We start from the raw sequence: 57,671 nt of genomic DNA on the forward strand, positions 1-57,671 counted from the left end.
TTTACCACCTTCGAAGGTGCCGAACTTGTGATGCCAAGAGTGATAAAGCAAGATGGTTCAAGGGAGCCGTTTAATGAAGATAAGCTCATTAATGGGTTACACCGAGCTCTGGAAAAAAGACCTGTCAGTACCGAGCAAGTAGATGAAGTGATTCATGAGATTAAATCTACTATTCGGGCCACAGGTGAACGTGAGATCCCAAGTCATATGATTGGTGAATGCATAATGCAAGCCTTAAAAAAGCTAGATAAAGTAGCTTATGTGCGCTTTGCGTCGGTATATCGCTCTTTTGAGGATGTACGAGAATTTGGTGAAGAAATAGCACGGTTAGGGGATTAGCGGTGTTTAGTGAACAAGATAAGTCATATATGACGCGTGCAATTGAGTTAGCACAGCAAGGTCAATATACCACCACACCAAACCCAAATGTGGGATGTGTCATTGTAAAAAATGGTCGTATTATTGGTGAAGGCTTTCACCAACAGGCTGGAGAGAGCCATGCTGAAGTTCATGCTCTTCGAGAAGCTGGCACTCAAGCGAGAGGTGCTACGGTTTACGTTACATTAGAACCTTGTAGCCACTTTGGGAAAACACCACCGTGCGCAAAAGGCTTGATTGATGCAGGTGTGAACAAAGTAATTGCAGCTATGGTGGATCCAAATCCACAGGTTGCCGGCCGTGGTTTAGCCATGCTAAAACAGGCGGGAGTTGAAACAGCGTTTGGGTTATTAGAGGAACAGGCTCGGGCCTTAAATGATGGCTTTCTTAAGCGAATGGAATTTGGACTCCCATTTGTAAGTTGTAAGCTGGCAGCGTCAGTGGATGGAAAAACCGCGTTGAGTAATGGTCAAAGTAAGTGGATAACTTCTTCAGCTGCGCGAAGAGATGTACAAATATTTAGGGCCCGAAGTTGTGCTGTCCTTACGGGGGCCGACACCGTTTTAGTTGACGATGCAAAAATGAATGTACGTGATAGTGAGTGTGATATTTCTCTTCCTGAAGGTAAGCAATTACGTCAGCCTACCAGAGTCATATTTGATTCACAAAATAGACTCTCACCAAACTTACCTTTGTTTAAAATTGATTCCCCCGTTATTATTTTAAGAACCAGTCTTGATAATTCTCATGACTGGCCGCACTTTGTAGAACAAGTGGTTGTCCCTGATAGCAAATTAAAAATTAATTGTCATGCGGCATTGGCTTTGCTTGCTCAACGCGGTATTAATCGAGTATGGCTTGAAGCTGGGGCAACTTTGGCAGGTGTTTTTCATCAACAAACACTAATAGATGAATTTGTTATTTATCTCGCCCCTAAAATAATTGGCCATGATGGACGTGGGTTGTTTAACACACAAACAATAGCATGCATGAATGATATAGCGACACTTAATTTTACGAGTGTTGAACGCATAGATGAAGACGTTCGTTTAATATTAAGACCAAGCTGATAGAGGCATTATGTTTACAGGTATAATTGAAGCAACCGGCACGCTCACTGAGTTGTCAGCCAACCACGGTGACTTAACTGTTCGAGTAAAAAGTGACACGTTACAGATGAATGATGTGAAGCTTGGAGACAGCATCGCAACCAATGGTGTGTGCCTGACTGTTATTGAAAAGTATAGTGATGGTTTTAAAGCTGACCTATCAAATGAGACTTTACATCTGACATTGTTTGCACAGTATAAAGTGGGTCAAAAAGTGAATTTAGAGAAGGCCTTGCAACCGATATCGCGACTTGGAGGGCATTTAGTGTCAGGTCATGTTGATGGTGTAGCCACGATTGAAAGTGTAACGTCAAATGCACGAGCGACAGAGTATTGGTTAGCAGTACCAGGTGACCTAATGAAATATATTCCTTATAAAGGCTCAGTTGCAATTGATGGTATAAGCTTGACAGTCAATGAGATAAAAGAAAGCAAATTTAAACTGACAATCGTACCCCATACGGCACAAGAAACCACCATTGTAGACTTTCAAGTTGGCTCAAAGGTTAATTTAGAAGTCGATCAAATTTCTCGTTATTTAGAGCGTTTGATACAAGGGGCGCAAATGCCAGCGAAAGAATCAACTCTCACAACGAATTTGTTAGCCAAAGCGGGCTTTATAAAGTAACCCGATAGCAAATCAAAATAGACAGGTAAATTATGAATTTAAATAGTGCGCAAGAGATCATTGATGATATAAAAGCCGGTAAAATGGTTATTTTAATGGATGATGAAGACCGCGAAAACGAAGGGGATTTAATTGTGGCAGCTGAACACATTTCGGCTGATACAATTAACTTTATGGCCACTCATGGTCGTGGGCTTATTTGTCTAACAATGACTCAAGAGCGTTGTCAGCAATTAGACTTACCATTGATGGTTCGCAATAATGGTGCACAGTTTTCAACTAACTTTACCATGTCTATAGAAGCTGCGAAGGGCGTAACAACAGGCATATCTGCTGCTGACCGAGCGCGGACTGTGCAAGCTGCGGTAGCCAAAGGTGCCGTACCGCAAGATATTGTACAACCAGGCCACATTTTTCCAATTATGGCACAAGCTGGTGGTGTCTTGACTCGGGCAGGTCATACCGAGGCGGGGTGTGACTTAGCGCGCTTGGCTGGTTTGGAGCCTTCATCTGTTATCGTTGAAATATTGAATGCCGACGGCACGATGGCACGTCGTCCACAGCTTGAGGTTTTTGCAAAGGAGCACGGGATAAAAATTGGCACTATTGCTGACCTCATTGAATATAGAAATCTCAATGAAACAACGATAGAAAAAGTCGCTGAATGTAAATTACCAACTGAGTTTGGTGAATTTAACTTAGTAACTTACAAAGATACAATTGATAGTCAGCTGCATTATGTGATGAAGCGCGGTGAAATCAGTACGAGTGAACCTACATTGGTACGAGTACATTTACAAAGTACATTTAATGATGTGTTACTTTCCGACCGAGGTGCAGATCGTAGCTGGAGTTTGCACAGTGCAATGAAGCACATTAGTGAAAATAATGGCGTGCTTGTGATTCTAGGAAAACAAGAAGATCCAACTGACATTGAAGCGATGGTAAAAGCATTTTCCGCAGAAGATGCTGGCGAAAGTGTTAATCATCGTAAGTTTCAAGGTACATCTCGTACTGTTGGTGTTGGGTCGCAGATTTTGGCCGATTTGGGTATTCAAAAAATGCGTTTAATGAGTATGCCTAAAAAGTATCATGCACTCTCTGGCTTTCATTTAGAAGTCGTAGAATACGTTGAACCAAAATAGCGACTGAGGCGCATATGTTTGCGTGATTAAAGGTTGTTTGGGGAAAGCTAAAGTTGTGCTATTATGCGCACCAATTTGGCAATTGCTCATACCAAGCTACTCCTATGTAAGAGGGTAGGTGTGGTATTACACAAGATTAGGATCATCTAATGAATATTATTGAAGGTAACAAGTACGCGCCAGGCAAGAAATTTGCCATTGTCATATCACGTTTCAATGACTTCATCGGAAGCAGTTTACTTGACGGTGCTGTTGATGAGTTAAAACGCACTGGCGGTGTCAGTGATGATGATATTACTGTGGTATATGTTCCGGGTGCTGTAGAATTGCCTCTTGCTGCGAAACGTATTGCAATGAAGAAAGAGTTTGACGCAATAATTGCACTGGGTGTGATTATTCGTGGTGGTACGCCACACTTTGATTTGGTTGCAAATGAATCCAACAAAGGATTAGCAAGTGTTTCATTAGATTATGATATTCCAGTTGCATTTGGTGTTTTGACCACTGAAAGTATCGAGCAAGCTATTGAACGTGCGGGAACTAAGATGGGCAACAAAGGTGGCGAAGCTGCACTTGGTGCGCTAGAAATGGTTAACGTACTCGATAAAATTTAAGAGGATCCTCAGTGAAACCAGCAGCAAGACGTAAAGCGCGCGTATTAGCACTACAAGCCGTGTACTCATGGCAATTAAGTGGCAACCCAATTGGTGACATCGAGCAACAAATGTTGATTGAAAATGATGTTACGAAAGTGGATGTTGAGTATTTTAAAGACTTAGCGCGTGGCGTTGCAGTTAATCAAAAACAGCTTGATGAAATTGTTACTCCTCACTTATCTCGTCCATTTGATGATTTAGATATGGTAGAAAGAGCTGTACTTCGTGTGAGTGCATATGAACTTAAATTCCGCGAAGACGTTCCTTACAAAGTTGCTATCAATGAAGGTATTGAGTTAGCTAAAATATTTGGTGCAGAAGACAGTCATAAGTTTGTCAATGGAGTGCTAGATAAAGCGGTTAAAGATATCCGCAAGTAAGGGCAACAAAAAGGAGAGCCGGCGTTGGCCGGCTTTTTTGTGTATGAAGGAATTTGAATTAATCAATCGCTATTTCACTGGTCGAGGCGTTGCACGACGAGATGTAGATTTAGGGATTGGAGATGATTGTGCACTTGTTAACGTTCCAGAGCATTGTCAGTTAGCAATAACAACAGACACGCTTGTTGAGGGCGTTCACTTTTTTTCAGATATACCACCTCGGGCATTAGGTCATCGAGTTTTGGCTGTTAACCTAAGTGATTTAGCTGCAATGGGGGCAGAGCCAACTTGGGTGTCGTTAGGCTTAACATTGCCTAATATTGACCCCAATTGGTTAGATGAGTTTACCGAAGGCATGCATGAGATAGCTGAATATTTTAATGTTCAGATTATCGGCGGAGACACGACGCAAGGGCCACTGACCATTACTATTTGTGCTAAGGGCATTGTACCGAAAGGAAAAGCTTTGACTCGTTCAGGTGCAAAGGTTGGTGATTGGGTTTATGTTACCGGTTCTTTGGGTGATGCAGGGTTGGCCATTGAAAGCCGCAAAAATGGCTGGCAATTAGACGATGAGGCGTTTGCCTGTGCATTACAGCGCTTTCACTTTCCATCGCCACGTGTTGCAGCAGGACAAGCTTTACGAGGCATAGCTTCGTCTGCGATAGATATTTCGGATGGGTTACTTGCCGATTTGTCGCATATATTGCGCCAATCAGGTGTTGCAGCTCAAATAAATGCAGATATGGTTCCGATGTCAGACGCGTTACGAAACAGCGTATCAGTAGAGCAATCTTTACAATTAGCGCTGGCATATGGTGATGATTATGAGTTGCTGTTTACTGTTTCTGAAGGAAGTAAGCTTGCTATGGAAGCAAAGCTACGTCAGTACGGTGTTGAGCCTATCTGTATTGGCCAAATCCAAGCAGGAGATGGCAATATCGAATTATTATATGAAAACCACCCTTGGCCTTTTCCAAAGACTGGTTTTGAGCACTTTAGCTAGGAGAAGGTTTGGCTAAGCAGTTTAATTTAAAACGACCCCACCAATTTTTTGGTTTAGGGTTTGGCTTAGGGTTATCTCCTGTCGCACCTGGTACTGTAGGTACATTTGCGGCTTTACCCTTTATCTTTATTACTTACAGTTACCCACTGTGGTTGCAGTGTGTGTTTGCGATTGTGATTAGTGTTTTTGGCTTGTGGGCTTGTGGGCAAACGGCAAAAGACGTACAAGTACATGATCACCCAGCTATTGTATGGGACGAAGTCGCAGGGTTCTATATTACAATGTTAGGTGCGGCATTAAGTTGGCAAACTTTACTTGCTGGGTTTCTGTTGTTCCGTTTCTTTGATATTGTAAAACCTGGGCCGATTAAATTATTAGATAAGCGTTTAAAAGGCGGCTGGGGCATAATGGCTGATGATATTTTAGCAGGTGTTTTTTCATTGATTTGTTTACAGGCTTTGCTGAAAACGGGTGTTTTAGCAGGCTAATTTAGGCTGATATTTGTGACTAAGAAAAGAACGTTAGTAGCGACTTGTTTGTTTTTTATTTTGGGGGTGGTTTTATTTGCAAACACCGCTTCTGCAGCAATCAATGATTACGTTGTAAAACAATGGAATTTACAAAACGGTTTACCGTCACAATCTATCGCCAGTATTGTGCAAGATAATAATGGGTATATTTGGCTAGGTACGCAGTTTGGCTTAAGTCGCTTTGATGGGCATAAGTTCACTAATTTAACTACTCAGAACAGTGCTTTTTTACAATCGAATGCCATTCACAAGCTAATTATTGATAAGTACGGCATGTTATGGATAGGCACTCGTCGTGGCTTACATCGCTTAAATCCTCAAACATTAGAAGCACAAAGCTTTAATATTCAAGGACCTGTTCGTGATTTACTGCAAGATCACGATGGCGGTATTTGGATTGCGTCAAATGGTTTGTATTACGTCTCTGCTGAGAAGTTGTCTGAAAAGAATGTGAAGCGCGAAGCGTTAAGTCTGACGCCTAGAAAGATCAATCAAATTGTTGGTTCAGTAACACGCATGGCACTTTCATCTGATGGTATTTGGTTGGTCAATGAGCACCATTTATTGAAGATTAAAGAGTCAAGGTCGGGGAGTAACACGGAGTTTCGCTTAGAGCTTGCAAGTAAGTTGTCTTTACCTCGACAGTTGGCACAAACCATTATCCATGATTTATCGTGGATAGATGGTCGACTTTACCTCGCATCCGAATTGGGCGCTTACTTCCTTGATATAGATGAAGTGATAAGACGGTACGATGAAATTGGTAATACGGCCGTATACAAGTTTCAAGGTGATGAAGATGGCGGGTTTTGGGTGTCTACATCAAATGAATTGATGTATAGGGAATCCAATGGTAATTGGCAATCAGTTAAACCGACTCAATCAGATCAAAATATATGGTTTTCAGATATTTTTAAAGATCGTGAAGATAATATTTGGTTGGGTAGTTTAAATGAAGGCTTGTGGTTTGCGCATTCAGGCAAAGTAGAGAGGCACCAAGTTGGACCTTTAAGCAACCAAGGTGTTACCGCAATAACTCAAGCTGAAGATGAGTCTGTTTGGGTTTCTAGTCGATTGGGCATAGGTGTTTTGAGTGATGGAGATACATATCGGCAAGTTTTGTCTATGCAGCAGTTGCAACGGCGCCAAGTTTTTGATTTGGAGTTTCAAGGAAGTCGCTTATATTTAGGTACTGAAAAGGGGGTATTACTTTACGAGCAAGGTAAGATATATACTCTGCCATTCATTGAGTTAAGAGATAATCCCGTTTTCTCAATTAGTACATCAAATAAAGGGGGTTTGTGGCTCGGTACTGGTCGTGGACTATATCGATTAGATTACGCAGGCTTAACACCATTCGCATACAACTCCTTCTTAGGTAGTCAATATATTACATTCGTTTTAGATTTACCGAACTTTGGCTTCATTGGCACAAATAAAGGTGCTTACCAATACAATGAACGCGGTATTGAAAAGCTGGGGGGACATACCTCTCTTGATGTTGCTTATGTTACGAGTATTTTACATCTTGACGGTATCTCTACGCTCATAGGCTCACGAAGCCATGGGTTGTTTTATAAGACAGATGAGGGCCTATGGCACCAACTAGATGCGTCAAATGGATTGCCTTATGGTTCAATTAACTCTCTTTACTATGATAAACAGTTTGAACAAATTTGGGTGAGTACAAAAAAGGGCGTCTATAGAATGCCCGCACCGCAATTTAAGAAGAATATCGATAATTTGAGAGTAGAGCAAGTCATTAGCCAATTTGACCGTCAGTTAGATGGTAAAGCGAGTCAATGTTGCTCTGGCTTTGGTCATGATGCAGTTATGGAAACGCAGAGTGCAATTTGGTATCCGAGCTCTCAGGGTATTGTAGAGATACCAAAAGACGTTAAGTTATTTGGGGCTGATGAATTAAAACCCAAAATAGAAGCGCTTTATACACAAGAAAGGCGGATTTCGAGTTCTGAACTGATGGCACCTATTTTGTTAGGTAACGGAGAACGCGATATTACGGTTCAATACACCGCGATTGATTTTTATGCACCTAAAAGTATTGAGTTCAGATACCGTTTATCGAGTAAAGAAAAAGGTGAGTGGCGTGATGCTCCAGAAGGTCAAGAAGCCATTTATACCAATTTACCACCTGGGGAGTATATCTTCGAACTCGAGGTTAAGCGGCGAGGGGAGGACTGGTCTAAAGCGAGAGCAAAACATGTCGCGATTTCATTACCGAGACGTTTTGATGAAACGATTTATTTTCGTCTCGTGATCACATGTGGTTTTATTTTCTTGTTTTACCTTATTTTTTGGGTATTTAGAGCACAGGAAAGACGTAAGCAAATGGCATTAGAAAACTTGGTGGCTGATCGTACTACAGAATTAAGAAAAGCCAATGAAAAGCTAAACCAAGTAAATACCCAGTTAAAGCTAGTGAGCCATACCGATGAATTAACAGGGCTGCGTAGCCGCCGCTTTTTGTTCGATCAATTACCGAAAGACGTGGAGCATTATCAGAGAAATGCACAATCGTTACAGCAACAAAATAAACGATTGGTATTAATGATTTTGAATATCGATAGCTTTAGTAAGATTAACGATACACATGGTCCAATAGGTGGAGATAGCTGCCTTCAGCAGTTAGCTACATTGCTAAATATGCGCACACAAGGCTCTGATTATGTCGCGCGTTGGAGTGGCGATGAGTTTTTATTGTTACTACGAGATTTTAAACGTGATGAAGTGGAAGATTACGTAGGGGACCTGTGTAAGGCCGTGGCAGATTTTGAGTTCAACCTGCCGAATGGTAAATCGATGAAAATGACGGTGTCGATGGGTTGGTCTTTCTACCCATTACCATTGCTTGGTGGTCAGGTGATTGGTTGGGAGGCATCCGTAAACCTTGCTGATATTGCGTTACACCAAGTAAAACACCGAGGCGGAGATGGCGCTGCAACGATTATTTTCGATGAACAACTAGATGCATTCGAGTTTGAGCAAAGTAGTAATATTGAATCACAATTGCAAACATTACAGGAAAATGGTTTGGCTGAAGTAAAAGTATGGATGCGATGAACAGAACTGCTAATTGCGCTGTTTTCTGAATAACCATTGATAATACATTACCCAGTCAGCGATGAAGGAATAAATCGGGTATTTAAATGTAGCAGGTGTGTTTTTCTCAAATACAATATGACCAAACCATGCAAACCCGTAACCTGTAATGGGTATGAAAATAAGAGTGCTTACAGATTGCATTAAGCATGATGTAATGATGAGTCCGATAACGCATGTACAACCAATATAATGCATCCCTCGGCATGCAGGTTGACGATGTTCACGTAAATAAAACACATAAAAGTCAGAGAATGAGTTGAATGAGGGGGTCTTTTTAGTCATCAAATTAGTTCTCTGTTCGATAAAAAAAAGGAGCTATATGCTCCTTTTTTTACTTAACAAGTGCATTGATGGTATGCAGTATCCCTTGCGCTGATAAGCCCATCTCATCGTGAATTTCATCCTGTGTCCCATGTTTGATAAATTCATCAGGAATACCTAGGTGGTTAACTTTTGTTACTACCCCAATACTGGAAAAGAACTCACTGACTGCGCTACCAGCACCACCGCATATTGCGTTGTCTTCAATCGTGATAAAGTGATTGTGAGATTGTGATAGCTCCGTTAGTAGTTGCGTATCAAGTGGTTTAATGAAGCGCATATCAATCAAAGTAGCATCGTGTTCAGCAGCAGCCAGCTGTGTATTTTCAAGTAATGTACCAAAGTTAAGAATAGCTACTTTATTACCATCTCGGATGCGTTTTGCTTTACCTATTTCCAGTGCCTGCATTTGCATTTGAATTTCCGCAGTGCCTGCACTGCCTCTAGGGTAACGCACTGCAACAGGTTGGTCACATTGAAACCCTGTATAGAGCATTTTCCGACATTCGTTGGTATCACTGGGTGCCATAATAATCATATTTGGAATACAGCGCATAAAGCTTAGATCGTAGGCACCTTGGTGTGTTTCACCATCAGCTCCCACAATACCAGCCCTGTCAATAGCAAATAGCACGGGCAGGTTTTGTAATGCGACATCATGAATTAACTGATCGTAAGCTCGCTGTAAAAAGCTAGAATAAATTGCGACAACAGGCTTTAAGCCTTCACATGCAAAACCTGCTGCGAGTGTAACTGCATGCTGTTCAGCAATCGCAACATCAAAGTATTGCTGCGGATATTGTTTTGAAAACTGCACCATGCCAGAGCCTTCTCGCATCGCAGGGGTGATTGCCATCAACCTCGGATCTTGTTCAGCCATATCACATAACCATTGACCGAATACTTTCGAGAATGTAGCCGCGGCTGGTTTAGATTTAGGCAAGCTATGGATGGAAGGATCAAATTTTGGTACGGCATGATAGCCAATTGGATCGGCCTCAGCAGGTTCATAACCTTTTCCTTTTTGTGTTTTGATATGCAGTATCTGAGGTCCTTTTAGGTTGCGCATATTACGCAACGTATCGACAAGCATGTTGACATCATGACCATCGATTGGTCCTATGTAATTGAGGCCTAATTCCTCAAAGAACGTGCCTGGGATCACCATCCCTTTTAGGTGTTCTTCTACTTTGCTTGCCAGCTCTTTAACTGGGGGGACGCCAGACAATAATTTTTTACTGCCCTCACGGATATTCGTATAAAAACTGCCAGAGAGTATTTTCGCAAAGTGATTGGTTAATGCACCGACATTTTCAGAAATAGACATTTCGTTGTCATTTAATATGATCAACATGTCTGATTTTATATCTCCAGCATGATTCATTGCTTCAAATGCCATGCCTGCGGTAATAGCACCATCACCAATTACAGCCACAGTTTTACGACCTTTGCCTTCTTTTTTAGCTGCAATTGACATTCCCAATGCTGCTGAAATAGACGTACTAGAATGACCAACACTGAATGTATCGTATTGGCTTTCTTCCCGGTAAGGAAAAGGGTGCAGGCCTTCTTTCTGTCTAATAGTATGAATTTGATCGCGTCGGCCCGTTAAAATTTTATGAGGGTAGGCTTGATGACCAACATCCCAGATCAGTCGGTCTTCAGGTGTATTATAGACATAATGAAGTGCGACAGTGAGTTCCACGGTCCCTAAGCCAGATGCAAAATGGCCACTACTTTGCGAAACTGAGTTAAGCAGATAATCCCTCAACTCATTACTAAAAGAGGGTAATTTATGTTGCGGTAACTGGCGCAGTTGCTCAGGCTCTTCTGCTAAAGCCAATAAAGGGTACTTGCTACTATCAAATATCATTGTATTTATATATGTCCTACTCAAACCTTGCGTAATTATATACAAAGCCAGTGGTTAATTTTATCTATTTATGCAACTTCGTCATTAATACGTCATGAATTGACGTTAATGATCGCGTTCAACTATGTATTTTGCTAATTGTGCGAGCAACTCTGTATCTGCATTAATACTATTGAGCTTTTTTATTGCTTGTGTTGTTAGAACTTGCGCTTTTTGTTTTGCTCCAGGCATACCAAGTATTGCAGGATAAGTCGACTTATTATTGCCTATATCAGAACCTTGTGGTTTACCGAGCGTATAGGTGTCACCTTCAATATCTAAGATGTCATCTTGAACTTGAAATGCGAGCCCGATATTCTGTCCATACTGCTGTAATGTTGTAAAGTCAGTCTCATTCATATTTGGAGAACAAAGTGCGCCTAATTCAATTGCACAGGTCAACAAAGCCCCAGTTTTTAAGCGGTGAATTTTTTCTAACTCGTCAAGGCTAACAACTTTATCAGTTGCGGCAATGTCTAATGCTTGACCGCCGACCATTCCTTGTAATCCAGCAGCTTTTGATAGTACTTGAATCATGCGTAATTGACGAGATTCAGGTATAGCAAAGCGGTGCTCTGCAATTAACTCAAATGCGAGGCTTTGCAGCGCATCGCCGGCTAAAATAGCTTGTGCCTCATTAAACTGTATATGGCATGTGGGTTTTCCGCGTCGTAAGTCATCGTCATCCATTGCGGGAAGGTCATCGTGAACGAGGGAGTAACTATGAATACATTCAATAGCAGCTGCAATAACATCGAGATCTTCAATACGAGCGCCGAGTATATTACCTGTTGCATACACTAAAAATGGCCTTAAACGCTTACCGCCATTATTGATACTGTAAAATGTTGCGGCCTTGACTGTTTCATCGGTGATTAAATCTTGCTTAAAGTAATTACCGATAAACTGACTAACTCGCTGTTGAGCATTGCTTATTTCTATTTTTAAATTCACAACTTAATCCGTACTGCCTGTGAATGGTATTGTATCGCTTTGCGTGTCACTACCCATAAGGATGGCTACTTTTTGTTCTGCTGTGTGTAACTTCTGATTTGATGCATTAGCCAGTAAAATACCTCTTTCAAATTGTTTCAATGACTGCTCCAAAGTCAGCTCACCTTGTTCCATTGCACTCACAATGCTTTCTAGCTCGTGTATCGCTTCTTCAAAGCTGAGGTTTTCTGGTTTCTTTACAGCCATGGTCACGTCTCTTTATTGGGCTTATTGGATAAAAGAGCTCAATTTTAGGGGCAATAGCGTACTAGGTCAAAGATAAGCGTATTTTTTTACGCTAAACTGTGAGGTAGATACTCATACGCCTTTGTTCGCAATTTTTCGGGTTTTTAATATAATTGGGTTAAGATATTCAGTAGCTTGCCGATAAACAACAAGGCTGGTACTTTCTCTTTATAAGAGGATGTGTTGCATAGGCACTTTATTAGGTTACAGCGCATAGCAGTCAGAATTAGAAAAATAGTAGATAAGACTCTCTGGAGGGGATGTGGATTTAGCAACAGTAATAGGTATATTGGGCGCGATTGGCTTGATTGCCATGTCTATGTTTATGAGTAGTGACGGTGAAGTCGCTATGTTTGCTGACTCCGCCTCAGCCGTTATTGTATTTGGTGGCTCACTTTTTATCGTTTTGTCTAACTTCACAATGCCGCAATTTTTCGGTATTGGCAAAGTGATGGGAAAGGCGTTCATGTTTAAGATTGAAACGCCAGAAGAGCTAATAGAAAAAGCTGTAGAACTTGCGGATTCAGCGCGAAAAGGTGGTTTTTTAGCCTTAGAAGAAGCTGAAATACCGAATGCATTTATGCGTAAAGGAGTTGATATGTTAGTCGATGGCCACGACGCAGATGTAGTAAGAGCGACACTACAAAAAGATATTTCCTTAACTTCTTCTCGCCATGAACAAGGTGCGTCATTATTTAAATCTTTGGCTGATATTGCACCTGCAATGGGGATGATTGGTACATTGATTGGCTTAGTTGCGATGTTATCTAACATGGATGACCCTAAAGCCATCGGTCCTGCAATGGCGGTTGCTTTGTTGACGACCCTTTATGGTGCTTTTTTGGCGAACGTTGTGGCGATCCCGATTCAGGTAAAGTTGGAATTGCGAAAGGATGAAGAGGAGCAAAACCAACGACTAATATTGGACGCGATTCTCGGAATTCAGGATGGCCAAAACCCTAAGGTAATAGAAGGGATTTTGAAAAATTATTTGGCTGAATCAAAACGCGGCACTGATAAAGAGGAGTAAGCATGTCTGACGAGCAAGAGTGTAAATGTCCCCCACCAGGCTTACCGGCTTGGATGGGCACCTTTGCAGATCTGATGTCACTACTTATGTGCTTCTTTGTGCTGTTACTTGCTTTCTCCGAAATGGATGTACTGAAGTTTAAACAAATTGCGGGTTCAATGAAGTTTGCATTTGGTGTGCAGAATAAAATAGAGGTTAAGGATATCCCTAAGGGGACCAGTGTAATTGCAATGGAGTTTACCCCAGGTAAGCCTGAGCCTACGCCAATCGAGACAATTCAGCAGCAAACCGTGGAAATGACGCAGCAAATGTTAGAGTTTCAGGCTGGCGATGAAAGTTCTGCTGGCGGGCGACAGGAGCAAAGAGGTAACAAGCGAGGCGGCGAGTCACAAAGTACCTCACAAGAACAATCTATGCAGCAGGCCGTTTCTTCAGCAGACCAAGAACAAGTCGATGAGTTAGTTAAAAAAATAGCCCAGCAATTGGAAAAACAAATCATGGATGGTGCAATTGAACTCGAATCCTTGGGGCAGCAAATCATCATTCGTATTCAAGAGAATGGCTCCTTTCCATCAGGCAGTGCATTTTTACAACCAAAGTTTAAACCAGTAATACAAGATATTGCGGAATTACTGAAGGATGTACCCGGTGAAATAACGGTATCTGGACATACCGATGATTTTCAAGTGACCAACGAGCTTTACAGTAATAATTGGGATTTATCAGCAACCAGAGCGGTTGCGGTTGCAACTGAAATGGTGAAAGCGAGAGGTTTTGATAAAAACCGGTTGGTGGTTGTAGGTCACGCAGACACAAGACCGATGGTACCCAACGAAAATGATACAGACAGAAGACGTAATAGAAGAGTCGAAATATCAATCTTACAAGGGAAGGCTAAAGAGTCGGAGCCTATTGAAGTGAGAGAAAACTAAGCAAAACTTGATTGTGATAACAAATTGGGCTACTTTACGAAAGCTCAACTCAAATAAGGAGAAACTAATGTCAATTAAAAATTCATATGTGTATTTACCAGGTGGTAACGGTGAAGGCACAGACCCAAAAGATTAGCCGGAGCGCTTAATATTGCAATACTATGGTTAACTCAATGCTTCCTGATAATATAGATGCAATTCTCTTACTGATAAGAGATCATGCAATGGTAATTACGTTTATTGCTGTTGCAATTTTCACTATTTTAGGTGATAGACAGGCGCTGCGTTATGCTGGCTTATGTGCAATATTTTATGTGATGGGATATTTTCTTTATGACTTTTTCCTAAAAGTTGATGGAGGTCAGTATATATTCCGCTATATTGTATGGGCGTTAAACGACATCGTATTCATGGCCATTTTGGCTTACTGGGCGATAAAAGATAAAGTGTATATTTGGCAAAGTGTTATTGCCCAGCTGGTTATTTTACCGGCGCCTTTATTACAATTGTTTCGCTTAATAGATCGTCATATGTTAGATCTAACGTATTCAGAGTATCTATATCGAACTATTTTGCCACTGGTAAACATCACGATCGTATTATTGTGCTTTGCCCCTTTGGTGATGCTACTCAACCGAAACACTATGGTAGAAAAACACACTTAAGTTTTAGCCATCAATTGATGGCTAAAACTTACCCTAATGATGGAATTGCACCAAACATTTGTAGTGTTTGAGCTGATATAATGGTTAAACCACACAATGCAGCGATGACCAATCCGACATTACCACCTTTCACTCGATAGCCATTACGAATTACGCTGTCTTTACGTTGCGTCCAAACCATCATCACAGGCAAAAATATTGCTAACACTACCAGGGCAATTGCGGCATAGCCTAACGCCATTATGAACCCTTGTGGATAAAATAGCGCAAACCCAAGCGGTGGTAGAAACGTGATTAAAGCGGTTTTTACTCTGTCTTTTTTGGTATCACCTTTCTTAAAAGCGTCCGCAAAAAAATCAAATAACCCTAAACTGACACCAAGGAAAGAGGTGGCAAGAGCCAAATCTGCAAAAAGGGTAACGAAAGTGGACACACTAGGGTTATGTGCTATCTCAGCAATGTTTTGTACAAAGCCTTGAAGACCTTGACTACTTAATAAGTTTGATTGGCTCATGACACCTTGGCTGAGTAATTGCCAGCCGATATAAATAACCAATGGTAATGAAGCCCCAAACATCATTACACGACGTAAAGACTTTATATCTAGGCCTACGTATTTAACGATTGACGGGATAGAACCATGAAAACCGAATGATGTAAATACGACAGGAATAGCGCTAATGATAAGCCCTTGTTCTATTGGCATATCTAACAGGTGAGCGCCTTGTACATATGGAGTTAAGACAAAAAAGAGACAGGCAAGTACAATGATTTTGACTGTAAACAAAAGGCGATTTAATTTATCAACAGTACTGGTTCCAGCTGTGACAATAATAGCAATGGTAATGGCCAGCATAATTGAGCCGACTTGTGGAGCAACGTTGATATTAAGCAGATCACTGAGCTTACTTTGCAATTGCGCTCCACCACCGGCAATATAAGCTGCACACAAGGCATAAAATAAGAACACCATGGAGAAGTTCGCAATATACTGGCCTTTTTTTCCTAAGATAGACTTTGCTAAGGTATTTAAAGTTGAATCTACATTCGCGTATTGATGGAGTTCTAGCATCAATAATGCGGTATACGTCATAAGCAGCCATGAAAGTACTAATAGAATCAGTGCAGTACTAAACCCGAGTCCAGCTGAAGCTATGGGAAGTGCGAGCATTCCTGCGCCAATGGTTGTACCTGCGACGATCAGCATACTCCCGATAGTTTTATTTTTAAGCACACATTGCCCTTTTGTTTGTGAGAGACACAGGAAGATATAACGCAAACAAACAAAATGAAATAGCTTTATGACAAATCAATGTTAAAGATTGTAACTTATGTTGTACATTAGTATGGGGGAGGTGGTTTTATTCAATTTAAATCAATGCGTTGCCAGTTTCATTGTCACTGTATCGACGTTAATACACCTCTACAGAAGGCAGCAAGTACAAAAACGCGGTCAGTGCCACGCTTTTGTACTGTTTATATACGGGTTACTTCACTTCTGTGAGTTCCATCGCTTTTTTGTACTGACACCTCAATTTAGAGTCGAAATTACATCGCTATAGGCTACTATTAACATAGTTGAGTCTGTTTAAAACCTAATTTACATCTTTATATTGTACTGGATGTTTGCGGTGGTTTTTTAAATAGTCTTTGTATATCAAATATATTAGGTGTTTATGCCCGTAAGAACCATTCCAAAAAACTATCGCAATGTGACAGGAATTGCAGCGCACAGTAAAGCTGATGGGCAAGCAATGTTTGAGTCAACACTGGAACGAGACTTTATCAGTCTACTTGAATTCGACAAGCACATAAGTCGGTTTGAGGTTCAGCCAGTTAAAATTACGTGGCTAAATAATGAAGACAAGCGACGTAGTTATACGCCTGATGTACTAGCCTTCAGGCAAGGTGAAAAACCCACTTTATATGAAGTAAAGTATCGAAGTGATCTCAAGGTAAATTGGTACAAGCTACAGCCGAAGTTCCGGATGGCTATCAAATATGCAAAGGAAAATCAGTGGAGGTTTAAAATCGTCACTGAAAAGGAAATTAGAACACCCTATCTGGAGTCAGTTAAGTTTCTTCTTCCTTTTATAAGGCAAGGTGCTAGTGAAGAAGCAGATATGGCGTTGCTAGTTGGAAATTTAAAAAAGCTTGGGCGCGCAACACCAACAGGATTACTTGAAAAGATATACTCTGATCCGTGGAATCAAGCCAGGTTGTTGCCAACATTGTGGTATCTGATTGGAACGGGCCAAATCGGCATGAACCTAAACCAAAAGATCACCATGACACGAGAAATCTGGAGCTGTTGAAGTGAGTAAGTCGTTAGTTTTAGAACCAGGAAAAAAGGTCTCAAGGGAAGGTAAAAACTACCGTATTGCTGAAGTGTTTAATCTGTCTAAAGTGATATTAGTGGATGAGTCAACGGGTGAAACGTTAGAAACTAAAGCAGAATCATTGCTGCCTCCTCTTGAAGTCGAACCTCGTAAATGCGACGAAGAGCTCATGCTTATTTCAGAAGAAGCTTGGGAAACCGCCAATCAAAGATACGAAATCATCAAGCCTTTGGTTAATAAAGGTGGGCGTACGAGAAAGCAAGTTATTGAAAGAGCTCAAGCGCATGACTTGCATGTGAATACAGTGTACTTATGGCTTCGCTTATATGAAGGTTCGGGGTTACTTACCTCGTTGTTACCAAAGACGAGAAGTGACAAAGGAGCAACTAAAGGCGACCATATAGTTGAAGAGATAATTAAAGAAGCAATCGCAACAGAATACCTCACCAAACAGAAGAAAATTGTTCGAAAGGTTATTGATGCCGTAAAAGCCCAATGTTTAAAAAGAGGGCTTACGCCACCTCATGACAATACTGTTAGGAACCGAGTTAAAGCGTTACCACTTGAGCTAGTGTCAAGAAAGCGACATGGGCGTAAAAAATCAGACAATGACTTTAAACCTATAGAGGGTAAATTCCCAGGCGCGGATTGGCCACTCGCTGTGGTGCAAATAGACCACACTAAGCTAGACATCATTTTAGTGGATGATCATTACCGAGCGCCGATAGGAAGACCTTGGATCACTTTGTCATTTGATGTGTTTAGCAGATTGGTGACTGGGTTTTATATATCGTTTGATCCCCCTAGTGCAATGACAACGGGGTTATGTCTCGCACACTCAATTTTGCCAAAAGAAAGATGGTTAGCAAACATCGGTGTTAGCGGAGAGTGGCCAGTATGGGGGTTACCAGACAAAATTCATGCAGACAATGCAAAAGAGTTCAGAGGCAACATGCTAAAACGAGCTTGTAGTCAGTACTCGATGGATTTGGAGTGGAGGCCAGTAGCAAGGCCTAATTATGGAGCCCATGTTGAAAGAGCTTTAGGCACATTATCGAAAGAAGTGCATGCTTTACCTGGTTCTACATTCGCAAACCCAAAAGAGAAAGGTGACTATGACTCAGAAAAAGCAGCAGCTTTAACGCTATCTGAATTTGAAAAGTGGCTTGCGGATTACATTGTTAATGTATACCACCAAAAGAAGCATTCAATATTAGGTATGGCACCACTCGCTCGATATAAGCAAGGAATACTAGGCGATAGTGAAATGCCAGGCAGAGGTTTGCCAGCAAAAATAATAGATGAAGAAAAGCTTAAGCTGGATCTAATGCCTTTTGAAATGCGCACAGTGCAAGATTACGGCATTGTGATAGATAAAATTTACTACTACCACGATGTTTTAAGACCTTGGATAAATGCGATTGACCCGCAAGATACAAAGAGAAAGCGCAAGTTTATGGTGCGTCGTGATCCCAGGGATATTAGCCTGATTTGGTTTTTTGACCCAGAGCTCAAGTCTTATTACCAAATTCCTTACCGAGATACCTCTCATCCAGCGATAAGTATTTGGGAGTTACGAGAAGCCCTTAAGCGCGTTGAAGAATCAGGTGGCAAAATCAATGAACACACGATTTTTGAGGCATACGAGCGAATGCGAGAGCTAGAACAGGAAGCAGTTCACAAAACTAAAGCTGCAAAACGCTCACGGCAGAGACGAAAGAATCATTCCCAAGCAGAAAAGCCTAACCCAATGCCAGCAGTTCAGGAGCAACCAAGCGAACTAGCAGTTCCAACTCTAGATATTGAACCTTTTGATGATATGGATGAATGGTCATGAGCGATTTTAGTCACTTAAATGACAGTGCCAAAGGAATGCTCTCTTTAGATGATGCTCAAAGGATTGAAAAAATACGTTCAGACCGCTGGATTGGTTATTCCAAAGCGAAAAACATATTAAACAAGCTTGAGGATTTGCTGGTACACCCTCGAACAGAAAGAATGCCCAACTTGCTTATCGTGGGTGATACCAATAATGGCAAAACTATGTTGGTGAAAAAGTTTTGTCGAAACCACCCAGCCGAAGACAACCCCGAAGGGAATGGAGTATTGGCGCCAGTTATGTTCGTTCAAGCACCGCCTGTTCCTGACGAAGGCCGCTTTTATAACTCGATTTTAGAATTGCTATTCGCACCTTATAAACCGAGTGAACGAGTCGATAAAAAGCAGTTTCAAGTCATTAAACTGCTTAGATATGTTGGGTTAAAGATATTAGTGATTGACGAAATTCATCATATTCTAGCGGGGAATACTAATCGCCAACGGGCTTTTTTAAATGTACTCAAATATTTAGGCAATGAGTTACAAATAACAATAGTTGGGGTAGGAACAAAAGACGCGTTTAGAGCACTGCAAACAGATCCGCAATTAGCCAATCGGTTTGAACCAGTAATGCTTTCTAGATGGGAATTTGACAATGAATATTTAAGGCTCTTAGCGAGCTTTGAGAGGATGTTGCCACTCAAAAAACCATCGGTACTACACGAACATAAACTAGCATCTCGTTTATTTGCTATGTCGGAGGGGTATATCGGAGAGCTAAGCAAAATATTGAATAATGCCGCGGTGTATGCGATTGAAAATAAGTTAGAACAAATCACTTTAAAAGTGTTGGATGATTTGGATTGGATCACGCCCTCAGCAAGGAAACGTAGACTAGATGGCGTATCGTAAATGCTGTCTGGTAAGTTATGGCCAGCCCACCCTAAACCTTATAATGGAGAGTGCCTTTCTTCTTGGCTAGTCAGATGTGCTCATAGCAATGGGCTAAAGCTCCAAACGTTTTGTCGGCTAGAATTTGGTTCAAATTATCAACTATGGAACCGAGACATTGATAGGCATATACCACAGTGGCTGTTGGGTAAAATAAGCGAAAAAGCGAGCGTGAGCTGCGAAGAGTTAGAAAAGCGCACGCTTGCACTTTTTGAAGGACGCCTGTTTCCCGAGCTTACATTATCGGGCCAGCTTAGATGGCTCTGCCCATTAGTAATTAAACACAGACTGCACAACGGATACGGTATGCAGTTTTGCCCGCAATGCTTGGCTGAAGGGGCTGAACCATACTATCGACTTTCATGGCGAGTCGGCCTTTATACCTTTTGCCCTTATCACCAAATAATAATGCATGACCGATGCGCTGAGTGTGGCGCTAGTATTTCTTTTCACAGATGCGAACTTGGAAAACCAGGAATATACAAAGACATGGACATGGCCTGTTGTTGGAAGTGTGGCTTTGATTTACGGCAATCTCAAAACCATCATGTACGCTTTTGGAACAAAGTGCTTTTTGAACGCTGGGCAGCACAATTAAGAGCGATAGACAGGCAATTTGTTAACTGCGGGAAGTTTGATTTTGATAGGTTGATATTGCTACATCAATTATGCCGTTTGATCGTCTCTAAAAGCCTAGCGCCAGACTTACAGAGTTATATATGCAGTATGTGTGTTCAACCAGATTTACAGCTGCTTAATACTAAAATCGCATTTGAGCAGAGAGCGTTAGTTGAACGGCATTATGTTATCAGTCTTGCTAAATGGTTGCTGCTCAAATACCCAAAGCGGGTTTTGTTTGCTATTGGGGATAAAGTAATAAGAAGAAATTGGCTATGGAAAGATATTGAATTGAACGATAAAAGCCTTGTTGTTTTCGCCGTACGCTAAACAAACAGCAGTTCTTTCAATGTTATTTAATCTTCCATGACCGTCAGAGGTAGGGCAAAGTCTGAAATAACGAACATTTGATTGAACAGATATTTATTTAAAAAAGCTTTACAAGTTTATAAAATAAGCAGAAAATCGTATACACAAAAAATGTGTACACAATAATGATGGATACAAAGATAGAATTTACAAATCAGCAAACTGAAAGGTTTAAAGCTCTAGAGTACATGCTCTACTGGGAGGGCGGTACAAATGCCACACGCTTATCCCGTTTTTTCGGTGTGCATGTAAATGTGATCTCAAAAGCTATTCTTTTATATCGTCAAGCTTACTCTTACAATCTTACATTCGATGGCAAGGATCCAGAAAAAGTATTCATACCGACCGCTAAGTTCACTCCGAAGTTTACTCGGCCAACATGGTCTGACTACGTGGATTTTATATTTCAAAACAATAACCAATATGTAACAGAGACATATGGTTCATCGGCATTTTTAAAAGGCCTTACTCCTATTCAGTCACCTAAACCTGAAGTAACAAGGCTACTTTTTAAAGCTATACGGACGGGAAAAGAAGTAATAGTTGAATATCGCAGTCGAACCAACCCTCTTGGAAAAAGTCGCCTGCTGACGCCGCTCGCAATTGCTAATGATGGTTTACGCTGGCATTGCCGAGCTTATTGCCATACCCGTGAACGCTTTGCTGACTTTAACCTGGGACGAATTATGAGAGTTGAACTCCAAGGAAAGTCCAGCATCAACTTTCAGCAAGACACTAATTGGTTTACTTATGTCGACATTGAAATAGGCCCACACCCAGAACTTAGTCAAGATGAGCAAAATTTAGTACTAAATGATTTTGGCTATAACAAACCATTCAAAATACGCACTCGCGGTGCTTTGGTTGATTACACGATACAGTATTACAGAATAGCTAAAGATCATGAGAAAGTTTCTGGAAAAGCCTTCCCTTTGGTTGTCTTGAATCGAGACGACATCAAAGAATATTATTTTTCTGAGGTATAAAATGAATTTATACCCTTATTTGAAAGCGATTGAGTCAGGAAGAACAATAAACGCGACTCGTTTCATAACACTACTAAATAATGAGCATGTAAATTTTGAGTCTCTGGGCGTGGCTGAATTTGTTCGACATGAACGATATTTTATACACATTTCCAACTATGATTTATTTGACAAGTTACTTGCAAAATATGCCCCCAGTCGCTCGCGTATACATGCGGCTAAACAAGGCAATTCACATCGACATAGTGCACATTCTGCATACCTCACTGCGAAATTTGGTGTAAATGCTCAAACTCTCATAGCCATTGAGTGCACCCCAAAAAAAACACCGGAAGAAATGTCCAATTTTGACCACTCAACGCCGGTCATTCTTATTGAGAACAGTGACTGCTTTACTTTTAGTGAAGACTTCATTGTTGCTATGGAACTTGAAGATATTGGAGCGGAATCGTTAATTATTTTTTCTTCAGGAAACGCTATCACTCACAAGCAAACACAACGGTTTTTATCACAATTTGAAAGAGTGTATTACTGCCCAGATTACGACCTAGCCGGGTTAGAGATTTTTGAAACATTACAGAAGCAACTCGGCGACAAAATAATATTCACAATGCCTTCAAACCTAGCCTGCTACTACGGCCATTGCCATAAACCAGACAAGCAGCAACAGTTTATAAAGGCACTAAACAAGGCACACCATTGGAGATTTGACGAACTTACTTCTTTATTTTCTAAAGGGTTGGGTTTTATTGAGCAAGAAATATTCTTAGGAGAAGAATGTGAACAATAGGTTTTCTGTAAATTTGAAACGGATAATTGCAGTAGATTCTGCTTCTTTTGCTTATGCTGAGGTTCCACTGGATAGAAACCTTGTTCTACTAGCTAAAGGTAACTGGGGAAAAACAAGCATCGTAAATGCAGTACGCTTCTGCTTACTTCCTGAACTTAATCTAAATGACTGTGATAAAAAATTTGCCTTTAAAACGCCCGAAAAAACGACAGATAAAGAGTATTACACTAAGGATCAGGTGAAAAACTATTACTTTCAGTCGGTTCATAGCAAGCTGATCCTTGAGGTAGAGCACAAGCTTATTGGGGGCGGGGTACGGCGTCATTGTCAGATTATTTCTGCCGGTAACAACTATAAGCTTAATCGATTTTTTATAGCGTCTCCATTTGAGGATATCGCGCATTTGTTTTGGGACAAATCAAAAGGAACTAGTGGTGGGAGACCAGATTCTCCGCCAGGGGAAAATTTACTTAGTGCGTTGAAAGAAATCAACAAAAACACGACACTTATTCGCAATCAAGATGAACTAAAAAAACAACTATACAATATCGATGTTTTACATCCTGATGATTGCCCATTTGTAATATACCCGCTGCATGATTTGTCAAAGAACTCAATTGAGTCTCTGCGTTCGCTAGTCAAGTTGATCTTCAACCAGGATGGAAAATCACTTCAGCTAATGACGGCGACGGCGATTGATTCTCAAGATCAGGGGGCGCAGCCTCTGGAAGTAAATGTAAAACAACTTATTAATGATCACGACAGGCTAGAAAAAGAACGTGTTGAGTTAGCCCAGCTTAAAGCAAACATTCCGGCATTCGAAGAATTAACCAAAGAGTTTGCAATCCAAAAGGCCCAACAAACTCATGAGCTTGAATACGCACAGCTTATGATAAATGTTGATTCTTTGAGGTTGCACCATGAGCAGAAGCACCGCCTGCTGTGCCAGAAAGTGGAACCGTTAAAGTTGGCTTATGAAGAAGCTGATAAGGCGTCAAAAGAGAGCAAAGAAGCTCTTAATTTAAATCTGCACGATATCGGAAAAGCTGAAAGAGAGCTAAAACAGCGTGAGTTAATATTAGAAAAATGTGAACTCATTTGCCAGCCATACCCAGGCCACTCTACATCTGAAGTACTTGATGCGTTAGATGAACACCTTCAAGAAAGGAAGGAAAAGTTAGCTCAGTATGCCAACGCCAGTGCACGGAAAATCAGGTTAGAAGAATTGAAGCACCTGATCCAGCAAGAAAAGGACAACCTCAAAAAATTAAAAGAACGTGAGGCTAACCAGGCCTTGTCTATCAAAGCGCAATTAACCGAAAGCGAAGCCAGAAAACTGTATTCGATTAACCCGCTTATGGTTAACGCAAACCCTAGGCGCTTGCTTACCGAAGGTGAAACCAAAGTCATTTCAAAATTTCTTCAGTTATTTACATTAAGCGAATCGCACCTTCAATTTTTTGACGAGAAAATTCCTATTACGGCTTACACTGCTGAGCGCTCTATCAGTGAGCAAACTTTAGACTGTGATTCACTAAGGAATAGCTATATCAGTGAAGAAAAGGAGTTATTAAGACTAAACGATAGCTCCACACTGCATAACGCATCGGAGATATCCAAAGTAGAAAAAGAAATAAATCTGACTGAATCAGACTTAGAGACCCTTAAAAGATTTGAATTAACGTTTCAACGCAAAAAAGAAGTGCAGGAAGAATTAGAAAAACTATATAAAATCAAAGAGGGGAAGAAAGCCGAGGATGAGAAAAACCTTAAACATTTAGAAAATTCTCAACTAGCCTATGAGAAAGCTGAGTCGGAACGCGAAATAGCCGCAGGAATATGCTTGCAAATTTCACGATTGAACAACAGCATCAAGAGTGACTGTTTGCGTTATCCTCGAGTACAACACCTTACTGAAACATTAAAACCCACAGATTCTCCAGAAAACATTACGCTTCCCCTTACGGAAGAACTTCAAACTTACGCTCAAAAGCTAGAACGAAGCAAAGACGCCAGGGAAAGGGTATATACCCAACTTGTGCAGTTTTGCGTAAAAGGGATAATAAAAGACGAGCATGGAATTATGGAAAACAACCGCTCACAAGCTGCCATTAGCAAGAGTTTTGAGACTCTCTCTGTAAAATTCCAAACGCTTGACCAAACACAAAGCCAACTAGAAAAAGATACAGCACTGCATAATAGCTACTTGCGCAACCGCTTAGAACGGTTAGATAAAACAAAGATCAAAATAGAACAGACAGTTCAGCGCATAAATGAAGAACTGGCAAAAGCAACAATAAATGACTTAGAGGCAGTCAAACTGAAAGTTGTACTCAATGGGTCCTTTGATGACTTAGTACTTAGTTGGCGAGAATTTGATGATTTGAATACAGCAGCAACTTTACCCGCAAGCTGGTATGCAAGACTCCAACAATTTTTACATTCCGATGCTGTAAATAGCTTAGACGGTAAATTACGCATGGAAAATATTATCAAACAAGCCAGCTACATGACTAAAAAGCCAGGTGAAATGTGGGACGAGAAGGCACAGTCAACTTCCACACTGATATTGATTAATATGCACTTCGCTGAAATATTCATCCAACGTCTATGCGATGATATCAGCGCTATTTCGTTTCCGCTTATCTTAGATGAAGTTGGCACCGTCAGTCATGAACAAATTCCTCCATTGACACGAATTCTAAATGAAAAAGGTCACACACTTATCGGAGCAACAACTCACGGCAAAAGCGCCGATCTGATTGATGCATTCGGGCAATACTTGTTCATGGATGAGATGGGTACCGCAGAGCCGTATGATCGTAAACGGGTTAAAACGTGCTTTTCTCCCGAGCAAGAGTTCATTCGCAAGCACCAAACTCAACTTGCCTTAGAGGATGCTTAGATGGCAGGAAAAATCACTAATAAACAGTTCAGTACGCTGGAAACACTACAGAGATTACTGCGCTACCGTGAAGTCATGTTCAAAACCATCGAATTTGCAGACATTAATCATGCTGGTGCTATTCCAGAGACTATATTCTACTCATTTGTAATAGCTTTAAAGGAGCAACTTTCTGACGAACAGGCAAATGAAGTAAGTTTGGTGTTTGATGTGGATAATCTATTACAGGCACGGATCATTAATGACCGTCGCAATGTTGATGGAGTTACGAAGTTATTATTCAACACTAGCGTGTTTGATGTATTTCGGTTATGCCGAGTAAGTCTGTACCGCCCGTTAACAAAAGTATCGTTAAATGCTGCCATGACACCGTTATGGTCTTTGATGCGACAGGTTAAGCGCGGCAAATTGAGTACAACACCAGGAACTATAGACTACCTTGAGTGGGTTGACGATTTGATATACCGAGTAAGCGATTTATTGGGAAAGATCCGAGCAAACATTGCTAAGCTCCAAAATGTAGGTGTTGAATTTGAAAAATCCGCCACAGCGGATCCTCAGGGTTATTCCCAGCTAGAAGCAAAGCGTGAATCATACAACATGGCAGCTAAGTTATATCAGAGAGAAATAGATCCGCTGAAGGTGTTTCTCGACAAGCATACACGCTATGAGGAAGGTGATGGTATTTTTCTCACACTGGAATATTTCCGTTCTTTTTTCCACACGGTAAACGATACGAGTCGTGCATATTTGATGTTGAGCTACGAAGTACAGTATCTAGATTTATTTTCACCAATTAAACAAGTCGCTAATCAAGTTAGTATCTACCTTCAAAAAACACAGCAATCATTATATGAGCACAGCGCTATCGATCGTGCTTACTCAGTAGTACTTGCTGCCTATGAAAATACTTTGGGGGGAGACCTGCGTAACAAATTCATTAATATGTCGGATTTAAAGCCACTGGGAATGTCAGTTCAGTGCCCAACTCTTAGCAGAATAGCTCCGTTCAGGACAGAAAAATCCCCTTCATTTTTAGACGTTGCATTCAATGAATTGGCTACGCGCGTTCAAAGCTATGCCCATGAAAATACAGAAAAAATACTTTTATCAGAAAGTATCAGTAAGGAAAATGCTAAGAAATTGCAGCATTCTCAACGTTTGGCTCGATGGGTAGATAATTTTGACTGGCCACTCGACACAGATTTCATCGCCTTGGCTCATAAAGAGCTAATTCAGGAATGGCCGGATTTTAAATTGTCAGATTTATTCGAAGTACAGTCCAGACTTATCAACTCACCTAACTATCGGTTGGAGTTGAAAAATGAATATCAAAAAATGATAGATGATGTATACGAACTCCAGTACAGAGTGCGTCATCTGGTTTCGGTAAACAAACAACAGACGGAAGTTAATTGAATATGGATCGTAATACATTTTTAGATGCTGATGAGCAATTGTCGCAGACAATATATCGAGCTTTCAATTCCGGCAGTATAATTAATCGCAAGGAATACATAATCTCACAAGCACAATTTGTTGAGTCAAAGACTTATCATGAAATTCGCCAGCATGAAGGCCATTATAATCACTTATATCGACACTTAGGCTATGAACTAATTCACGATGATCCAGGCGAATTTTTTTCCCTCAAATCAATAGCTGAGAGCGAAAGCGAAGATACTGTGTTTGATGAAACATCTTTAAAAATCATTGCGATCTTAACACTCGTAAGTCGACTAATGACTCAGCGCGGACAGCCGCTAGCTTTTTTAAGCGAACCTGTACAGGGAATCACAGGTAATGATATTGCAGCGCTGGCAGATGATGAAACAACGAGTGCAATTTTCAAAACTTTAAAATTAAAAACCCCAATTGATGCACTTGAGTTCATCAAAAAAAGGGGCTTTGCCTTTCGAGTTAGTCAGAGTCGATATGTTTTAAGCAAAGGGGCCATGACAATGATAGATACTCTAATAGAGCGAGAGAGAGAGTTGTCCTCTTCAGTATATTAAGGCAGGCCATCCTTAACGTACGAATTCCAGACAAGAATTTTGCTTTTTCAATCTGGTTAAGATAGCGCTCCGTTTAGGTGTGAGTACCATCGCTCTTTTGTACCAAAACTTAGCTTATGGTTGAAAATATAGCTACAGGCTACGACGATTCAAAAATATCGTTGTTTAAGTTTTCAAAAGCAATGTAACACTAAATAGTGTTACATTAAAAATCACTGTGAGACTATGTATAAGTTTCTATCCTAGAGTTTTAATATGAACTTTATTCCTAATCACAGCAAAGAAACAGCCCATGACCAGAATATCTCCACCATAGAGCCAAGAATTCCGTAAGAACGAATCGCATTCTGAATCAATGCACCGTTAGAGTATTGTGCGTAAAACACCACCACCGCAATTAACGCTGGCACCCAAGCCAACGTACGAAATATAAACAACCATCTCCCAGCAGTTGCAATATTGTCATCTAACCGCCTAGACATTCTATCAATATGGTCATTTAACTCATCTGGGTAGCTGCTCTTCTTACCTTCAATCGATTGCTCAACAATCTCTTTAGCTTGCTTTACAGATTCCAGCTGATTCCTTTGGTTAATCACTACCCCTACAATCAGTATGGCAGTCAGCACCAAACCTAATACAACAAGCATATTAGTAACCAGCGTGCTGTCTTTATGAAACATTGCAACAATAGCAGCAACTGACACAGGGATTGAAAATAGCTTTCCAGTCAGCTCACTCGTTACTTTCGAAAGCTGCTCTGCGAGCTTAATCTCAGATTCCGCGACCTCTTTCTTTGCCTTATGAAAAGCAAAGCCACTCAGGTAAGTACTATGATTTTTTTGATAAACGTCAGTAAAATCCGGCCAGTTCTCAACCAGCTTACAAAACGCGACTTCGGGGGAGAACCCTGCAACAAACTCAACAAGCGAAGAATAAAAAATACTTTTTCTTGGCTCATAATGCGCTTCCAGCTTCGCTTCATCACTCAATAAAGATGTCAAAACACTGATATCCGATAAATCAGCAGTCAACATCTCTTCCCTTAAGCAAATATCTAAGACCACTGGACATGATTTATTTTCTTCAGCGCTTAGGAACACCAGCTTGTTCTGATCATCAACAACATCTTTGTCATGATAATGAGCAAGCTCTTGCAAGCCGCGTATAACCTCACATAATGCATTAAACTGTTCTAAGCGCGTTTCATTATCTATATTACCTTCGGAACTGAAGAAGTCATCGCCTTCAATAATATAAAAGTTCGCAGGCACCATACCTTGCTTGATGGAAGAAGAAGATAAAAAGTCACCATAGGAGGCGTAAAATTTTTCAAGGCTGTTTCCCGCTAACCTAACCTTAGCCGTAATTTTTGAGCCGACCGTAATATCATGGTTATTAAGTATTAAGTCAACGCCATCACAATCTGCCTCAGTTACGCGAGCAGGCCCTCCACCTTCATTGCTAAGCAGTGCATCAAAGGCTACACTGGTTTCTTCAGTCGCAACAAATTCCCCAGAAAAAAACTGGCGTCTTTGTATCTCAGGGCATCCCAAAGCCCTGTATATGGCGACCACATTATCCAGTGTCACGTTATCTCTCCTAGCCAAAATGCTCGTCTAACATATCTTTAAACTCATCAGGCAACTCATTAATAACTAGCCTATTACCATCATAGTAAAATCTGGAGCCAGCGTCCTGACCAATATCATCTTTATCCAGTGTCAGCTGAAAATCATCGCCTTTATACACTATGTGCGTCATCTTGTGTAGCCGCGTCTTGTTAACCGAAAACTCGCTTGGCACACCTACCTCATCACTGTTAAGGTGTGCCACAAGCTCTTCAGCTAAGTTATCGGCTTCATCTGCGGGAAAGAATTCCCGCGCAATATGCTCAATCTCTGACAATTTTGCAGGCTGATTTTCCCCTTGCTTATTATCTAGGTATTCATACAACTTCTTACTCAGCTCAGCCGCATGCGCTGACAGCGTCTCGTCTGCATTAAAAAACGCTACACTTTCCTTCACTACGGCTTCAGTTGCCTTGGCAGAAGGAGCACCCGCCTTACATCCAAACGCAGAAATAAAGTAACCAGCTGTCGCCTTATTGTTTCGAGGGCTAACAAAGCTCAAATAGTTGATATCTAACTGTTCTACTTCATCTGCCGCTGCAAACTCTTCATACTTGGCAAAATTTACCTTGGCAGCCTGATGTAACCTACTTAAATCAATATATTCTAAGTCCTCAACCTTCAGCGCGCCGGTTATTTTGTAACCTGGTTTTTGCTTAACCATCGCTGACAAGAAGTAACGAACATCATTCTGCACATAGTCAGCAAATAAAATATAACCACCGCTAGCAGTTGGCTTGTCAGCAGCCTTGAGGTATAGCTGCGTCATCGCCACTTTCGTTGCTTCAATAAAATTATCTTCATTTTCTTCGGCACCTTTGTAACCTTCAAATGCATCTGGAAAGTTTCCACGCGCATCTCCTGTTTCAAAAACACCATATTGAGCACTATTATTCTTCTTCCCGTAAAGGTCAACAATGCCCTCAACAAGTTTTTGGATAGTTGGATTATCAGCAGGTAAAGTTTCCTCTTTCACATTTGAAGGCTGAATAGGTTCACGTTGCTCCTTGATTAACTCATGGATCACAACTTGACTGAGTAAAATTGCCATAACGATCACTTATATTATTAAATTCACCTATATGTTACATAAAATTATCATTTGTTTCATTGTATTGGGTGAAAATTAAGTGATGACTTCATAATAGAGCTTTTGGAGTTTGTCTGGAGCTTTGGTCAAGTCTTACATTTTGCTAGAGAGCTAAGTGTGAATCGGTTAAAAAGCAAGGATTGACCTTCTACGGACTACGAGGCAATGCTATTTTATACTGTGAGACCACTTCGTACAGGCTCAAAATATAAAAACAAAGTAAGCAAAGTCGAATCACTCAGATGAAGCTAGTGTGCTTTAATCAAAGCTGATGTGCAGGCTGGTTAGGATAATAGCCAGCCTTGACTTACGTTTCGTGTATTTATGCCAATCCTGTTTTTCTTTCCCCGCCTGCATTCAAAGCCTATCAAAGATAGAGCTCTTAAAATCTAACGGTGTTGACCATGTATGCTTCATGGTTTTAATCGTCATGTTGGGAATTGAGGGGATGTTTAACCAGATCCCTTTTTTTATTGCAAGCTGATGCAGTAAATTGTTCAGCCTCTGGTTAGAATAATACTCGAAGTTTTCGGCATAAACTAATGCAACACTGCGATTTTCTTTGTTACGCATCTCAAACTCAATCAGCGTATACCATCGGTTTTGATAGTGAATGTCAGCAATAATTACTTGTCGTCGACAGTACGAGCTTGAGTCTAAGTACGACCATTGCCTTTTATCGGCAGGCTTTGTGAGCGGGATATACTCAATGGCTTCTTCTATGGGTCGTAGACGGGCTTTTACGCCCTCAACTTGAGAGAGTAATTGGATGGCCTCTTCAAATGTTTCAAAGCTGGCTGGTAGGGCTTGGCGACGTGTTCGGATTGGGTTTGCGTGGCCACGACCAGTCTTTGGATCACCAGAATTACCTTGTCCAGTTCCAAGCTGTTTTGGCTCTTTTTCTTTTGGCACATAGCGTAGTGCACTTATATAACGACATTGATCTTTTTTAGGCCTATCGACTTTTTTGCCCATGATTGCGCCAAACCTGTCGGTTGGTAAGAGCACATGTTCATTGGTTTTATTTTTATTTGGCTCATTTTGACTTTGAAAAGGCTTATCAGCATTTGACGTTTTATGCTTAGGCTGAGGAAACGCTGGTTTCTTATCACCATCATTGATTTTATTTTCTCCCTCAGCCTGACTATTGTTATTGTCTCTATCAGCCGTAAGATGCTCAAAAGGAAATGGTGCTGTACAGTGCTCTATGGCCAATACTAGATATCGCCAGCCACTTTTTGATAGTTCATCTTTAGCAGGAATGAACTTACCTCTGACTTTTAGGTTACTTGAGCCTGAGAATGGAAACGCACTCTGGGGATGAAGAAACTTTGTATTCAACGAGTGTTTCATTATAGTGTCATGTGGCAGCGTAAAGCCTTCCCAAGCTTCTTTACATGTGAGTGCTCTGCCAATGACCCAACCATCTTCGTCTGACAGGTGTTGCCTTAGATGCAGTATGCAGCGTTTCTCTCCCTCATCAAAGCCGCACTTTTCGGTATTAATCGCATTCTGAGGCTGATGTTTTAAATCGCCAGAAAAAACAATGTGCGCCATGCCTGTCGAAACGGCGTAATAGAAGCGAATTAACTCCATAACAGGAACCAGTATTCCAAAGGGGTCTTCATCATGTTCAATGGCTATCAGGTTAGCCATAAACCCTTTTCCCGTTCGATAAGAGTCGTACGGAATGAGGTTTTTATCCTCAACTTTATGATTACCAGGGACGGATTGAGTGGTGTGTTCGGTGATATGAAGATTATGTAAAAGCTTCGCTTGACCAGCCTTGGCTGCTTGGCATTGGCCATTTAGCCAGATCGAACCGATAGATATAAATGGAAGCTGTCCAACACCAATTTTTATAACTGTTTGGTCATCATAATTTGTGACATGAGTGGAAGCGAGGTGTTTAGCGGTGGAGTCTATGCTTTCATTTTGAATGAGAGGGCTTATTACGATTTGTAAGAAAGGTTCGGAGGGCACGTTTGGGTTGCGTTCAATAGCGCCAAACCAATCGACCCTCCAATAACGATCGTCACAAGGAAATTCACTAATTTTAGGTATTCCTTGCGACATCTTTACTCTTCCTTACAGTACAAAATATCGTTGTAGTACAAAATAGCGTTGTTTAGTCGCGCTTAACGTTGTAACTCACAACTTCTTTACCCGCGGCTTGTTGATCTGCGTGGTAGCTAGATCTAACAAAGGGTCCTGATGCTGCATGGACGAATCCAATTTCATCGGCATACTCTTTTAGTGCGTCAAACTCAGCAGGTGGCACGTAGCGTTTAACAGGTAAATGGTGTTTTGAAGGTTGTAAGTACTGACCAACGGTAAGCATGTCTACGTTATGCTCTCTTAGATCGCGTAATACTTCTTCAATCTCTGAAATTTCTTCACCTAACCCAACCATCAGGCCTGATTTAGTCTTAACCTCAGGGTGTGCTTCTTTAAAGCGGCGTAGCAATTCGAGCGACCATTTATAATCAGCGCCTGGGCGGGCTAACTTATACAGCCTAGGGGCAGTTTCTAGGTTATGGTTGAAAACGTCTGGTGGTGTTTGGGAAAGGATCTCTAACGCTTTTTCCATACGGCCTCTGAAATCAGGCACTAGAATTTCAATAGTGATATTGGGACTGTGCTTTCTAATTTCTTTAATACAGTCGGCAAAGTGCTGAGCCCCTCCGTCGCGCAAATCATCACGGTCGACTGAGGTGATCACGACATAACTCAACTTCATGTCTTTTATCGTGAGAGCGAGCTTCTCTGGTTCGGCTGCATCTGGTTTAAGCGGGCGGCCATGAGCAACATCACAAAATGGGCAGCGGCGAGTACAAATCGCACCAAGGATCATGAATGTGGCGGTACCGTGATTGAAACATTCGGATAGATTAGGACATGATGCTTCTTCACACACAGAGTGTAAACCGTGTTTACGCATTGCTTGTTTGATGCCATCAATACGCTCACTTGATTTTGGTAAGCGGATTTTTAACCATTCAGGTTTACGGAGCATTTCCTCTCGTTCAGTAGGCAATACTTTTACTGGGATAAGTGCCATTTTTTCGGCGTCACGAAGCTTTACCCCTGGCTCCATTTTTACTGGTTTACTCATTCGTTTTCAAACCCTTCAATTTGCTCAACATGTTCAGCTTTTAAGCGTTGTAACATGTGCTTTACTAGTCCATCTGATACATCATTCATATTTGATGGACCATTTAAATCACTCGTTTGAATCATATCCATACCGGCATAGCCACATGGATTAATACGTAAGAATGGACCCATGTCCATATTAACGTTCAGTGCTAATCCATGAAACGAACAGCCACGACGGACTCTTAACCCCAAGGAAGCTATTTTACTATTATTAACGTAAACACCAGGTGCATCTGCTTTTGCATAGGCTTTAATGTTTATCTCTGCTAAATAGTCGACGATGCTTTCTTCTAACCAAGTTACTAGCTCACGAACACCAATATTTAAGCGGCGTAAGTTTAATAGCACATACATCATTTGTTGACCAGGTCCGTGGTAAGTGACTTGGCCACCCCTGTCGACTTTTATTACAGGAATATCACCGGTGCAAAGTAAGTGTTCTTTCTTACCAGCTTGACCTTGAGTGAATACCGGCTCGTGTTCTACCAGCCATATTTCATCTGCGGTATTGTCGTCTCTGGTATCAGTAAAAGACTGCATTTTATGCCAGATTGGCTCGTAACTACGACGGCCAAGTTGACGAACAATCACTGAATTATGCTTCATGTTGCTCTCTACTATTTACAGCACGTAGCGGACATCATCTAAACCGCCTACATCAGTATAAATCTGCTCAATATGTTCCTTGGAACCTACGGTAGCGACGACGGTGATCGACTCATAGGTCCCTTTACTGCTCGGCTTGACCTTGGGTGAGTAGTCTCCTGGTACAATCGCTTGTAATTTGGCTATCACTTGGTCAGTTAGGTTTACGTTTGCAAGACCCATGATTTTGAAAGTAAACGGACATGGGAATTCTAAAAATTCATCAAACTTAGTATCTTTTACAGGTTTTACCACGACGGTATCCTCACTACTTTATGTTTAGGTGAGCGAATTGCATTGCTCTTGGCGCATCATGCTCAGTAATGGCGGCATTCTATCATTTTTGAGGTAAAAAAAAACGCCCCAAAGAGGAGCGTTGTATGAATACATTTTAAACTATTGCATGATCTGTAAACGTAAGTAGTCGTAGACCTTACTGAAGAAGCTACCTTCTTCAATTTCTTCTAGCGTAACTAGTGGATATTTAGCAATTTCTTCGCCTTCAAGCTGTAAATATAAAGTGCCCACTTTAGAGCCTTTTGTTAATGGCGCTTCTAGCGTGTTATCAAGTTCAAAATTGGCTTTTAAGTTTTTACGCTGTCCTCGAGGGATAGTAATTGGTGTATCTTCAAGAATGCCTAAAGATACAGTTTCTTTATTTCCCATCCAGATACGCTGTTCTGCAAAGCTATCACCTGCTTTATATGGTGTGATTGTTTCAAAAAATCTGAATCCGTAGTTGAGTAACTTTCTGCTTTCCACCATACGTGCACGTTCGCTTGTGGTGCCCATGACCACAGACACCAAGCGCATGTCATCTTTGGTTGCAGAGGTCACAAGGCTATACCCAGCTTCTGAAGTATGGCCCGTTTTTATGCCATCTACATTTAAGCTCGCATCCCACAGTAGAGAATTACGGTTATACTGTTTAATTCCGTTAAAAGTGAAAGATTTTTCTTTATATAGAGCATACTCTTCAGGCACATCACGGATAAGCGCTACCCCTAATGTTGCCATATCTCGCGGCGTTGTATAATGCTGATCAGTATCTAAACCATGGCTATTGATAAAATGGGTATTGGTCATACCCAGTTTTTCAGAATGTGCATTCATGAGATCTGCAAATGCATCTTCACTGCCAGCGATGTGCTCAGCCATCGCTACGCACGCATCATTACCGGATTGAATAATGATCCCTCTATTAAGGTCGTCAACGCTGACTTGCTTTCCGACTTCAATAAACATTTTAGACGATTCTGGAAAGTTTTTAGCCCACGCTTTTTCGCTGATGGTTACCATATCTGTCGGTGCAATATTACCAGATACAATTTCGGTTCCGATGACATAGCTAGTCATCATTTTCGTTAAGCTTGCGGGCGCCAGTTTAGTATCAGCTTCACCTGAGGCAATAATTTTACCGGTAGTAAAATCGACCAAGAAATACCCTTTGGCATTAATTTGAGGAACTGATGGAATAATTTGTGCGTTTGCTGCAAATAAGGATACAGAGCACACAAGGCCACACAATTTGGTAATAAGTTTTGGTTTTAATAAAGTCATTATGCTCGCAGTTTTATTTAAATTTAATCAGCGTTAACGGTATATTCTAAAGTTGATGTTCACTATAAAGCAAGAAGGCATGTTTATATTTGCCTTTTCGTAGCTTATCAAGCACGGCTTGTGCTGTTTTGTCATCAAGAATAGGTCCTAACCGCAGTTTGTACAGCCCTTTTTCAGAATGAATCGGGGTTTGTAATTGAAATCTACTTTGTAATGTCGCAGACAGGCTTTTTAAGTGATCTAAGTTGCTGCCAGCGGCGACTTGAATGTAAGTTAATCTAGGCGCACTTCTGTCAATGGTAATGGCTTCTACCTTAACTTTGGCTGTACCATTTAGGTGATACCCTAATTTATAAGCAGCTGCGTAAGATAGGTCAATTAGCCTATCATCATGAAAAGGCCCTCTATCATTGACTCTCACAATCGCTGTTCGGCCATTATCGGTGTTTGTGACTTTTACAAAGCTTGGTAAAGGTAAGGTCTTATGTGCTGCACTCATATCAAACATATTAAAAATTTCGCCGTTGGAGGTGTGATAGCCATGAAACTTTCGACCATACCAAGATGCAACCCCTATTTCGGTATAACCTTTTTCGTCAGACATTGGCGTGTAACGTTTGCCTTGAATGGTATAAGGTCGACCCGTACTGACACTCTTAGGTTCATTAGTCACCAGGGCATCGTGCATCTCTAATTCTGTTGGCACCCTGAGAGGCGCCTTATCTTGTGTAATATGGTAGCGAGTACTACATGCACTGAGCAGGACTAATAGACTTAGGCGTAAAATATTAGTAAAAACACGATTCATGATTTGAGTAACATTCTTTTATCTGTGGCGATTGCCATGATTATACCAAACCCTGCCATTAAGGTGACCATGGATGTCCCACCATAACTAATTAATGGAAGAGGAACACCAACCACAGGCAATAAGCCAGATACCATGCCTATATTCACAAAAATATACACAAAAAATGTCATAGTTAGTGCGCCAGCGAGTAACTTACTGAATGCATCTTGGGCGTTTACCGCGATGTATAAACCACGACCAATGATAAATAAGTACACACTAAGTAATAATATGACCCCTAACAGGCCAAATTCCTCGCTGAGTACTGAAAAAATAAAGTCAGTATGGCGCTCGGGCAAAAACTCTAACTGCGACTGTGTTCCATGTAACCAGCCCTTACCTTCAATTCCGCCCGACCCAATGGCGATTTTTGACTGGATGATGTGATATCCTGCGCCGAGTGGGTCGCTTTCAGGGTTAAATAATGTGAGTACTCGCTGCTTTTGATATGCATGCATTCCGTAGCTCCAAAATGCAAAACCCGCAGGGCCCATAAGAAGCGCGGCAAAGCCAATCAGTCGCCAGCTTAACCCAGATAAAAAGAGTACAAATATACCTGAGCTAGCAATCAATATAGAAGTCCCTAAGTCTGGTTGCTCTTTAATCAAAATGGTCGGAACCATCACAATGGTAAAACCAATAAATAGATTCAATATCGAAGGTGGTAGGCGGTGTTGCCCAATGTACCAAGCCACCATCATCGGCACTGCAATTTTCATAATTTCAGCGGGTTGAAAGCGAGTGATCCCCACATCTAACCAACGCTGTGCACCTTTGCTACTGACACCAACAAATAAAACTGCAACGAGCATACCTAAACCAACAATATACATTGGGATCACAATACGCTTTAGCGTATTAGGAGAGAGTTGAGCCATAAACAGCAATGCGATGACTGCGCTCGCCATACGCGTTGCATGACGTGTCATCATATTAATGTCTTGACCGCTAGCGCTATATACAACTGTTAAACTGCCTAACATCATTATTATCAACGCAAATAAAAGAGGGAGGTCGATGTGGACTTTTTGCCAAAATGTGCGTTTATAGTTTAGAGGTATCATTAACAGTATTTTCCAAGGGGTAGGCTGAAAAGTAATAATCCATTAATTGGCGTGCGACGGGGGCTGCAACAGAACTACCAGCACCTTGGTTTTCAACGACAACAGCGACGACGATACGTGGGTCATTATAAGGAGCAAAGCCCGTATAAATAGCATTGTCACGATGACGTTCATTGAGTTTAGAGGCATCATACTTTTCGCCTTGTGCAATACTGACAACTTGCGCAGTACCCGTTTTTCCTGCAGGATCGTAGCTTACCCCTTTGAAAGCTTTGTGCGCTGTGCCTGTGGTTTTAGCTACGGTGTTATGCATGGCTTTCAATGCGATTCGCCAATTGTCTGGATTTTGTAATTGTACTGGCGCCTTCTCTTCTGTGAATAGCTGATTTATAACATTATCCTGCTTTGTCACTTGAACCAAGTGAGGTTGGTGATGTGCACCACGATTAACTAAAATAGTGAGAGCATTAGCTATCTGTATTGGTGTTGCGGTCCAATAGCCCTGGCCAATCCCAACCGAAATCGTGTCACCTGGCCACCAGTTTTCTTTGAATCGCTCTTTTTTCCACTCTACAGTAGGCATTATCGCCGTCGTTTCTTCGTGAATATCTATTCCAGATAAATCTCCAAATCCAAATTGCGACATGAAGTTACTGATTTTGGTGATCCCAGCTCGGTATGCAATGCGGTAATAATATGTATCACATGACTCTTCAATAGCACGATAAACATCTACATGGCCGTGACCCCAACGCTTCCAATCACGCCACTTGTGGTCGACATTTGGTATTTGAAAAAAGCCAGGATCCCAGACTTGCGTTTGCTCCGTGACAATCCCTTCTTCTAAACCTAATATCGCAAGGTGTGGCTTTACGGTAGATGCTGGCGCGTAACTTCCTTGGGTCGTTCGATTTATTAAAGGTCGATCTTGATTGAGCAGCTTTTTATAATTAGCGCCACTTATTCCATGTACAAATAAGTTTGGGTCATAACTTGGGTTAGAATAAAGCGCGAGGATCCCACCATCTTTCGGATCCATAACAACGACGGCACCTCGCGCATCTTTCAATGCATGTTGGGCAATTTGTTGTAATCCGATATCAAGTGTTAAAACTAAGTCTTTACCAGGGATTGGTGCTTCCATATTTAAGGTGCGAATAACACGACCTCGATTATTGACTTCTACACGCTGAGAACCAACAGTCCCGTGCAGCTGTTGTTCATAAAATTTTTCAATTCCACGTTTGCCTATATCATGTGTTGCACGGTAGTTTGTTGCTTGATTAGCGGATTTTAGCTCACTTAGTTCGTCTTTATTAAGTTTGGCGACGTAGCCTAAAGCATGCGTTAATGTATCTCCAAAAGGGTAGTGTCGAGCGAGTCTTGCTTCAATACTAAATCCTGGAAATTTATGTTGATTAACAGAGAAAACGGCGACTTCTTGCTCATTAAGTCGAGCTTTGAGTATCTGGCTTTTAAAACGGCGTTGTTTGCGGATATCTTTTAAAAAGTCGGATTGTTGTGTGTCAGTTAGTTCCAGAAGCTGTGCTAATTCGGTTAAGCTTTTTTCAAGGTCATGAACATCTTCAGGCACAACCTCCAAATTGTACACCGGGCGATTTTCAGCGAGTAGCACACCATTTCTATCGTAGATTAACCCTCTATTTGGCGCTACAGGTATAAGCTTAATTCGGTTATCATTAGAGCGAGTTTGATATGTCTCATAGTCTTTTACCTGTAAATGGTAAATATTCATGATTAACATACCAATGAGTAATACAACAAAAATAAAGCCAACAAAAGCACGGCGAGCAAACAGGTTTGCTTCAGCTGAATGATCGCGAATAGTTGACCGTTTTTTTAACATAAGAAGCGGTCATTCCCTATGATATGGGTGATTGGTATTTAAACTCCACCCACGATATAAGCTTTCAGCAACAATAATGCGAACCAGTGGGTGTGGTAAGGTCAGGTTTGATAATGACCACTTTTGCTCTGAGGCTGCTATACACTCTGGCGCAAGTCCCTCAGGCCCGCCAATTAACAAGCTAATGTCTCGGCCGTCCAATTGCCACTTTTGCATGTTTTTTGCCAAATCATGGGTGTCCCATGCTTTACCTGTCACCTCAAGGGTAACAATTCGGTTGCCTTTGGGAATTGCAGCGAGGGTTTTTTCTCCTTCAATCTGTAAAATCCTTTTGATATCTGCATTTTTTCCGCGTTTTCCAGCAGGGATCTCTAGTAGTTCTAGCGCCATGTCTTTTGGAAAGCGACGTTGATATTCTTTAAACCCTGTTTCGACCCATGATGGCATTTTTGTGCCAACGGCAACCAATTGTATTTTCAAAGTTAGCCCCAGAGTTTCTCTAAATCATATAGGCTTCGAGTTTGATCTTGCATCACGTGAACAACCACCTCACCTAAGTCAACTAATACCCACTCACCGACATCCTGTCCTTCTTGACCTAACGGTTCTTCACCTGCATGGCGTGCTGCCTTAGCAACATTGTCGGCAATTGACTGTACATGGCGTTTTGAGTTGCCTGAACAAACGATTAAATAGTCAGTGACAGTAGACACTTCTCTTACGTCTAATTTAACGACATCACGGGCTTTCATATCATCAACTTTGTCTAGTGCAAAGTCTAAAAGTTGTTCTGAATTCAACTGGGTTACTCTTAAGTTATAAAATAGTCGGCGATTTTAGCACAGCCAAAGACCTTAATCAGCATACAAGTGATGTTTGCGAATATACTCTATGACTTCAGCTTGCAGTAAATGTTCCGTATGTTGTTGATATTTTATAAAGTTACGAATTTGACTTGAAGAAACATCTTTTACATTTCCAGTTAAGAAGTAGCAAAGACCGCTTATTTGGGCATGCAGTTGAGAGATATCAGTGACTTCACTTCTACTTAAATACTCGATGAGGGGAGGGTGAGTACTGCGAACTTCCCCCGGTCGCTGGTATACCACGATATGGCAAATAGACGTGATCGCTTGCCACTCAAACCAAGCTGGTAAACTATTAAATGAATCCATGCCCATTAAAAAAATTAATGGTTGGTCTGGATATTCAGCTCGGCATTCTTGCAAACTTAAAAGAGAATAAGAAGGGCCTTGTCGGCGCAATTCTCGAGTATCTATGTAGAAATATGAATTTTCACGTGTTGCAATATCTAGCATTGCGAGACGATGTTGTTCGGTTACACCTGGTGCTGCTTTATGGACAGGTATTGCACAGGGTAGAAAGCGCAACTGTTCTAATCCCAATTGTGTAATACAATTCTCGGCCATATTGATGTGGCCGAGATGAACAGGATCAAATGTACCACCAAATAATGCAATCATGACTAATGAGCGTCAAGTTGATAGGGAAGAGGCATATCAATCGACATGCAAAACGATAATGCGATATGAGCAAGTGCTTGGTATGGCGCAACCATAGCAGAGCGTTTATACGCAGCATCAAACTCAGCCAAACAATTGATAATGTTCTTAAGTTGATTAATGGTCAGCCTATCGAGCGCATGTTGTGTAAGTGCTTGCTGGTTTTTCCATATGTTATGTCGTTTAAACAACTGATTGAGGTTTTCGCCTTGTTGCATTGCTGATTTTATCTCTAATAACGTTTGCGCTTCTTTATTAAATGTCCATAAAACACTGGTTGCTTCAACATTATCATCAGCGAGTTTTAGTAATACTTTGATAGCGGTATGAGCGTCACCTTGTAGTAGTGCCGAGTTTAAATCAAAAATATCGTATTTAGACTGATTTAATAAACCGTTTAAAACTTGAGTATGGTCAATAGGTTGGTGTTTATATAATAATGACAACTTTTCGAGTTCTTGATGGGTTGCCAGCAAATTACCTTCAGTTGCTTCTAACAGACTGCGTTTTGCATCAGGGTGAAGGTTGAGTTGTAGAGCGCTACATTGTTCATCTAGCCAACGGTGTAAATGATTGCCAGCAAGCGTGTAACACGGAACAAACAAACCCTGTTTATCTAGTGCTTTGAACCAAGCGCTACGTTGTATATCTTGACCTGCTTTACTGCCTTTAATAATAACAATTACGTCTGGGTTAAGATGTTCGGTCAGTTTTTTGAATGCTTGGCTACCAGGTGTGCCAGGCTTTAACTGGTTTAAATCGAATTCTATTAGTGTGCGAGCACTAAACAGCGACATACTATTGTATTGCGCGAGAAGCTCTTGCCAATCAAAGCCAGGGAGGTAATTGAACTTAATGATTTCGTCAAAACCTTGCCGTTTAGCTGCTTGTTTAATTGCGAAGACACATTGCGCTTCTTGGAAAGGTTCTTCACCAAACACCATATAAAATGGGTGAAGTGATTTATTTAGTTGACTCGGAAGCTGATTTGCGTAACTGCGCATTATAGTTGTGATAACTCCCTGATAATGCGCTTGCTTGCAAGTTGGCGAAGTTCACGCAAAATGATATCTAATTCTTTGGCTTTTGCTAACGCATTGTCAGGATCGTCTTGATAATTTCGATACAATTCAAAACCCTGCTCAACAGGCTCTTGCCCAGGACGAGTTATACGGTAGGCAACCCCATATGCAAGCTCGTATTGCGCAACTTGGCCGTTTTTAAACAAGCTCAATGTTTGTCTTTCTAAGGTATCTTTGTATAAATGCAATGAGACATTGTTAACGGCATGTTTTGAATCAATAATTGACACGTCAGCGCGTTTCAAGTCCGCTTTTAATAATTCAAATACCTCAGAGCGCTTATCATCAGCAGTGAGTATAATTGTTTGCAGATCTTGGGGCAAATATGACGCTTTCTTTAAATGAAAGCCACAGCTTGATAACAAAACACAGATCAGCGCAAGCGCTAATCCGTGTTTTACAAAATGAGCAAGGCGCATCTTAGTTTGCTACCACGTTGAGTAACTTACCAGGTACATAAATGACTTTGCGAATGGTTTTGTCATCAGTGAACTTGGTTACGTTCTCTTCTGCAAATGCGATGGCTTCAACTTGTTCTTGTGTTGCATCGGCTGCAACCGTTAGTTTAGCGCGCAGCTTACCATTGACTTGCACGATAATCAGCTTCTCATCTTCAACTAACGCAGACTCATCAACATCGGGCCAAGCAGCATCTAAAATATCAGATTCAAACCCAAGCTCAGCCCATAGTTCATGACACATATGTGGCGCGATTGGAGCAAGCATAATAACGATCGCGTGTAGCGCTTCGTTTGCAATAGCAATATCTTGCGCGTCTTTAAGTGGTGCTTTAGCCAGTTTGTTAGACAGCTCCATGATTGCTGCTATGGCCGTATTGAAGGTTTGACGACGTGATAAATCATCCGTCACCTTAGCGATGGCTTTGTGTACTTCACGACGCAATACTTTTTGATTGCTGCTTAATGCACTTGTGTCTAATTCAGCTTTACCCGCAGCATTAACGTCAACGGCATATTTCCACACACGTTTTAGGAAACGATGTGCACCTTCAACACCTGAGTCTGACCATTCTAATGTTTGCTCTGGTGGTGCGGTAAACATCATAAATAAGCGAACGGTATCAGCGCCGTATTGTTTGATAACGGTCTGTGGGTCAATACCATTGTTCTTCGACTTTGACATTTTACTCATGCCTGAAGAAAATACTGGCTGGCCATCATCTTTGTGCCATGCTTTTGTAACACGCCCTTTGTCGTCGGTTTCTGTTTCAACATCAGTTGGTGAGATCCAAATATCACCGCCTTTTTCATCTTTACGATAAAAAGTCTCTGCTAATACCATGCCTTGACACAATAAACGTTCAAACGGCTCATCTGAGTTAACGAGCCCAAAGTCACGTAGTAATTTATGGAAAAAGCGAGAATACAAAAGGTGTAAAATGGCATGCTCTATACCACCGATGTATTGATTGACTGGCAACCAATAATTTGCCGCACCAGGCTCTAGCATACCTTCGTCATAACGAGGGCTACAGTAACGTGCGTAGTACCATGATGATTCCATAAAGGTATCAAATGTATCAGTTTCATGGAATACAGGTACACCGTTGACGGTCGTTTTAGCCCACTCAGGGTCAGCTTTAAGTGGAGAGGTCACGCCATTCATAACGACATCTTCTGGTAAGCGTACTGGTAGCATATCTTCGCTTGCTGCCAGCTCTTGGCCTTGCTCGTCGCTTAACATGGGAATTGGAGAGCCCCAATAGCGTTGACGACTTACGCCCCAATCACGTAAACGAAAATTAACCTTACGCTTACCGGCACCTTGTGCCTCTAGTTTATCAGCAATAGCATCAAATGCAGCTTTAAACGCTAACCCGTCAAATTCACCTGAGTTGATCAACGCTCCTTTTTCCGTAAATGCTTCTTTACTGATGTCAGCTGTTAGCTCAGAGTTGTGTTCAGGGGTAATAACTTGTTTGATCTCAAGCCCGTATGCAGTAGCAAACTCAAAATCACGTTGGTCGTGCCCTGGTACGGCCATGACCGCGCCTGAACCGTAATCCATTAATACGAAGTTTGCCACCCAAATTGGTACTTCTTTACCTGTTAACGGGTGAACCGCAGTAAAACCAGTATCAATGCCTTTTTTGTCCATTGTTGCCATATCAGCTTCTGCAACTTTGGTGTTTTTGCATTCTTCTACAAATGCAGCAATTGCTTCATTACTTTTAGCCGCTTCTTGCGCAATAGGGTGGCCTGCTGCTACGCCTACGTATGTCACACCCATAAATGTGTCAGGGCGAGTTGTGTAGACCGTAAACGTTTCGCTGTTATCTGCGCGTTTGAAATCGATTTCTAAGCCTTCAGAACGGCCAATCCAATTGCGCTGCATGGTCTTAACTTGCTCAGGCCAGTCATCTAGCTTGTCTAAGTCATCTAATAATTCTTGGGCATAGTCAGTTATTTTAATGAACCACTGTGGGATCTCTTTTTGCTCAACAGCAGCACCAGAACGCCAGCCTTTGCCATCGATCACTTGCTCATTTGCAAGTACAGTTTGGTCAACAGGATCCCAGTTTACGGTTGACATCTTTTTGTATACTAGGCCTTTTTCATACAGCTTGGTGAAGAACCATTGTTCCCACTTATAGTATTCAGGGTGACACGTCGCAATTTCGCGATCCCAATCGTAGCCAAAGCCAAGTTGCTTTAGTTGATCACGCATGTAATCGATATTTTCATAGGTCCACTTTGCTGGGGCAGTGTTGTTCTTAATGGCTGCATTCTCTGCTGGTAAGCCAAACGCATCCCAACCCATCGGCTGCATGACATTTTTGCCTTGCAAACGTTGGAAGCGAGATACAACATCCCCAATGGTGTAGTTACGAACATGACCCATGTGCAGTCGACCACTTGGGTATGGGAACATCGAGAGACAGTAATATTTCTCTTTGCTTTGGTCTTCGACAACTTTAAATGTCTTGTTTTCTTCCCAGTGTTGCTGAACTTTTGACTCAATGTCTTGTGGGTTATATTGCTCTTGCATCTACGTTTCCAGACTTCTTGCAAATTAATAAAAAATTGTTCGCTAGCATACCCCAAATAAAGGGCGATTCACAGTATCTCGGGGGCATTTTGTTGCTTCAATAGTTTGGTTCAACGCCGCGTTAGTGCGTGAATAAGCTATAGTTATATTAAGAAAGTTGTGCTGGAGTTTAAAATGTCTGGTTATAAACAGTGGCTAACGCAATTTAGTGAGTGGTTAAAAGATATTAAGCATCACGAGCTGGATGAGTTAATAGAAAAGTTTGTTGAACAACAGCAAGCGTTACAACAGTCGAGCAAAGAGAAAATTCAGCAATATCATTATTATTTACGTCGTGACCTTGAACATTTTAGTGCACACCATCGTCACTATCATGATCTGGCATGGCAAGAGTTAAAAGCGTCTATTTGGTATGAGTTGTCTCAATTAGAGGATCGCACGCAATTAGAATGGCAAGCACTTTTGCAAGACTTTGAACATGATGGTGTTTATAAGCAGGGTGAATGGATAGCAATGGGGCAATTAGTATGTAAGAATTGCGATCATAAATTGGATGTGCTTTACCCCAGTGAGATTTCACCTTGTTCTGAGTGCGAACACACTGAGTTTACAAGAAAAGCATTGTCCCCATAATGAGCAGACTAGGTCGTACGGTTTAGCTGCACTACCTCAGTAGTTTTTATACTGACGCTGATGATAAGAAGTTAAGAATGACCAAAAAACTAATCCCACTTTCTCACGATGCGCTTGCACCGGTAGTTTCAATAAGTCATGTGCAAACGTGTATTCAAAACCCGTATCCTGAATCACTTGCCTTTATAGGGCAAAAAAGAGCGCAAACGGCACTTGATTTTGCACTGGGCATGGATCTTCCTGGCTACAATGTTTTTGTCATGGGCGAAGCTGCTTTAGGACGCTTTACCATGGTCAAAGATAAATTAGAAGCGCATAGTAAAACGCGGCCTACGCCAAAAGAGTGGTTGTACGTTAATAATTACGATGATCACCGAGAGCCTATAGCGATGTTTATGCAGGCAGGCCAAAGCAAAGAGCTAGCTGATGATATAGATGAGTTTTTAGATGAGGTTTCGGACACTTTCCCTGCAGCATTTGATAATCCAGGGTATCAGCGAAAAAAGAAATCAATCGATCGCCACTTTGATAATAAATACGATGCCGCACTCAATGCAGTTGAACAGTTAGCAGCAGATAAGAGTGTGGCGCTGCTAGAAGAAAATAATCAAGTTGGTTTTGCGCCGGTTGTAAATGGCAAGCAGTTAGACGATGCTGAATTTGCTGCGTTAGATGAAAAAATGCAGGGCCATTTTTTTGAAGCCATAGAGGGGCTAGAGGATGCCTTGATTGAGGCGCTGATTGAGTTACCTCGTTGGAAGCGAGAATCTTCTGAGAAGTTGCGAAATTTAAAAAAATCGACGGTTGAAATTGCTACAAAACCTTTGATAAAAACCTTAGAGCATAAATACGCTAACCACATTGGCGTGGTGCGTTATTTGAAAGATTTACGAATAGAGATAGTCGATGCAGTTTTAGAGTGGTTAGACGATGATGTATCGAGCGAAGAAGGCAAGGATGACTTTGATTCAAAAGGCATGCTGAGTGATTTTTTTGCACCAAATATTTTAATTGAGTATAAAGACGGTGATGCCGCGCCTGTTGTATATGAGCCTAACCCAACGTTTGGTAACATTTTTGGTAAAGTAGAATATGCTGCCTCACAAGGGAATTTAATTACCAGTTATCGTTCAATTCAGGCTGGAGCTTTGCATCGTGCTAACGGTGGTTACCTGATTATGGATGCAGAAAAAGTTTTGGCAAATCCTCAAGTGTGGGATGGCTTAAAGTTGTCGTTAAAAACGCACCAAATTAAAAATGATTTACCTTACCAAGACAATTCAGTTGGCAGTAGTTTTACCTTACGGCCGCAGCTTATCCCGCTTGACGTCAAGATTATTTTGCTGGGCTCTCGAGATTTGTATTACACCATTGGTGAATATGACGAAGAGTTTGCTGAGCTATTTAGAGTATTGGCAGACTTTGATTATTACTTGCCGAGTTCAGATAAAATGCAGTATCAATTTATCAGCAAAGTGCAGGAATACTGTGATGCTACTTTGTCGTGTAGTTTAACGGCACAAGCCTTATCTAGATTACTTAAGTTTAGTTATCGCCAAGCTGAGCATCAAACGAAGCTGTCAGCCCGATTTGCTGATGTATTGGAGTTGGTTGCAGAAGCGAGCTTTTATACCAAGCAAGATGGAGAGACTGAAATTACCGCAGAGCATATAGATGAAGCGATTGCTGGAAAACAGTATCGCACCGGTCAATTGAGCGAAAATATGTTAAGCGACATTAAAGAAGGTCATACTTTAATTGCAACTCAAGGTAATGCGGTTGGAAAAGTGAATGGTTTAACCGTATTACATATCGGTGATACTGCTTTCGGAACGCCAGCGCGGATCACGGCGACGGTTTATGCCGGTGCTGATGGTGTGATAGATGTTGAGCGAGAGGCCGAACTCGGTAAAGCGATTCATTCTAAAGGTGTGATGTTACTAACGGGGTATTTGGGGAACAAGTACGCCCAAGAATTTAGCTTAACACTCAGTGCGAATATTGCCATAGAACAAAGTTATGGTTACATCGATGGTGACAGTGCCTCTTTAGCCGAACTATGCGGCTTAATATCAGCAATAACACAACTGCCGATCAATCAATCTTTGGCTTTGACAGGATCAATTAACCAGCATGGTGAAGTACAGGCCATTGGTGGTGTAAACGAAAAAATTGAAGGTTTCTTTAAACTTTGTAAAATGCGGGGCTTAACAGGTGAGCAAGGAGTGATCATTCCGCGTTCTAACTTGGTTAACTTAGTACTCGATGATGAAATTATTGCGGCAAGTTCAGCGGGGCGTTTTCATATTTATGCTGTTGAATCAGTGGACGAAGCCTTGAATTTACTGACCGGGGTGGAAGCGGGTCAATCAGAAAATGGAGAATACCCTCCATTAAGTATTAATGGCTTAGCATTAGCAAGGTTGCAGCATATCGCCGATGTGGTAAATGGTGAAGACAAAGAAGAAGACAGTGATAAGGAGTCGCAATAATGTCGACAACGCAAATCGTTTTATTGGTTATAATTATTGTTATCGGTGGGTTTGTTTATAAGAATAAACAACATCAAAAAGAAAGTGCAGGTATAAATAGAATAACAGCACAAGAATTCTTATCTGAGAATGTAAATAAAGAAGGCGTGTTCGAAACATCTTCGGGATTACAATATGAAGTACTTACTCAAGGCAATGGAGCGCATCATCCGTTAGCGACAAGTAAGGTGAAAGTGCATTATCACGGCACTTTGCTTAATGGCAGCGTATTTGATAGCTCAGTTGAGCGCAATAGTCCGATTAGTTTTGGTTTAAATCAAGTGATTTCTGGGTGGACAGAAGGCGTTCAATTAATGAAAGAGGGAGATAAGTTTCGTTTTTTTATTCCTCCAAATTTGGGGTATGGAGATCAAGCTGCGGGTAAAATAGAGCCCGGATCTTTACTTATATTTGAAGTCGAACTACTGAAAATAGAGTCTTAACCTCTGATCACGGTGTAACCAGACTAAGATATAAAAAAGCCCAATTTAATTGGGCTTTTTTATATATGAATTGAAATTAGTCGTGAATGAAATACAGCATGGGGTTGAACTTTAAAGCGCCAAGTTACACACTAGACTCGGTGGCTATTATTGTAGGCTTTATAGCGGTGGCGATGTAAGATATTCATGTAATTATGAGATAATTTAAAGGATGATAAATGTTTGAAATTTTGGTCGGGTTACATGTTACTCACGCATCTATGTATAAAGATTATCGTGCAGCTATGACACCAATATTGCGAGAATATGGAGGCTCTTTTAGTACAGACTTCATTGTTGAGGAAACGCTGATGGGGCCGAGTAATAAAATTAATCGTGTTTTTACACTCCGTTTTTCAAATGAAAGTGATAAAACGTGCTTTTTTAAAGATGAACACTACCAAAATGTAAAAAACCAATATTTTAATGATTCGGTCTCAGAAGTGTATATTTTATCTGAATATAGCTGTTAATTCATGTGAATGAACATTCGTCTAAGCAGAAGAGGCGATTATGTTGGAGCCTCTTTTCATAAATAGTGCCGCGTGAATTAGTACATATTTATATTTTACATATTGTTACAGTAAAATATCAGAGATGGCTGCAATTCAACCTTATATTGTTATTATATTACAAAATAATAATGGAAGGATTGTATTCTTTGAAATTACGTACTCTATTTACAGCTATTACGGTTGCTATTGCCCCTGCAATTTCTCCGTTAGTGTCGGCCTACCAAACTGAAGACTCTCGACTTTTACGTTTTCCTGATATTCACAAAGATCATGTAACATTTGTGTATGGCGGTGATATTTATATTTCCCATATTAAAAGTGGTAAAAGCACACGATTAACCGATCATATTGGCTTTGAGACTTTCCCAAAATTTTCACCTGATGGGTCTAAAATAGCTTTTTCCGCTCAATATAATGGCAGTCGTCAGATTTACGTTATTAATAGCGATGGGTCTGATCTAAAACAGCTTACCTATTATAACGATGTAGGAAAAATGCCTCCTCGCGGTGGGTTTGATTACCGAGTATTAGATTGGACACCTGACGGCCAGCATATCGTTTTTCGAGCTAATCGAACACCATATGGTAAGCGTGTTGGCAAACCATTTATGGTACCTGTCGCTGGTGGACTAGAGCAACCGTTGAATATCCCCGAAACGGGAGGCGGTATGTTATCGCCTGACGGGAAAAAGTATGTTTACACACCCATAGATAGAGAGTTTCGGACTTGGAAGCGTTCTCGTGGCGGACGAGCACAAGATGTATGGGTTTATGATTTAGAAAATAATAAGTCAGAGCAGTTGACGACCAACCGTGCAACCGATCAGCAACCAACTTGGGTAAATGACAGCATCTATTTTGTGTCTGATCGGGATTACACGCTCAACTTGTATAAATACCGTGCGGGTAAAAAGCCGATTAAAATGACCGAGCATCAAGACTTTGATGTGCTTTGGCCATCAGCGGGACCAGATGCCATTGTTTATGAAAATGGGGGGTATTTATACCGTTTTGATGAAGCGACAAAGCGCTCAGAGAAGTTATCACTGAATGTTGAGGGGAGCCGAGAATATACATTACCTTATAGTAAAAACGTCAGTGACTTTATTGATTCAATGGATGTCTCACATGATGGTAAAAGAGTGCTATTTAGTGCCCGTGGTGAGTTGTTTAGCGTACCTGTGAAACAAGGACCAACACGCAATTTAAGTCACACCCCAACAGGTCGCGAAATCTCAGCAACTTGGTCACCGAATGGTCGTTATATTGCTTATATGAGTGATGAAAGCGGTGAATACGAAATTTACTTACGTGATAGAGCCAATAACAGTGAAGTGAAGCAACTTACTGATAACGGGACTATTTGGCGCTTTGACCCGTTATGGTCACCAGATAATACTAAGTTATTGTTTGCAGATAAAAATCATACCCTGTGGTGGTTGGACATAGAAACGGGTACGCAACATAAAATTGATACAGCAAAGTATAACGAAGATGGGTTAACGCACTACATTTGGTCACCAAATAGTGAAGATATAGTCTTTGTCAAAAATAACGAAAATCGCTACGCTTCGCTTTGGCATTACAATGTTAATGGTAAATCGGTTAACAGATTAACTGATGAGATGATGAGTGAGACCAACGCAACATTCTCACCTGATGGGCAATACCTTTATTTTACTTCTGAGCGTGATTTTAACTTAACGTTCAGTAGTTATGAATTTGACTACATGTTTAATAAAGCAACACGTGTGTACTCGGTTGCCGTGAATGACACTGTTGTAGCATTGAATGCGCCACACAGTGATGAAGCGAGCATATTAAATGCGACATCAGAGGAAAGTGACACAAAAGAAAAAGAAGCAACGGATATAAAATTAGATAAAAACGGTTTTATGGCACGCGCCGTTGCGTTAAGTGCACCAGCTGGGAATTATCGTAGCCTGACAGGCGTAAAAGGCGGAGTTCTGACGCTGACGGATGGTCAACTTAAACTTATTCCTAGCAAACTGGGAGAGGAAGTGGCGACAGTTGCTAAAGGCGTTAGCAGTTATAAAGTCTCGGCTAATATGGAGCACGTAATCGTTAAAGCGGGCAAAAATTATAGTGTAATAAAGCCAGCAGCGAAGCAAGAGCTTAAGTCTAGCCAACTTAACTTAGATGGCATGATATTAAAGATAGATCCTAAAACTGAATGGGCGCAAATGTATAGAGAAGGGTGGCGTACATTACGAGACTGGTTCTATGATGAAAATCATCATGGACAAGATTGGGATGCTATTTTAAAGCGTTATCAGCCTATGGCAGAGGCAATCGCTCACCGTACTGACCTAGATTATGTATTGAGTGAAATTGCGGGTGAGATCAACGCCGGTCATATCTACGTGAACTCAGGGGATATGCCAGAGGCAACGCGCTTAAAACATGGCTTATTAGGTGCGCAGATCAGTGCACACCAATCTGGGTTCGTAAGAATTGAACAGATTTTTAAAGGTGAAAATTGGCATGAAGACTTCCGCTCACCACTCGATGAGACTGGGGTAAAAGCCAATATTGGTGATTATATCCTGAGCGTAAATGGCCGTGCAGTTAATACTGTTTTGAACTTCTACGAATTATTAGAGAATACCCAAGGGAAGCAAGTTGAATTGGTTTTAAGTCAATCGGCAAGCTTTGAAGGAAGTTGGAAAGTTACCGTTAAACCGGTCGCTAGTGAATTGGGACTAAGATACCTCGATTGGACACGTTCACGAGCAGAATATGTTGATAAGCTCTCTAATGGACGGGTTGGCTACGTGCATTTGCCAAACACCCATTATGCTGGCAATCGTGCATTGTTTAAAAATTTCTTACCTCAAACAAACAAAGAAGCCATGATCATTGATGATCGATATAATGGAGGAGGGTTTATTCCCGAGCATATGATCACGTGGCTAGCGAGAAAGCCTTTAAATTATTGGAAGCGCCGTGGTGTTGAGCCAACTAAAACACCTCAATTTGCTCATGATGGGCCTAAGGCGATGTTGATCAATGGTTACTCTAGCTCGGGCGGTGATGCCTTACCGTATTATTTCCGACAAGCAGGACTTGGCAAACTCATAGGTACTCGCACATGGGGAGGTTTAATTGGTATTTCAGGCAACCCGGGACTGGTTGATGGTGGTTCAGTGATTGCAGCGACTTTCCGTATTTTAGATAATGAAGGTAATTGGATCATTGAAGACGAAGGCGTAAGCCCAGACATTGAAGTAATAGACCGACCTGAATTAATTCAAGCGGGTAAAGACCCTTCTGTCGAGCGTGCAGTGAAAGAGTTACTGGACGAGTTAGAAGCTAATCCGAAAAAGCCTTTAACAGTGCCAGCTGCACCGAGTAACTTTGGTCAGAAGTAATATGTGTTGATTTTGGTTTAACGCTAAATAACGGCTAGGCTTTTTCTTAGCCGTTATTTTTAAATGATTTTATGGGTGCTAAGACGCTTGATGTTTATATAAATGTGGAGCACACAATATGCACTTTAACTTACATATGATTGATAAAGCATAGAAAGCACGATGGTGATGTATAAAAGAGTCGTATTAATTACGGGTGGAAGTCGTGGTATAGGCGCAGCTGCAGCGAAGTTACTCGCAGAACGTGACTATGTTGTTGCAATTAACTACAAAGAAAACCATAACTCGGCAAAAGAGCTGGTAAAGTCTATTCAAGCGATAGGTGGTCAAGCCGCTGAGTTTCAAGCTGATATAAGTGATGAACAGCAAGTTGAAGCGTTATTTTCATCGGTGCTATTGAAGTTTGGCCCAATTACACATTTAGTAAATAATGTTGGTGTGTTAGCGCAGCAGCAGCGAGTTGAAAGTATGACTGCTGAGCGAATTAATCACATTTTTCAGTCTAATGTTACACCTTATTTTATTTGTGCTAGAGAAGCAATTAAGCACTTTAAAGTGCATGAAGATATGTCAAAATGTGCAATAGTCAATGTATCATCGGCAGCATCCAGGTTGGGAGGCGCTAATGAGTATGTTGATTATGCTGCGTCAAAAGGCGCCATAGATACTTTTACAACAGGGTTGTCTTTGGAACTTGCACAATATGGCGTGCGTGTTAACTGTGTCAGGCCGGGATGTATTTATACGGATATACATCGTGATGGAGGAGAAGAGGCTCGTGTTTCACGGCTAGCACCTCAGCTGCCATTACGACGTGGCGGTACGGCATTAGAAGTTGCCAATGCTATTGCGTGGTTATTAAGTGATGAAGCCAGCTATGCTACGGGTAGTTTCATCGACTTAGCTGGTGGAAAATAATTTTTTAAAGTAATAACTGGTGCTGAAAAAGAGACCATTGCTGTCTCGCACAAAGTGAGGGATCTCCCCGCATTTTATATAATTGATCGTTTGATAAAACTTTTCTGAGTTATCGCCAGTTTGTGTATCTAGGGTGAGCAATTCAATACCTTGCTTTATAGCCTCACATTCTAACGATTGCATTAGAGCAGAGGCAATCCCCTGACGCTGATATTGAGGGTGAACAAGTAGTTTTTCCACTTCGGCTCGATGCACCCCATTCGGTTTTAGACACCGAGTATAATGAACGCAACCAACTAGCGTATTATCGCAAAAATATCCAAGAAATATACGACTTGTGAGCTGCATGTCGACGGCTTCCCAATAAGCACTGAGTGGCTGTGTATTATTACAGGTATTAAACCCTAAAGATGCACCGCTTTTAATACACTGAGCAAGTAAATGAGTTAATGCTATGTTGTATTGTGCAAGAGATGTGAGTCGTTTTATATGAGAGTTCATGATGTCTGCGTGTCTTTTAGAGTTGAAAGCTGCGATTGAATATGCTCTATGTGCTTTTCTAACTTAACTTTTGCGTTATGCAAATGGTTTATACGCGATGTTGTATTGGTCTGTTGAGCGCGAATTGCACGGTAAATAGCCACTCTAGGTAGGTTGTACTTATTTGCAGCACTGCAAATAGGCAAGTGTTTATTTAACACCTCATGCAACGCGTTGTACATTGCGTCGTTTTCATTTTGTTTTGGATACATTGTGAGCACTCCACTTTTTGACTGGCGTGTGATTATCATGAATTTGCCAAATGCTGATCTCTAAGTGCCATAGCAGATGTAAAGTTTGACAAAAATTGTACATAACGTTCGCCTATATTGTAAATGTCTGAACTTTATAAGAAAAAACCATACCAACTTTTAAATTTATTATATTTCAATTGGTTATGTATTTTTGTTTTATGATATCTGGCTAATTTGCACCATTTATAGGAAATTTATATAGGATTTGCACTGAATTGTCGCATGGGGGCAAGATACTTGGTCAGTGGGGGGCTTGAGTAGGTTGATTTTCAGAGTGTGTTTGAGTGTTAAGCTTTAAAAATAAAGCGTTAAATAACAGATGGCTATTATTAAAGATGATAATTAGGTCAGTGTTGTTAGTGACTATACATTTTATTTTTTCTATTTCATTAGAAAATAGTTTTGTACGTAAGGTATGTCGCGACGTACATAGATAGAGCAGTTATAAGTTTAAAAGAGATGCAATTATGAGAATATGTATTTCAGTTATGCTATTAGTTGGTGCTCACTTACTAATAATGAAACAGCAGAGCACAATCACCCCTATTGAACCGGTTTAATTTCAATGCTTCACCTAGAAGCGGGTCGCCAATTTTACATGGGCACGTATGAAGTAACCGTAGCTGAATTTCAGCGTTTTGTGCAAGCAACAGGATACAAAGTACCGACTAAATCTCGACAAGAATTAATGTTCTAACGCAATTGCCGAGGTAACACCATGTTGTTTCAGCCATAATGGTGAAGCATTGGTTTGTAAAAATGCCAAATACTCGCTTTTGAGCTCAGGGATTGAGTGTGTCAATTGATATAACGCAAGAGCAGAATTGAGTGATACGAGCCTATTATGGGTCAAGCGGGCTGTATTAAATGCTTCTTGAAACAGCAGGCGAGCGTCATCAAATAAGTCTTGAGCTAATAACACTTGGGCTTTCAATTGCAATTGAGCAGGCTGTTTTACTGTATCATTGAATAATGCATGAGCAGATTTAAAATCCCGTACTTCAATATAATATGACACCAGCATTTCTAAGGCATTATCAAGTACCCAGTAGTTATTCGCGGTTTTGGGAATGGTTAAAATACGCTTTAAGTAGGGCAAAGCAAGTGCATTATCTTGTGTGAACAATGCAAAATGAAAATATATAATAGCCTTATTAGAGTCGCTTAAATTATGGGCTATCAATAAAGCTTGGGCTTTATTTAGCTGAGCATACTGCTGGGCAGTATTGTTTACTTTTTTTGCTAGAATTGAATATAGCATGTGAAGTTCAAATTGTGCCAAGGGCGCCTGTTGATGTTGGGCTAAAGATATAGCTTCCTCTAACACATTAAACATTTGCTCTGTATTGCCCTGTTCATAATGAAGCCATGCACTGGTATTGAAGTAGTCATATTGTAAAGGCCAAAGCGAAGTATGTTCGAGCTCTTTTCTCAATAATGTTAATCGATGAGTACTTTGTTGATGTTGCTTGCGCATTTTGTAGATCATGCCAATTAGCCACTGAGCTTGTGCTCGATAGGCTTTTTTTCCATACCCTCTGTCAGTAAGCAACCTATCTAGGTGCACCATGGCGACATCAGGCTGCTTAGCGTAAACTAAATGCTTTGCCAGTAATAGTGTTATCTGCGCATTATTTGGTGCGTGACTATGCATTGTTTCTAGCTCAGCTAAGCTAAGTGGTTTATGTGAAGAAAAAAACGATAAATCATGTAGTTGCTTAAGTTGCTCGTCTAATGCCAAACGCGCTTTTTCAGTTGTTTCTCCAAATGCATAACCTTGCCAATGACGTGTGTCATTGGATAGACCATAGTGTAAAAACACGCCTTTTTCAGAAGGGTACATATCACCCCATAGGAGCCAGTTATTGAGTGGTAGCTGTGCGTTTTCCCAGGCTTGCTGCGGCGATAAAAAATGCTGCTGATTTATATCGCTAAGGCTGATAGTTTTAATTGAAAAGTGCGCGTTATCTGCAAAAACACTGGTATTAGTCAGCAGCAACTTGCTTTGTCCATCAGTACCTTGAGCATTCGTAGCGATATATAGTGGCGTTTGTGCAGCTGGGGTTTGCCATTGAGAGGCGAGCAACAAGATAAGAAAAATAAAACTGCAGCTTATTGCTGTATATAAATAATATGGTGATTTTTTATTTTTTGTGTATTCAACAGATGGGTGATTCAGGCTATTATCGATAGGATTGGATACTGCATATTGCCACTTATAGCCTTTCTTTGAATAGGTTTTGATAGCAGCCTCTCCAAAAATTGCTCGCAATTGACTTATAGTCTGAAAGACAACTTGTTCAGAGACGACTTTATTTCGCCAAACAGCATTCATTATGTCATCTTTACTGTGAATATCGCTTGGGTTTAGTAAGAAGTATTCAAGTAATAACGTTTGATTTCGTTTTAAGACAATTAGCTCACCATTTCTATACAGTACGCGTTTATCACATGAGTATTGGTATTGAGAAAACTGTAACTCCATAGAATTTATCTGTTTTTATTACTTTGAGACTTATTATTACATAGTCTTAAAATAGATGGGAGTGATATTCATAGCTATGGCCAGCTAACAGCTCACCTTAACCATTGTTAATGGTTATAAGGAGTGATAAATGGATGGAAAAATGCGACTAAGTCAGTTTTCTAGTTGGTGCTAATTACGCTAAATCAGAAGCAGGTACTCGGTGTACTGATGCATGGAGTGTTGCATGGAATGTTGCGGTAGAGGCAAGGGTATTTGCTAATCCTATTGAACAGGATTTAAGTTATGACTTACGAGATGATGACTATTTGGAAGTTAAATTTAAGTATTACTTTTAGTAACTGAAACATTAGCACGCGAACCGATTTGAGAGGCAATAATATGATTAACCTAAATGTAATTGCCTTTACAGTGTTTTAAGCTAATTTATTCAGGTGTGTTCATAACTTTCTGATAGATAAAAAATTTGGAGGCAATGATGCTTAAACCTGTTTTTACCATATTATTTTTCTTACTAGCAGCGCCACTCATATTGGCGCTATTTATTGCGAATTCATATCATGTGGAACGAAGTGTTGTAATAGAGCAACCGGTTG

At 41.0% G+C, this 57,671-nt stretch carries 53 protein-coding genes (2 of these 53 cut by a window edge); 29 read left to right on the forward strand and 24 right to left on the reverse strand.

From position 1 onward, the window contains the following. From nrdR to J8M01_RS09380, 9 genes are all read left to right on the forward strand, one after another. A protein-coding gene (gene nrdR, locus J8M01_RS09340) for a transcriptional regulator NrdR (RefSeq protein ID WP_192506652.1) crosses the window boundary here: on the forward strand, positions 1-339 show its 3' portion. The gene continues 111 nt to the left of window position 1, outside the view; the window shows 339 of its 450 coding nt (coding positions 112-450); the start codon falls outside the window, past its left edge; its stop codon occupies positions 337-339. A gap of 2 nt (positions 340-341) precedes the next feature. Next, positions 342-1,448 carry a bifunctional diaminohydroxyphosphoribosylaminopyrimidine deaminase/5-amino-6-(5-phosphoribosylamino)uracil reductase RibD gene (gene ribD / locus J8M01_RS09345; RefSeq protein WP_348772735.1) on the forward strand — a complete coding sequence of 369 codons (1,107 nt, stop codon included), beginning with the start codon at positions 342-344 and terminating at the stop codon, positions 1,446-1,448. A gap of 10 nt (positions 1,449-1,458) precedes the next feature. Further along, positions 1,459-2,115 carry a riboflavin synthase gene (locus J8M01_RS09350; RefSeq protein ID WP_211057799.1) on the forward strand — a complete coding sequence of 219 codons (657 nt, stop codon included), beginning with the start codon at positions 1,459-1,461 and terminating at the stop codon, positions 2,113-2,115. A gap of 32 nt (positions 2,116-2,147) precedes the next feature. Next, positions 2,148-3,260, forward strand: a complete 1,113-nt coding sequence (ribBA, locus tag J8M01_RS09355; protein WP_210996046.1) for a bifunctional 3,4-dihydroxy-2-butanone-4-phosphate synthase/GTP cyclohydrolase II — start codon at positions 2,148-2,150, stop codon at positions 3,258-3,260. Positions 3,261-3,409: 149 nt separating this feature from the next. After that, positions 3,410-3,874 (forward strand): 6,7-dimethyl-8-ribityllumazine synthase, encoded by a 465-nt coding sequence (gene ribE / locus J8M01_RS09360; protein ID WP_192506655.1) that lies wholly within the window; start codon positions 3,410-3,412, stop codon positions 3,872-3,874. Between the two features lie 11 nt (positions 3,875-3,885). Then, positions 3,886-4,296 carry a transcription antitermination factor NusB gene (gene nusB / locus J8M01_RS09365; RefSeq protein ID WP_010362354.1) on the forward strand — a complete coding sequence of 137 codons (411 nt, stop codon included), beginning with the start codon at positions 3,886-3,888 and terminating at the stop codon, positions 4,294-4,296. A gap of 43 nt (positions 4,297-4,339) precedes the next feature. Then, on the forward strand, positions 4,340-5,302 hold the full coding sequence (gene thiL, locus J8M01_RS09370) for a thiamine-phosphate kinase (protein ID WP_211057800.1): 963 nt from the start codon (positions 4,340-4,342) through the stop codon (positions 5,300-5,302). 8 nt (positions 5,303-5,310) lie between these two features. After that, positions 5,311-5,790 (forward strand): phosphatidylglycerophosphatase A, encoded by a 480-nt coding sequence (locus J8M01_RS09375; RefSeq protein ID WP_192506657.1) that lies wholly within the window; start codon positions 5,311-5,313, stop codon positions 5,788-5,790. 48 nt (positions 5,791-5,838) lie between these two features. Then, positions 5,839-8,913, forward strand: a complete 3,075-nt coding sequence (locus J8M01_RS09380; RefSeq protein WP_225738371.1) for a ligand-binding sensor domain-containing diguanylate cyclase — start codon at positions 5,839-5,841, stop codon at positions 8,911-8,913. Positions 8,914-8,922: 9 nt separating this feature from the next. On the opposite strand, the gene J8M01_RS09385 is transcribed toward J8M01_RS09380, so the two are convergent. The 4 genes from J8M01_RS09385 to J8M01_RS09400 form a co-directional block, all read right to left on the reverse strand. Further along, positions 8,923-9,237 carry a DUF962 domain-containing protein gene (locus tag J8M01_RS09385; RefSeq protein WP_211057801.1) on the reverse strand — a complete coding sequence of 105 codons (315 nt, stop codon included), beginning with the start codon at positions 9,235-9,237 and terminating at the stop codon, positions 8,923-8,925. 49 nt (positions 9,238-9,286) lie between these two features. After that, a complete protein-coding gene (gene dxs / locus J8M01_RS09390; protein WP_211057802.1) occupies positions 9,287-11,149 on the reverse strand; it encodes a 1-deoxy-D-xylulose-5-phosphate synthase in 1,863 nt (620 codons plus the stop codon). Positions 11,150-11,254: 105 nt separating this feature from the next. Continuing rightward, positions 11,255-12,142: a (2E,6E)-farnesyl diphosphate synthase gene (gene ispA, locus J8M01_RS09395; RefSeq protein ID WP_211057803.1), complete on the reverse strand. Its 888-nt coding sequence runs from the start codon at positions 12,140-12,142 to the stop codon at positions 11,255-11,257. A 3-nt stretch (positions 12,143-12,145) separates the two neighbouring features. Next, entirely contained in the window at positions 12,146-12,388 is a 243-nt protein-coding gene (locus J8M01_RS09400) for an exodeoxyribonuclease VII small subunit (RefSeq protein WP_192506662.1), read from the reverse strand. Between the two features lie 301 nt (positions 12,389-12,689). Between J8M01_RS09400 and pomA the strand changes: the two genes are divergently transcribed. The 3 genes from pomA to J8M01_RS09415 all read left to right on the forward strand — a co-directional run bounded on the left by pomA (position 12,690) and on the right by J8M01_RS09415 (position 15,054). After that, complete coding sequence (pomA, locus tag J8M01_RS09405; protein ID WP_192506663.1) at positions 12,690-13,457, forward strand: flagellar motor protein PomA; 768 nt, start codon at positions 12,690-12,692, stop codon at positions 13,455-13,457. 2 nt (positions 13,458-13,459) lie between these two features. Next, on the forward strand, positions 13,460-14,389 hold the full coding sequence (locus tag J8M01_RS09410; RefSeq protein ID WP_210996052.1) for a flagellar motor protein MotB: 930 nt from the start codon (positions 13,460-13,462) through the stop codon (positions 14,387-14,389). Positions 14,390-14,550: 161 nt separating this feature from the next. After that, the gene (locus J8M01_RS09415) at positions 14,551-15,054 is read left to right on the forward strand and encodes a hypothetical protein (RefSeq protein ID WP_211057804.1); all 504 of its coding nucleotides are present in this window, start codon (positions 14,551-14,553) and stop codon (positions 15,052-15,054) included. Between the two features lie 28 nt (positions 15,055-15,082). Here J8M01_RS09415 and J8M01_RS09420 read toward each other — a convergent pair whose 3' ends face one another. After that, complete coding sequence (locus J8M01_RS09420; RefSeq protein ID WP_211057805.1) at positions 15,083-16,288, reverse strand: aromatic amino acid transport family protein; 1,206 nt, start codon at positions 16,286-16,288, stop codon at positions 15,083-15,085. 442 nt (positions 16,289-16,730) lie between these two features. On the opposite strand from J8M01_RS09420, the gene J8M01_RS09425 reads away from it, so the two are divergent. The 9 genes from J8M01_RS09425 (at position 16,731) to J8M01_RS09465 (ending at position 27,845) form a co-directional block, all read left to right on the forward strand. After that, positions 16,731-17,369 carry a TnsA endonuclease N-terminal domain-containing protein gene (locus J8M01_RS09425; protein ID WP_211057806.1) on the forward strand — a complete coding sequence of 213 codons (639 nt, stop codon included), beginning with the start codon at positions 16,731-16,733 and terminating at the stop codon, positions 17,367-17,369. Position 17,370: 1 nt separating this feature from the next. Beyond that, positions 17,371-19,230, forward strand: a complete 1,860-nt coding sequence (locus tag J8M01_RS09430) for a Mu transposase C-terminal domain-containing protein (protein ID WP_211057807.1) — start codon at positions 17,371-17,373, stop codon at positions 19,228-19,230. Further along, positions 19,227-20,123: a TniB family NTP-binding protein gene (locus J8M01_RS09435; protein ID WP_247671077.1), complete on the forward strand. Its 897-nt coding sequence runs from the start codon at positions 19,227-19,229 to the stop codon at positions 20,121-20,123. The genes J8M01_RS09430 and J8M01_RS09435 overlap by 4 nt, the downstream gene beginning before the upstream one ends. After that, complete coding sequence (locus J8M01_RS09440; RefSeq protein ID WP_211057809.1) at positions 20,124-21,110, forward strand: TniQ family protein; 987 nt, start codon at positions 20,124-20,126, stop codon at positions 21,108-21,110. Between the two features lie 164 nt (positions 21,111-21,274). Continuing rightward, on the forward strand, positions 21,275-22,135 hold the full coding sequence (locus tag J8M01_RS09445) for a WYL domain-containing protein (protein WP_211057810.1): 861 nt from the start codon (positions 21,275-21,277) through the stop codon (positions 22,133-22,135). Between the two features lies 1 nt (position 22,136). Further along, on the forward strand, positions 22,137-22,925 hold the full coding sequence (locus tag J8M01_RS09450) for a Wadjet anti-phage system protein JetD domain-containing protein (RefSeq protein WP_211057811.1): 789 nt from the start codon (positions 22,137-22,139) through the stop codon (positions 22,923-22,925). Next, on the forward strand, positions 22,915-25,830 hold the full coding sequence (locus J8M01_RS09455; protein WP_211057812.1) for a hypothetical protein: 2,916 nt from the start codon (positions 22,915-22,917) through the stop codon (positions 25,828-25,830). Before J8M01_RS09450 ends, J8M01_RS09455 begins: the two co-directional genes overlap by 11 nt. Beyond that, positions 25,831-27,249 carry a hypothetical protein gene (locus J8M01_RS09460; RefSeq protein WP_211057813.1) on the forward strand — a complete coding sequence of 473 codons (1,419 nt, stop codon included), beginning with the start codon at positions 25,831-25,833 and terminating at the stop codon, positions 27,247-27,249. A 2-nt stretch (positions 27,250-27,251) separates the two neighbouring features. Then, the gene (locus J8M01_RS09465) at positions 27,252-27,845 is read left to right on the forward strand and encodes a hypothetical protein (protein ID WP_211057814.1); all 594 of its coding nucleotides are present in this window, start codon (positions 27,252-27,254) and stop codon (positions 27,843-27,845) included. Positions 27,846-28,117: 272 nt separating this feature from the next. On the opposite strand, the gene J8M01_RS09470 is transcribed toward J8M01_RS09465, so the two are convergent. The 16 genes from J8M01_RS09470 to leuS form a co-directional block, all read right to left on the reverse strand. After that, positions 28,118-29,437, reverse strand: a complete 1,320-nt coding sequence (locus J8M01_RS09470; RefSeq protein WP_211057815.1) for a hypothetical protein — start codon at positions 29,435-29,437, stop codon at positions 28,118-28,120. Between the two features lie 10 nt (positions 29,438-29,447). After that, a complete protein-coding gene (locus J8M01_RS09475) occupies positions 29,448-30,527 on the reverse strand; it encodes a nucleoid-associated protein (protein WP_211057816.1) in 1,080 nt (359 codons plus the stop codon). Positions 30,528-30,923: 396 nt separating this feature from the next. After that, positions 30,924-32,642 (reverse strand): hypothetical protein, encoded by a 1,719-nt coding sequence (locus J8M01_RS09480; RefSeq protein ID WP_211057817.1) that lies wholly within the window; start codon positions 32,640-32,642, stop codon positions 30,924-30,926. Positions 32,643-32,694: 52 nt separating this feature from the next. Further along, complete coding sequence (gene lipA / locus J8M01_RS09485) at positions 32,695-33,681, reverse strand: lipoyl synthase (RefSeq protein ID WP_211057818.1); 987 nt, start codon at positions 33,679-33,681, stop codon at positions 32,695-32,697. Beyond that, on the reverse strand, positions 33,678-34,331 hold the full coding sequence (gene lipB, locus J8M01_RS09490; protein WP_211057819.1) for a lipoyl(octanoyl) transferase LipB: 654 nt from the start codon (positions 34,329-34,331) through the stop codon (positions 33,678-33,680). Before lipB ends, lipA begins: the two co-directional genes overlap by 4 nt. A 15-nt stretch (positions 34,332-34,346) precedes the next feature. Next, positions 34,347-34,625, reverse strand: a complete 279-nt coding sequence (gene ybeD / locus J8M01_RS09495) for a DUF493 family protein YbeD (RefSeq protein ID WP_192506669.1) — start codon at positions 34,623-34,625, stop codon at positions 34,347-34,349. A 141-nt stretch (positions 34,626-34,766) separates the two neighbouring features. Further along, on the reverse strand, positions 34,767-35,930 hold the full coding sequence (locus J8M01_RS09500) for a serine hydrolase (RefSeq protein ID WP_192506670.1): 1,164 nt from the start codon (positions 35,928-35,930) through the stop codon (positions 34,767-34,769). A 46-nt stretch (positions 35,931-35,976) separates the two neighbouring features. Further along, a complete protein-coding gene (locus J8M01_RS09505) occupies positions 35,977-36,738 on the reverse strand; it encodes a septal ring lytic transglycosylase RlpA family protein (RefSeq protein WP_211057820.1) in 762 nt (253 codons plus the stop codon). Beyond that, the gene (gene rodA / locus J8M01_RS09510) at positions 36,735-37,844 is read right to left on the reverse strand and encodes a rod shape-determining protein RodA (RefSeq protein ID WP_192506672.1); all 1,110 of its coding nucleotides are present in this window, start codon (positions 37,842-37,844) and stop codon (positions 36,735-36,737) included. The genes J8M01_RS09505 and rodA overlap by 4 nt, the downstream gene beginning before the upstream one ends. Further along, entirely contained in the window at positions 37,825-39,711 is a 1,887-nt protein-coding gene (mrdA, locus tag J8M01_RS09515; protein ID WP_211057821.1) for a penicillin-binding protein 2, read from the reverse strand. Before mrdA ends, rodA begins: the two co-directional genes overlap by 20 nt. 9 nt (positions 39,712-39,720) lie before the next feature. Beyond that, positions 39,721-40,191 (reverse strand): 23S rRNA (pseudouridine(1915)-N(3))-methyltransferase RlmH, encoded by a 471-nt coding sequence (gene rlmH, locus J8M01_RS09520; RefSeq protein WP_210996058.1) that lies wholly within the window; start codon positions 40,189-40,191, stop codon positions 39,721-39,723. Between the two features lie 2 nt (positions 40,192-40,193). After that, positions 40,194-40,511, reverse strand: a complete 318-nt coding sequence (rsfS, locus tag J8M01_RS09525; RefSeq protein WP_192506675.1) for a ribosome silencing factor — start codon at positions 40,509-40,511, stop codon at positions 40,194-40,196. Between the two features lie 54 nt (positions 40,512-40,565). After that, a complete protein-coding gene (gene nadD / locus J8M01_RS09530) occupies positions 40,566-41,195 on the reverse strand; it encodes a nicotinate-nucleotide adenylyltransferase (RefSeq protein WP_211057822.1) in 630 nt (209 codons plus the stop codon). Between the two features lie 2 nt (positions 41,196-41,197). After that, positions 41,198-42,238, reverse strand: coding sequence for a DNA polymerase III subunit delta (holA, locus tag J8M01_RS09535; protein WP_211057823.1), 1,041 nt, complete (start codon positions 42,236-42,238; stop codon positions 41,198-41,200). Beyond that, entirely contained in the window at positions 42,238-42,735 is a 498-nt protein-coding gene (gene lptE, locus J8M01_RS09540; RefSeq protein WP_211057824.1) for an LPS assembly lipoprotein LptE, read from the reverse strand. The genes holA and lptE overlap by 1 nt, the downstream gene beginning before the upstream one ends. Before the next feature lies 1 nt (position 42,736). Continuing rightward, a complete protein-coding gene (gene leuS / locus J8M01_RS09545) occupies positions 42,737-45,325 on the reverse strand; it encodes a leucine--tRNA ligase (protein WP_211057825.1) in 2,589 nt (862 codons plus the stop codon). A 174-nt stretch (positions 45,326-45,499) separates the two neighbouring features. Here leuS and J8M01_RS09550 point away from each other — a divergent pair, with 174 nt between their 5' ends. The 6 genes from J8M01_RS09550 to J8M01_RS09575 all read left to right on the forward strand — a co-directional run bounded on the left by J8M01_RS09550 (position 45,500) and on the right by J8M01_RS09575 (position 53,796). Next, positions 45,500-45,958, forward strand: coding sequence for a zinc ribbon-containing protein (locus J8M01_RS09550; RefSeq protein ID WP_192506680.1), 459 nt, complete (start codon positions 45,500-45,502; stop codon positions 45,956-45,958). Positions 45,959-46,035: 77 nt separating this feature from the next. Next, complete coding sequence (locus J8M01_RS09555; protein ID WP_211057826.1) at positions 46,036-48,450, forward strand: ATP-binding protein; 2,415 nt, start codon at positions 46,036-46,038, stop codon at positions 48,448-48,450. After that, on the forward strand, positions 48,450-48,932 hold the full coding sequence (locus J8M01_RS09560) for an FKBP-type peptidyl-prolyl cis-trans isomerase (RefSeq protein ID WP_210996065.1): 483 nt from the start codon (positions 48,450-48,452) through the stop codon (positions 48,930-48,932). The genes J8M01_RS09555 and J8M01_RS09560 overlap by 1 nt, the downstream gene beginning before the upstream one ends. 218 nt (positions 48,933-49,150) lie before the next feature. Further along, positions 49,151-49,444 carry a DUF1330 domain-containing protein gene (locus J8M01_RS09565; RefSeq protein WP_211057827.1) on the forward strand — a complete coding sequence of 98 codons (294 nt, stop codon included), beginning with the start codon at positions 49,151-49,153 and terminating at the stop codon, positions 49,442-49,444. 188 nt (positions 49,445-49,632) lie between these two features. After that, positions 49,633-52,878 carry a S41 family peptidase gene (locus tag J8M01_RS09570; protein ID WP_211057828.1) on the forward strand — a complete coding sequence of 1,082 codons (3,246 nt, stop codon included), beginning with the start codon at positions 49,633-49,635 and terminating at the stop codon, positions 52,876-52,878. A gap of 162 nt (positions 52,879-53,040) precedes the next feature. Continuing rightward, a complete protein-coding gene (locus J8M01_RS09575; RefSeq protein ID WP_211057829.1) occupies positions 53,041-53,796 on the forward strand; it encodes an SDR family NAD(P)-dependent oxidoreductase in 756 nt (251 codons plus the stop codon). On the opposite strand, the gene J8M01_RS09580 is transcribed toward J8M01_RS09575, so the two are convergent. Together J8M01_RS09580 and J8M01_RS09585 are read right to left on the reverse strand one after the other, a co-directional pair. Then, complete coding sequence (locus J8M01_RS09580; protein WP_211057830.1) at positions 53,779-54,297, reverse strand: GNAT family N-acetyltransferase; 519 nt, start codon at positions 54,295-54,297, stop codon at positions 53,779-53,781. The two genes, J8M01_RS09575 and J8M01_RS09580, sit on opposite strands and share 18 nt — an antisense overlap. After that, entirely contained in the window at positions 54,294-54,587 is a 294-nt protein-coding gene (locus J8M01_RS09585; protein WP_211057831.1) for a helix-turn-helix domain-containing protein, read from the reverse strand. Before J8M01_RS09585 ends, J8M01_RS09580 begins: the two co-directional genes overlap by 4 nt. 568 nt (positions 54,588-55,155) lie before the next feature. On the opposite strand from J8M01_RS09585, the gene J8M01_RS09590 reads away from it, so the two are divergent. Continuing rightward, positions 55,156-55,287: an SUMF1/EgtB/PvdO family nonheme iron enzyme gene (locus tag J8M01_RS09590; RefSeq protein WP_211057832.1), complete on the forward strand. Its 132-nt coding sequence runs from the start codon at positions 55,156-55,158 to the stop codon at positions 55,285-55,287. On the opposite strand, the gene J8M01_RS09595 is transcribed toward J8M01_RS09590, so the two are convergent. Further along, positions 55,276-57,075: a winged helix-turn-helix domain-containing protein gene (locus J8M01_RS09595; RefSeq protein ID WP_211057833.1), complete on the reverse strand. Its 1,800-nt coding sequence runs from the start codon at positions 57,073-57,075 to the stop codon at positions 55,276-55,278. The two genes, J8M01_RS09590 and J8M01_RS09595, sit on opposite strands and share 12 nt — an antisense overlap. A gap of 475 nt (positions 57,076-57,550) precedes the next feature. Between J8M01_RS09595 and J8M01_RS09600 the strand changes: the two genes are divergently transcribed. After that, a protein-coding gene (locus tag J8M01_RS09600) for an SRPBCC family protein (RefSeq protein ID WP_318782595.1) crosses the window boundary here: on the forward strand, positions 57,551-57,671 show its start. The gene runs 413 nt beyond the window's last position; only the first 121 of its 534 coding nucleotides appear in the window; the start codon lies at positions 57,551-57,553; its stop codon lies off the right edge, out of view.

The organism is Pseudoalteromonas sp. MMG005 (assembly GCF_018101015.1).
In the GTDB taxonomy this organism is placed as follows: domain Bacteria; phylum Pseudomonadota; class Gammaproteobacteria; order Enterobacterales; family Alteromonadaceae; genus Pseudoalteromonas; species Pseudoalteromonas aurantia.

Bases quoted from the DNA above. Each gene is read 5' to 3' on its own strand.
- J8M01_RS09350 (WP_211057799.1), top strand. From the start codon at position 1,459: ATGTTTACAGGTATAATTGAAGCAACCGGCACGCTCACTGAGTTGTCA.
- ribBA (WP_210996046.1), top strand. From the start codon at position 2,148: ATGAATTTAAATAGTGCGCAAGAGATCATTGATGATATAAAAGCCGGT.
- ribE (WP_192506655.1), top strand. From the start codon at position 3,410: ATGAATATTATTGAAGGTAACAAGTACGCGCCAGGCAAGAAATTTGCC.
- thiL (WP_211057800.1), top strand. From the start codon at position 4,340: ATGAAGGAATTTGAATTAATCAATCGCTATTTCACTGGTCGAGGCGTT.
- J8M01_RS09385 (WP_211057801.1), bottom strand. From the start codon at position 9,237: ATGACTAAAAAGACCCCCTCATTCAACTCATTCTCTGACTTTTATGTG.
- dxs (WP_211057802.1), bottom strand. From the start codon at position 11,149: ATGATATTTGATAGTAGCAAGTACCCTTTATTGGCTTTAGCAGAAGAG.
- J8M01_RS09400 (WP_192506662.1), bottom strand. From the start codon at position 12,388: ATGGCTGTAAAGAAACCAGAAAACCTCAGCTTTGAAGAAGCGATACAC.
- J8M01_RS09410 (WP_210996052.1), top strand. From the start codon at position 13,460: ATGTCTGACGAGCAAGAGTGTAAATGTCCCCCACCAGGCTTACCGGCT.
- J8M01_RS09415 (WP_211057804.1), top strand. From the start codon at position 14,551: ATGGTTAACTCAATGCTTCCTGATAATATAGATGCAATTCTCTTACTG.
- J8M01_RS09425 (WP_211057806.1), top strand. From the start codon at position 16,731: ATGCCCGTAAGAACCATTCCAAAAAACTATCGCAATGTGACAGGAATT.
- J8M01_RS09435 (WP_247671077.1), top strand. From the start codon at position 19,227: ATGAGCGATTTTAGTCACTTAAATGACAGTGCCAAAGGAATGCTCTCT.
- J8M01_RS09440 (WP_211057809.1), top strand. From the start codon at position 20,124: ATGCTGTCTGGTAAGTTATGGCCAGCCCACCCTAAACCTTATAATGGA.
- J8M01_RS09445 (WP_211057810.1), top strand. From the start codon at position 21,275: ATGATGGATACAAAGATAGAATTTACAAATCAGCAAACTGAAAGGTTT.
- J8M01_RS09450 (WP_211057811.1), top strand. From the start codon at position 22,137: ATGAATTTATACCCTTATTTGAAAGCGATTGAGTCAGGAAGAACAATA.
- J8M01_RS09460 (WP_211057813.1), top strand. From the start codon at position 25,831: ATGGCAGGAAAAATCACTAATAAACAGTTCAGTACGCTGGAAACACTA.
- J8M01_RS09465 (WP_211057814.1), top strand. From the start codon at position 27,252: ATGGATCGTAATACATTTTTAGATGCTGATGAGCAATTGTCGCAGACA.
- J8M01_RS09475 (WP_211057816.1), bottom strand. From the start codon at position 30,527: ATGGCAATTTTACTCAGTCAAGTTGTGATCCATGAGTTAATCAAGGAG.
- J8M01_RS09480 (WP_211057817.1), bottom strand. From the start codon at position 32,642: ATGTCGCAAGGAATACCTAAAATTAGTGAATTTCCTTGTGACGATCGT.
- lipA (WP_211057818.1), bottom strand. From the start codon at position 33,681: ATGAGTAAACCAGTAAAAATGGAGCCAGGGGTAAAGCTTCGTGACGCC.
- lipB (WP_211057819.1), bottom strand. From the start codon at position 34,331: ATGAAGCATAATTCAGTGATTGTTCGTCAACTTGGCCGTCGTAGTTAC.
- J8M01_RS09500 (WP_192506670.1), bottom strand. From the start codon at position 35,930: ATGACTTTATTAAAACCAAAACTTATTACCAAATTGTGTGGCCTTGTG.
- J8M01_RS09505 (WP_211057820.1), bottom strand. From the start codon at position 36,738: ATGAATCGTGTTTTTACTAATATTTTACGCCTAAGTCTATTAGTCCTG.
- rodA (WP_192506672.1), bottom strand. From the start codon at position 37,844: ATGATACCTCTAAACTATAAACGCACATTTTGGCAAAAAGTCCACATC.
- mrdA (WP_211057821.1), bottom strand. From the start codon at position 39,711: ATGTTAAAAAAACGGTCAACTATTCGCGATCATTCAGCTGAAGCAAAC.
- nadD (WP_211057822.1), bottom strand. From the start codon at position 41,195: ATGATTGCATTATTTGGTGGTACATTTGATCCTGTTCATCTCGGCCAC.
- holA (WP_211057823.1), bottom strand. From the start codon at position 42,238: ATGCGCAGTTACGCAAATCAGCTTCCGAGTCAACTAAATAAATCACTT.
- lptE (WP_211057824.1), bottom strand. From the start codon at position 42,735: ATGCGCCTTGCTCATTTTGTAAAACACGGATTAGCGCTTGCGCTGATC.
- leuS (WP_211057825.1), bottom strand. From the start codon at position 45,325: ATGCAAGAGCAATATAACCCACAAGACATTGAGTCAAAAGTTCAGCAA.
- J8M01_RS09550 (WP_192506680.1), top strand. From the start codon at position 45,500: ATGTCTGGTTATAAACAGTGGCTAACGCAATTTAGTGAGTGGTTAAAA.
- J8M01_RS09555 (WP_211057826.1), top strand. From the start codon at position 46,036: ATGACCAAAAAACTAATCCCACTTTCTCACGATGCGCTTGCACCGGTA.
- J8M01_RS09560 (WP_210996065.1), top strand. From the start codon at position 48,450: ATGTCGACAACGCAAATCGTTTTATTGGTTATAATTATTGTTATCGGT.
- J8M01_RS09565 (WP_211057827.1), top strand. From the start codon at position 49,151: ATGTTTGAAATTTTGGTCGGGTTACATGTTACTCACGCATCTATGTAT.
- J8M01_RS09575 (WP_211057829.1), top strand. From the start codon at position 53,041: ATGGTGATGTATAAAAGAGTCGTATTAATTACGGGTGGAAGTCGTGGT.
- J8M01_RS09580 (WP_211057830.1), bottom strand. From the start codon at position 54,297: ATGAACTCTCATATAAAACGACTCACATCTCTTGCACAATACAACATA.
- J8M01_RS09585 (WP_211057831.1), bottom strand. From the start codon at position 54,587: ATGATAATCACACGCCAGTCAAAAAGTGGAGTGCTCACAATGTATCCA.
- J8M01_RS09590 (WP_211057832.1), top strand. From the start codon at position 55,156: ATGCTTCACCTAGAAGCGGGTCGCCAATTTTACATGGGCACGTATGAA.
- J8M01_RS09595 (WP_211057833.1), bottom strand. From the start codon at position 57,075: ATGGAGTTACAGTTTTCTCAATACCAATACTCATGTGATAAACGCGTA.